The sequence below is a fragment of the Nostoc sp. DedVER02 genome (genome assembly GCF_034530675.2).
Classification (GTDB): Bacteria; Cyanobacteriota; Cyanobacteriia; order Cyanobacteriales; family Nostocaceae; genus Nostoc.
On the sequence record NZ_JAVRCP020000011.1, the window covers coordinates 57,672 to 115,342 of the forward strand.

Consider the following 57,671-nt stretch of genomic DNA (forward strand, 5'->3'; position numbering starts at 1 on the left):
CTCAGCATTCCATCTTGCTAAGTCACCAGTTTTATAAATTCGCTCAGTTTTACCAAATAATTCAATTTCAATAAATTTTTGGGCACTAATTTCTGGACGGTTGAGATAACCTCTAGCTAAACCAACTCCTGCAACGCATAATTCTCCTGGTATTCCTGGCGGTAATGGTTGATTATGTGCATCCAAAATATAAATGCGGAGATTGGGAGATGGTTTACCAATTGATGGTTTTTTGCCGTTAGGTTGACAAAGTGCGTTGCCATTGGCCAGCGTAGCTATCGCTACAATAACTGTACATTCTGTCGGCCCGTAGCAGTTATAAAAACGTCGTCCTGTTCCCCACTGGCTAACTAATTCAGCCAGACAAGCCTCCCCACCAACACCTATAGATTGTAAATTGCTGAGAGTTGCCTTTGGTAATATAGCTAAAGCTGATGGAGGTAAAAATATATGAGTAATTTTGTGTTGGGTTAAAAAGTCAACTAAGGCTTGACTTGGTAATAAACTTTCTTGATGGGCTAAATATAAACAAGCACCTGCCGATAAAGCAGTCGCAATTTCACCAATAGACAAATCGAAACTAAAAGAACCAAATTGAAGCACACGGCTATGGGGTTGCACTTGAAAGGTTTCAACCCAGCCCAAGGCGAGATTGACAATGGCTTTATGCTCGATCGCTACACCCTTCGGTTGTCCCGTCGAACCAGAGGTGTAGATAACATAAGCTAAATTATCAGCTGTAATTTGAGGATTAGGATTATGGGTTAATTCTTCAGCAAAAACTTCCTCATCTAAACAAATAACCTGGTGTTTAAGTTCAGTTAGAGGTAATTTATCTAATAAAATATTTTGGGTTAGCAATACTGATATCTCAGAATCTTCTAACATGAACTGAATCCGTTCTGGGGGATAATTAGGGTCAATCGGTACATAAGCTGCGCCAGTTTTGAGAATACCGAGGACACCAATAATCATTTCTAAAGAACGTTCGACAGAGATACCAATCAAGGTGTCTGGCTGAATTTGATAATTGTGAATTAAATAATTAGCTAATTGATTAGATTTTTGATTAATTTCTTGATAAGTTAAAGTTTGAGATTCAAAAAAGACAGCCTGATTATCGGGATTTTTCCTAACTTGTTGTTCAAATAAATCAACTAAAGTTTTATTTTTAGGATAATCAGTTTGCGTTTGATTCCAGCTTTGAAGTTGTAGCAGTTCGGCTGCTGTCATCAAAGGCAAAGTGTGAATTGGTTGGTTGGGATTATCAATAATTCCCTTGAGCAGAACTTCAAACTGTTCCGCCATTCTTTGGATAGTAGCTTTTTCAAAAAGGTCGGTGGCGTATTCCCAAGAACAATTTAGCTGGTTGTCATATTCCATCACCATCAGGGTTAAATCAAACTTGGCGATCGCACCCTTCACCCCCAGCCATTCAATCTCTAACCCTGGTAAACTCAAGTCTGGACTTTCGTTATTTTCCAGCGCAAACATTACCTGAAATAATGGGTTATAGCTCATACTGCGTTCTGGTTGTAACTTTTCTACCAGAACCTCAAAGGGGATATCTTGATGAGCGTAAGCATCTAAACAAGTTTGGCGCGTTTGTTGGAGAAACTCGATAAAACTTTGTTCGGGATTAATTTGGTTACGCAGTACTAAAGTATTGACAAAAAAGCCAATTAACCCTTCTGTTTGACTATGTGTGCGGTTGGCAATAGGAGAACCAATACATAAATCGTTTTGGCGGCTGTAACGAGATAGTAGAATATTCAAAGCTGCCAACAGAGTCATAAATAGGCTTACGCCTTGCTGTTGGCTGAAATTTTTAACGGCAGCACTTAACTCTGGCGTGAGAGAATAAAGAAAGCGATCGCCTCGATAACTTTGCTGTGATGGACGAGGATAATCTGTAGGCAATTCGAGTAATGGCGAAGCATCACCCAGTTGATTTTTCCAATAGTTAATCTGCTTTTCTAATACTTCGCCTTGTAACCAATTTCTTTGCCAAGCCGCATAGTCGCTGTATTGAATAGCCAAGGGAGGAAAGTTTGGGGTTTGACCTTGGGTAAAAGCAGTGTAAGCTTGCCGTAACTCACGCACAAATACCCCCATTGACCAGCCATCACTGATAATGTGGTGCATATTTATGAGCAATACAAATTTACGCTCTTGCAATTGCAATAGTTTGGCTGTAAATAAAGGGCCAGTATTTAAGTCAAAGGGTTGTTGTGCATGAGCATTGATTAAATGTTGTAAATATTGACTTTCATCTAAGTTCCGGCAATCTTGTACGGCTAAAACTTCGAGTTCGTCTAAATTACGCAGCGCAATTTGGGGTTGTCCGGCGACGGTGGGAAAATATATCCTCAGACTCTCGTGGCGATTGAGTAGATAAGCCAAACTAGAACGCAGGGCATCAATATTTAGGCTGCCGTTCAGTTGTAGAGCGATCGGCATATTATAAGTAGCTGATGGCCCTTGGAGTTGTGCTAATAGCCATACGCGTTGTTGAGCAAAAGAAAGCGGCTTGGGAGAGTCAGCACTTAAAGTAGGAATTTCTTCTGTAACGGCAACTTGCGTCTTAGCTGCTTTCAAGAAAGCTAGAATTTCTGCTTTGTTGGCTTGAATTTCTTGCTTGAGTTCATCTGTTAAGGCATTTTTGCTAGTACGAATCCGTAACTTATCATTTTCAGCCCAAATTTTGCAGCCTAGATTCTGCAAACGAAGCATTAAAGAAACTATTGGCTGATTTTGTGTCATAGTCATAGTTCAATTTCCTCTTCGTCTGAGTTTAAAGGTTGCATATCTGCGCTGGACAAATTAACCCAAATGTAGCTATCTATATAACTTGCCAATTCGCTGAGAATGGGAGAATCAAATACTTGACGTAGTGGTATTTCTACGTTGAAAGTGTCGCGGATGCGGTAGCACAATTGAGTGGCTAATAATGAATGTCCCCCCAAGTTGAAGAAGTTATCTTGTCGGGCTACGGCTTCATATTTGAGTAGCTTTGCCCATAGTTGAGCCAGCAATTTTTCTGTCTCTGTTACAGGTAATTCAATATCTGTGGCTGCCACTGCTGCACCTGGCGCAGGTAAAGCTTTGCGGTCTACTTTGCCATTTGGTGTTAGTGGCAGTTTTTCTAAAACAAGAAAATGGTTAGGAATCATATAATCAGGCAGATTTTTTGCCAGTAAATCTCGCCATTCTTCTAATAACTCTGGAGCAACTTGATTGATGCGATATTGTAACGGTTGATTGGCGTAATGTTGCCAAGGTTTCAGTCGCCAATTTTCTCTTTGATTGAATCTTGGTATTGTCTCTTGTTCCGGGATATTTCTTTGTAAAATAACATCGTAGTAAGCAAACCCTGTGGAACTATATTGAATAAAAGGCGTATAAGGTAAATCTCGCGTTAAAGTGCGGAATACTTCGGGTTCTATGCCTAATTTGATTTGTGAAATTACAGCTTTTAAATCTGCAACATTCCCCTCTAATTGAGGAATGTTTTCCAACAATGCCATTTCTAAAGTTAGACGGGCATTCGGAATATCTTTAATCCTTAATAAATCTGGTTGCTGAGTTGCTAAAATTTTCTCGATAGTTGCCAAATTTAACTGTTGTTCTTGCCAATCTAAGCATTGGGATTCTGCAACAGGAGTATCTGTACCATCCAAATATAAAACCACATCATAACGAAAACGGCTCATTTCCGTATGGCTGTAACCCCGTTTCAATTGAATTTCTACGTGACTAATCCGAGGAAATTTTTGTTTAATAGCAATAAATAAATCAGGGTCAATTAGTAATTCGCCTTCGGTACGGATGCTTTTTTGAATCTGTTGGCGCAAGTCCTGAATTGATAATTCATCAGGGGCGCGATAAAACTCGACTGCCGTATGGAAAGCTTCTAATAAATTGAGATTTCGCACATCTCCTATAAATATTTTTCCTTGAGGACTTACAGTTTTGATAGCACCTTCAATTACTGATAACAAGTAATCCAAAGACGGAAAATATTGAATTACAGAATTTATAATTACCAAATCATAAGCATTTGTTTCAATGCCATCAAACTGGTTGGCTGCCCTAGTTTTTAAGGTAACTTTATCATTGATAGACTGCTGTTTTAGATATTGTTCAATATACTGCAATCCACCTGATGAAAAATCTGTGCCTAAATAATGCTGACAATGAGGTGCAATTTTAAACAATAACATTCCTGCCCCGCAGCCGATTTCCCATACCTGTTGAGGTGCAAGTTCTAAAATTTGATCGACGGTTGTATCTCGCCATTCTTGCATTACAGTTTTGGGATAAGGATTTCCGGTATAGCTGTTAATCCAGCTAGCTAAATTCAGGGTAGGATCGTCTTCTGGGTTTTGTTGTTGATAGTACGCATCATTGAAAATTTGTTGCCATAATTCTACTTGTTCACCTTGGAGGTATTTATCCTCTGTTTGTGCGGGGACAATATAGGCGAGTAGACGGCGATCGCTTTCGCTTTCTTCTCGAACTAAAACAACCGCTTCCTGAATTTTGGGGTGTTTGAGTAAACATGCTTCAATTTCACCTAATTCAATACGGAAACCCCGCAATTTGACTTGGCGATCGATCCGCCCTAAATATTGCAGATTACCATCGGGTAGCCACCTAGCTAAATCACCAGTTTTATAAATTCGCTCAGTTTTTCCTAATAATTCCAATGTGATAAATTTTTCGGCGGTTAAATCGGGACGGTTCAAATAGCCTTGTGCTAAACCTGCGCCAGCAATGCACAATTCTCCTGGTATTCCTGGGGGAAGGGGTTGATTGTAATTATCTAAAATATAGATGCCAGTGTTGGCGATCGCCTTCCCAATTGATAACACAGACCCTTGAAAATTTTTGTATTGCTCAAAAGTATTTACCTGATAGATATCTGACCAAATAGTAGTCTCTGTTGGGCCATAAAGATTCCAAAGTTCAGCACTTCTTTCTAGTAGTTGATAAGCAAGTTCCCAAGTTAATGCTTCACCACCGCAGTAGATTTTTAACTGGTTTGAACCTTTCCATCCTGCGGTTAACAACATCCGCCAAGTAGCTGGAGTAGCCTGCATAATAGTAGCAGCATTGTTATGTAATTGTTCTGCTAACTGTAAACCGTCAGAGGCAATTTCTCGACTAGCTAGAATTATTTTTGCACCTACGATTAGAGGTAAATAAATTTCCAGTGCAGCGATATCAAAAGATATAGTTGTGATAGCCAAGAGAGTATCAGACGCAGTTATTCCTGGCTTGTCTTTCATTGAATATAAGAAATTAGTCAATGAGGAGTGACAAATTGCCACGCCTTTTGGTCTTCCAGTCGAACCAGAAGTGTAAATTACATAAGCCAAATCATCAGGACTACTATTTATCTGAGGATTATCTGTAGGTTGTTGAGTCCATGTTTGTTCGTCTAGAAATAGTAATTGGCAGTAGTTGTTAAACTTTTCTAAGGGAAGTTGCTTTCTAATAGATTTAGTTGTTAATAATACTGCTGCATCACTATCTTCAAGCATTAAATGAATGCGTTCTTGGGGATAACTCGGATCGATTGGCACATAAGCCGCACCAGCTTTAAGGATAGCCAGTAAACCAATTATGGTTTCTAAAGACCGTTCAACACAAATACCAATTAGAGTGTTAGGCTGAATTTGGTGATTTTGAATTAAATAATGAGCTAGTTGATTAGCTTTTTGATTTAGTTGTTGATAAGTAAGTTTCTGTTCATCAAAAACAACAGCGATATTATTTGGAGTTTTCTCCACCTGTGCTGCAAATAATTGATATATGCACAAATCTTTAGGGTAATCTGCGTCTGTTTGATTCCAAATTTGTAGTTGTTGGCTTTCTGCTGGGGTGATGATGGGTAGCTGATAAATCGGCTGTTGCGGATTTTGGGTAATTGCTGTCAACAAGACTTCAAAATGTCCCGCCATGCGTTTAATTGTTGATGCCGCAAATAAATCTGTGGCATATTCCCACATACAATGTAGTTGCTCGTCCCTTTCACACAAATCCAGCAATAAATCAAACTTGGCAAATGGAAAACTTTGTTCCAAATATTGAATATCTAGCCCTGGTAAACTAACATTTACTCCCGCCCCCGCTGCGTTTTGCATCACCATCATCACTTGGAATAATGGATTATGGCTGAGACTGCGTTCTGGTTGCAGTTGTTCTACCAAATACTCAAAGGGAATGTCTTGATTAGCATAAGCATCTAAGCAAGTTTGCCGAGTTTGTTGCAGTAATTCACTAAATCCTTGCTCCGGCTTGATTTTGCTCCGCAATACTAAAGTATTGACAAAAAAGCCGATTAACCCTTCTGTGTAGCTATGGGTGCGGTTAGCAATCCCAGAACCCACACACAAATCATCTTGGCGGCTGTAACGTGACAGTAAAATATTGAAAGCAGTCAACAGGGTCATAAATAAACTCACCCCTTGTTGTTGACTAATAGCTTTAAGTTTCTGAGTCAGTTCTTTGCTCAAACAATATTCTTCACGCTCACCTTGGTAACTTTGCTGCGCTGGACGAGGATAATCAGTAGGTAACTCCAGCAACCGAGGCGCATCACTTAATTGTTGTTTCCAATAATTTTCCTGGCTTGATAAACTCTCCCCTTGTAACCAACTGCGCTGCCAAGCTGCATAATCGCTATACTGAATCGGTAACGGTGATAAGTTGGGAGTAGAACCCACAGCATAAGCAGTATAAGCCTGTCGCCATTCGCGCTTAAATACACCCATTGACCAGCCATCACTGATAATGTGGTGGATATTAATCAGTAGGATATTTTTCTGTTGGCCGAGTTGCAGTAGTTTAGCTCTGAACAGGGTGTCAGTATTTAAGTTAAAAGGTGCTTGAGCATGGGTATCGGCTAACTTTTGTACAGTTTCCGCTTGTGTTTGAGAATCGAGTGCTTGTAAGTCTGCAATTTCTAATACTTCTATATCTTCGATATTTCTAATTACTACTTGGGGTTCTCCCTCCAAAGCAGGGAAATAAGTGCGTAAAGTTGTATGGCGTTCCAACAAATAGGTTAAACTCTGGCGTAAAGCTTCTACATTTAAGTTGCCATCAAGTTGGAGTGCAAAGGGCATATTGTAGGTAGCAGAAGTTCCTTTACCTTCAAGTTGGGCGAGAAACCAAAGTCTTGATTGGGCAAAAGATAGAGTTTTTGGCTCATTTTCTGCTTGGGGCGTAATGGGAGGTAAAGCAACACTCGCAGATGCTTTGTCAATTTCCCGCGCCAACTCAGATAAAACACTTTGCTCAAATATCTTACGGACGGATAATTCAACGCCAAAGCGATCGCGAATTCGGGCAATTAATTGAGTTGCTAACAGTGAATGTCCACCTAACTCAAAGAAGTTGTTAGAGCGACCAACAGATTGAATTTTTAACAACCCTTGCCATAAAGTAGCTAGTATTTCTTCTGTAGGAGTTACTGGTATTTCTAACTCAGTGAAAGCGTCTGTATTTGGTGCTGGTAATGCTCGCCTATCTAGTTTACCGTTAGCAGTCAGAGGCAACTGTTCTAAAACCATTATCTGGCTCGGAATCATATAATTAGGCAGACGATTTTTCAGGTATTCTTTAACTTCAATCTCTAAATTGATGGATTTTTCCGCCGCCGTAATATAGGCTAATAGCCTGGAATTATTATCAGTTTTATATAAAATTACAATAGCTTCTTGAACTAATGGATGTTGTAATAAAAGTGATTCAATTTCACCGAGTTCAACTCTAAATCCGCGTAATTTAATTTGCTCGTCAATCCGACCGAAATATTCTAAATTGCCCTCAGCATTCCATCTTGCTAAGTCACCAGTTTTATAAATTCGCTGAGTTTTACCAAATAATTCAATTTCTAGAAATTTTTGGCTAGTAATTTCTGAACGGTTGAGATAACCTCTAGCTAAACCTATTCCTGCAACGCATAATTCCCCTGGTATTCCTGGCGGTAATGGTTGATTATGTGCATCTAAGATATAGATGTGTACATTAGATATTGGTTTACCAATTGGTGGTTTTTTTCCATTTGGTTGACAAAGATAAATAGCCGCAGTCACAGTTGATTCTGTCGGGCCATAGCAATTGTATAAATTTTGTTCTATTCCCCACTGACTAACTAATTCAGCAGGACAAGCTTCTCCGCCCACAGTGATACATTGCAAATCGGGAAAACTTGCTTTTGGTAAGACTGATAAAGCTGAAGGTGATAAAAGGCTGTGAGTAATTTTATGTTGGATTAAAAAGTCAACTAAGCTGTCGCCTGGTAATAAAGTATCTTTATTTCCTAAATATAAACAAGCACCTGCGGATAAAGCAGTCGCAATTTCACCAATAGACAAATCGAAACTAAAAGAACCAAATTGAAGCACACGACTATGGGGTTGCACTTGAAAAGTTTCAATCCAACCCAAAGCTAGATTAACAATGGCTTTATGCTCAATCGTTACACCCTTCGGCATTCCCGTTGAACCAGAAGTGTAGATGACATAAGCTAAATTGTCAGGCGTGATTTTCTCAAAAATATTCCTTTGCGTCTCTGCGCCTCTGCGTGAAACATTATCCAAACAAATAACGTGGCAAGGCTTATCTAAGTTATCTAAATGTAATTTATCTAATAGAAGACTTTGGGTTAATAATATCGATATCCCAGAATCTTCTAACATGAACTTAATCCGTTCTTGGGGATAATTAGGGTCAATCGGTAGGTATGCTCCGCCAGCTTTCAGGATACCAAGTACACCAATAATCATTTCCAAAGAACGTTCGACAGAGATACCAATTAAAGTATCTGCCTGAATTTGGTAATTGTGAATTAAATAGTAAGCTAATCGATCGGCTTTTTGATTGAGTTCTTGATAAGTTAAAGTTTGAGATTCAAAAAATACAGCCTGATTATCGGGATTTTTTCTAACTTGTTCTTCAAATAAATCAACTAAAGTTTTATCGTGGGGATATTGTGTTTGAGTTTGATTCCAGCTTTGTAATTTATGACGCTCATCCTCTGTCAGCAAAGATAAACTATTGATTGGTTGCTTCGGGTTATCAATAATTTGCTTGAGTATAACTTCAAAATGTCCCGCCATTCGTTGGATAGTTTCAGCCTCAAACAAATCAGTTGCATATTCCCATTCTCCGGTTAAACCTTGAGGAGTTTCTCGGAAAATTAGCGATAAATCAAACAGTGTCGTGGTATTTTCCCACTCAAAACGGGAAAGAGTTAAGCCAGGAATTTCTAGTTTCTCTGGAGTTCCACTTTGCAAGCCAAAAGCGACTTGAAATAGAGGATGATGAGAAAGCGATCGCTCTAATCCCAATTCATCAACTAGCTTCTCAAAGGGTAAGTCTTGATGGTCGTAAGCATCCAGGGTTACTTGCTTCACCCGTTGCAGTAATTCTAAGAAAGTGGGATTTCCTTGCAAGTTGGTACGCAAAGCCAAAGTATTGACAAAAAAGCCTATTAATGGTTCTATTTCTCTACGGTTACGATTGGCGATCGCAGAACCAACAACAATATCCTCTTGTCCACTGTAGCGCGACAATAACAGCGCAAATACCGCCAGCATTGTCATAAACAGAGTAGTTCCTGACTCCTGGCTTAAACGCTTCAACTTCTGCGTCAAATCTCGATTGAGTTGCAAAAACTCACTCCGCCCCTTAAAGCTTTGCACTGATGGGCGTGGTTTATCTGTCGGTAATTCTAACAGTGGCGGAACATCTGCTAATTGTTTTTGCCAGTAATTAAGTTGGGTTTGCAGTACCTCTCCTTGTAACCATTGTCTTTGCCAATGAGCGAAATCGGCATATTGTAGAGGTAATTCCGGTAAAGGAGACGATTCACCATTACAAAAAGCTGTGTAAAGAGCGAACAATTCCCGGCGGAAGATATCCATTGACCAGCCATCGCAGACAATATGATGGATAACCAGTAAGAGTAGATGGGATTGTTCAGCTAATTGCAGCAACTTGACTCGCAGTAAAGGCGGGTTTGATAAGTCAAATGGCTGTTGTAATTCTGCAATCGCAAACTGTCGCGCCTTGCTTAAGTGATGTTCTGTTGGGACTTGTCGCCAGTCTAGCACCTGTAACTTTAGCTGCGGATGAGCGTCAATCACCTGTATAGGTGACTCATCGACAATAGAGAAGCTAGTGCGTAATACCTCATGACGTTGGATAATTGTGGCGATCGCTTTTTCCAACGCACTGACATTCAAAACTCCGCTAATTTCCCAGAAAAACGGCACATTATAGACACAATTTTCACCTTCTAATTGGTCAATAAACCACAGCCTTTGTTGAGCAAAAGACAGAGGAAGAAGTTGTTCCCTTGATACAGGAGTAAGAAGCGGCGATTTCTGTTGCTTCTTCAGTTTTTGTAAAACTAATTCTCGTTTTTCAGGTGATAGAGATTCAAGACGTTTTAATAAGTCACTCATAATAATTCGTAATTAAAAACTCTGTCTTGAAAAGTTTCCTACGCCGGGAAACCCGGCTTCGAGGAACTTTTCGCTGCGTAACTTTGCGCTGACTCCGCGCACCTTTGCGTTGAAAAAATCCTCACGAAACTAACTCTTTCCTCACCTCTTCCTCCGATAACTCATCCACCTCCGCCAAAATCCTCGCCAAATCATCATTTTCTACTTGCTCATTCACTTTTTGCGCTAGTTCAGCAATAGTTGGATTTTCAAACAAATAACGTAAAGGAAAATCTAAAGTAAAAGCCTCTCTTAAGCGAGAAACAACTTGAGTAGCTAATAAAGAATGTCCTCCTAACTCAAAAAAGTTATCGTGAATTCCCACTTGTTTTAACTTCAAAACTTCTGTCCAAATTGTGGCTAATTCTTGTTCAATTGGTGTATGAGGAGCAACAAAATCAACCTCTCTATTTCTTTGATCGCTGTCAGGAGCAGGCAAAGCGCGGCGATTGAGTTTACCATTAGGAGTGAGAGGAAATTTATCAAGAAATACCAAAGCAGCAGGAATCATATAATTTGGTAGCTTTACCTTGAGAAAGTTTCGTAAAGTGCCAGTAGTTAGTGAATCATTGGTTGCTACCAAATAGGCTACTAATAATTTATTTACTGGTTCATCTTCCCGTGCAATGACTACAACTTGTTTGATATCAGGATGTTGAACTAAAATCGCTTCAATCTCTGCTAATTCAATGCGAAAACCGCGAATCTTTACTTGTGTATCAATTCTACCGATAAATTCTAGATTTCCATCAGGTAGACGGCGGACTAAATCTCCTGTTTTGTAAAGGATATCTCCTGCAATAAAAGGATTAGGTATAAATTTTTCACTGGTTAATTTTGGTTGATTTAAGTAACCTCTAGCTACACTTGCACCACCTACATAAAGTTCACCAGAAATACCAATTGTAACTCTGTTTAAATTATCATCTAGTATATAAACTGTTCTATCGCCGATGGGTTTACCAATAGGAACTGAATGGACATTTTCAGTAAGTTTTTGAGGAATCGGATAACAACAGGTAAATACTGTACATTCAGAAGGCCCATAGCCATTAATTATTTTGGTTTCTGGTAATAGTTCTAAGGCACGTCGAACATGATTTACAGAAAGAGCTTCTCCCCCAATGAGTAGTTGTTTAACACCTAATAATCCTGACGGTATTGTATCAATCATTAAATTGAATAAGGCGGAAGTTAGCCACAAGATATTAACTTTTTGTTCTTGAAGAATCTGGCTTAAGCCTTCTTGCGTAGGAATTCTTTCTGGATACAGTACACAACGCCCACCATAAAGTAATGGTGTCCAAAGTTCTAGGGCTGACGCATCCCAGGAAATCGATGAATGTTGCAGCCAAATCTGGTTTGCATCTAGTTGAATATAATCAACCCCAAACATAAAACCAAGAATGCTACGATGGGGAACTTCTGTACCTTTTGGTGTTCCTGTTGAGCCAGAGGTATAAATGATATAAGCTAAATTTTCTGGATTAACTTCACTGGGTAAATTATCTTGACTATATTGGCCAATAATTTCCCAATCTGTGTCAAGATTCACCACGGTTTGATTATTGAGTGGGAGTCTATTTTGTAAATGAGTTTGTGTTAATAAGATAGGTGCTTGTACATCTTCCAGCATGAACGCTAATCTTTCAGCAGGATAACCTGGATCTAGTGGTACATACGCCCCTCCCGCTTTGAGAATAGCTAGTATTCCGATTACCATTTCTAAGGAACGCTCAACACAAATTCCCACCCGAACTTCAGGTTTAACTCCTAGCGATTTTAAATAACGGGCTAATTGATTGGCACGGTTATTTAATTCCCAATAAGTTAAATGTTCTTGTTGATATGCAACCGCTATGGCATCGGAACTTTTTTCTACCTGTACTTCAAATAAAGCATGAATACATTTATAATTAATAGAATTATTTTCTTGATGGTTTTCTAATTTAATTATCTCTTTTTCTTCCTCTGCACTAAGTAAAGATAATTGAGAAATATATTGTTGTAAGTTATCTGCCATCCCTAACAGCAATGTTTGGAAATGCCCAATTATGCGGTTAATTGTTTCTTCATCAAAGCAGCTACTATCATAAACAATCCTGCCAGCTAGTTGTAAACACGGATTAATTACTACTGTAATGGGATAATTCGTGCGCTCAAAACAACTAAGATGACTAATTTCTAAAGTTTTTTCAGTTTCTTGTTTAGCAGAATTTAGCGGATAATTTTCAAAGACTAAAAGACTTTCAAAAAGTTGCGATCCGGTCGGTATATCACTTAATTTTTGAATCTCTGCAAGAGAAAAATAAGCATATTGTTCTTGTTCTAATGCTTGGGTTTGTAATTGCTTGAGCCAGGGTAATAATTCTGTTTTGGCTGTTATTTTTGTCCGTATTGGCAGGGTATTGATAAATAGCCCCACCATCGACTCTACTTGCTCAAGCTGCGGTGGACGACCGGATACAGTTGCACCAAAGACTACATCACTTTCTCCACTGTAACGAGAAATTAATAATGCATAAGCTCCCTGCACCAAATTATTCAAAGTTAAATGGTGCTGTCGCGCTGCCAATTGCAATTTTTCAGTTACCGTTTGAGATAATTGAAAACGTTGCTCTTTATATGTTTCTTTCTTCCTGTTACCTGACAATGAAGTGGGAGTTTCAAACCCTTGAAGAGTTTTTTGCCAAAAGTCCTTTGCTTGCTCAATATTTTGTTGTTGTAACCATTCAATATATTCTCGATAGGGGCGAACTCCTTGGAGACGTAAATATTCGCCTCGCTGATTTGCTTCATAAAAAGCCAAAACTTCTTTGAGGACAATCTGCATTGACCAGCCATCAAAGAGGATATGATGATGACTCCAAATAAATTGGTATTTCTGCTCTGTTAGCTGAATGATGGTAAAGCGCATTAGAGGTGCTTGAGCCAAATTGAATTTCTTTTGGCGATCGCTTGACAAAAACTCCTCTAAATGATTTTGTTGTTCATCAGGTGTTAAATGTCGCCAGTCCATTTGCACCCAAGGAAGATCCACTTGCTTACTCACCATTTGCAAGGGCTTTTCTATCTCTTCCCAATAAAAAGAACTACGTAAAACAGAATGTCGTGCCACAACCTGTTTCCAAGCTTTTTGGAAAGCAGAAAAATTCAATTCCCCAGAGAGAATGCAAAGTAACTGCTCAAAATAAACTTCCGATTCTGGTGCATAAAGGGTATGAAACAACATCCCTTGTTGCATCGGTGAAAGTTCATAAAGGTCTTCGATATTTTGCATAGTTACCCCTGGAAAGTTGACTGTTGACTGTTGGCTACTTGGTTTTGTTGAGTTTGGCTAGGAATTTATCAAGTTGTTTTTGATTGAGTTTGGCTGCTGAAAAGTCTGAAGGAGTATAGCTTTGAGAATCTTTTGTTTGACAGTGAGTAATTAAGATTTTTAATGCTTCGATGAATCCTGAAGCTAACCGTTCAATGGTGTCTCGTTTGTGAACTTTCTCGCTATAAGCCCAAGTCATTTCTAGTTTTCCTGCACGAATAAAGCCGCTTATTCCTAACAGGTGGCTGCGTTGATTAAGTAAGCTTTGTTCGGATTTTAATTCTTTAGCCAAACCCAAAACTTCAGATGCTTTCAGCACTTGGTCGAATTGTCCCAGGTAGTTAAAACTAACTTGTGCTGATGGTAGGGACTGCAATTTTTCCCGAATTGTCGTGTTTTCGTGCAAATATCGCAATACACCATAACCAATTCCTCGGTTAGGGATGCGCCGGAGTTGTTCTTTAATTGACTTTAAAGCCTCTCCTAGATGGTCAATTTCTCCTAGCTGTAAGCAAACAGGGAATAATGTTGTAAACCAACCGACAGTCAGGGACAAATCTACATCTTCAAATAAGTCTTCGCGTCCATGTCCTTCCAAATCAATTAACAAAGAACTTTCGCCTGTCCACTGGGCAAAACTTTCCAGTAAGGCAGTCAACAATACATCATTAATTTGAGTATTGTAAGCAGACGGTACATCTTGTAAAAGGCCGTGTGTTTGTTCTTCGTTTAAAGCAAGTGTCACAGAAGCAGTTGAGGCTACAGTGTTCTTTTCTTTACCAAATGTATAGTCTACTGGTAAAGCTGTGACTTGAAGGCTAGATTGACTCAGCCAGTAATCCAACTCTTTGGCAGCCTGTGTTTGGGCATATTCTGTTAAGCGATCGCTCCAATATTGCCAAGAGGTTGTTTTTGCTGGTAATTTAATAGCCTCACCCCGACTAATTTGTTGGTAAGCAGTAGCTAAGTCTTCCAATAAAATCCGCCAAGAAATCCCATCAACTGCTAAGTGGTGGATGATGAAGAGTAAAGAACTTGGTCTATCATTGCCTAATTGAAATAACGCGACTTTTGCGATCGCTCCCGTAGATAAATCTAAACTAGCTTGGAGTTCTCTATCTTTAGTTGCGATCGCAGTTTGCTGTTCTGCTGGCGAAAGCTGCGACAAATCAAACACGCTCAATGGTACATCCTGGGTAACGGCGTTAATTTGCTGCCATTCCCCTTCCTGGACAAACCGCAAACGTAAAGCATCGTGATGCGCTAACAATTGCTGAACTACTTGCTGCAATAGTTCAGGTTGTACATCTGACGGAACTTCTAGCAGTGCTGACTGATTGAAGTAATGGGGTTCGGGTAATTTCTGCTCGAAAAACCAATGCTGAATCGGTGTTAAGGCTACAGCACCAGTTACTAAGCCTTGTTCTGCGTTGATTTGACGAGTGATACCTGCTACAGTCGCTAACTCAGCTATGGTTTGATACTTAAATAGCTGTTTAGCAGCAATTTGAATACCTGCTTGGTTCGCTTTGGAAATTAACTGAATACTGAGAATAGAATCTCCACCCAGTTCAAAGAAGTTATCGTGAATGCCAACATTTTCGACTCTTAAAACTTCCGACCAAATCGCCACTAATTTCTCTTCTATCAGTGTGCGAGGAGCAATAAATTTATCTTCAGCACTGCGAGAAAATTCGGGTGTAGGTAAAGCGCGGTAGTCTACCTTTTGGTTGGGAGTCATCGGTATGCTTTCCAGCTGCATAAAGGCAGCCGGAATCATGTAATGCGGTAGTTTCTGCTTGAGAAAATCGCGTAATTCATTAGTGGTTGGTTGCGGTTTTTGGGTTACAACGTAAGCCACAAGCCGCTTTTGTCCGGGGGTGTCTTCATGTGCGATCGCCACAGCTTGCAATACTTGTGAGTGTTGTCTCAATACCGCTTCAATTTCACCCAATTCAATGCGGAAGCCGCGAATCTTCAGCTGATTATCAACTCTACCCAAGTATTCCAGCTTGCCATCCTTGCGGAATCTGACTAAATCCCCAGTTTTGTAAAGCCGAGATGATTGGTTTTCGTTTGCTCCCTTGCTCCCCTGCTCCCCTGCTCCCCTGCTTTGTAAAGCATTGGAGACAAATTTTTCGTTTGTTAACTCAGGACGTTGCCAATATCCCCTAGCTAATCCTGTTCCACCAATATGCAGTTCTCCTGGAACGCCTATCGGTACAGGTTGGTGATATCGATCTAAAATATAAACTTGAGCATTGCTAATGGGTCGTCCAATACTAACAAAGGTGGCTTCTGGGGTTAAGCGTTCTAATGTGGTGACTACCGTTGCTTCTGTCGGCCCGTAAGTATTGAATAATTCCGGTACTGAGGAAAGATGAGTAACACTACTGTGCCAATGCTGCACTTTTTCTAGTTGAACTGCTTCACCACCAATAATTACAGTTCTCAAACCTTCAAAAATGCGAGAATCTTGGGGCTTAAGTTCAGCTACTAACTGATGCCAGTATGCTGTCGGCAAATCCAAAACAGTTAACTGCCATTTTTGGCAATACCGCCAAAAATCCTCGCTGGAGTTGAGTATTTCTTCGGTGCGTAATACTAAGGTTGCACCGACACACAAACAAGGAAAAATTTCTTCAATCGATGTATCAAAGCAAATAGATGCAAATTGCAGAACTTTATCGCTGGCCTTAATGCCATATTCATCAATGGCGGTGATGACAAAATTCATCAATGAGCGATGTTCGATTGTTACTCCCTTGGGTTTACCTGTAGAACCGGAGGTGTAGATAATGTAAGCCAGGTTATTTAGTTGAACCCCGCTAATTGGATTGGTTGTACTTTGTGGCGCGATTAATTCCCAATCCGTATCTAAACAAATTATTTTTCCGGTATAACCTAGCAATTTATCTTGGAATTTATCTTGCGTCAGCAAAAAGCCAAGTTGCGTATCAGCAATAATTTCCGCAATTCGTTCTTGAGGATAAGCTGGGTCAAGCGGAACGTAAGCACCACCAGCTTTGAGAATGCCAAGTAAGCCAGCGATCGCGTCTAGGGAACGCTCAACGCAGATACCAACTAGGGTTTCTGGTTTGACTCCCAAACTTTGCAAATAATGGGCGATTTTGTTGGCGCGATCGCTCAATTCGCGGTAAGTTAATCTCTGCCCATCCTGCTCTACAGCTACAGCATCCGGTGTTAACTCTACCTGAGCCTCAAACAATTTATGGATACATTCATCAGTGGAATACTCTTTGTGAGTCTGATTCCACTCCATCAATAATTGCTGCTGAGACTGGGTTAGCAGTGATAATTCCGAAATTTGCTGCTCTGGGTTAGCAACAATCTTTTCTAGTAAATTTTGATACTGCTCTACCATCTGCTGGATTGTAGCAGCGTCGAATAAATCAGTGTTGTATTCCCAAATCGCTGTAATTCCTTCCCCTTCGCCATATTGCGGAATTAAAACAACATCTAGGTCAAACTTTGTTGATTTGTTGCTGAGGGCTACATTCGTTGTGATGTTCAAGCCTGGGAGTGTTAAGTCTGGCCGGGGAGAATCATGGAAGCTAAACATCACTTGAAACAGTGGATTATAACTCAAGTTCCGGATTGGCTTGAGAACTTCCACGACCTTATCGAAGGGTAAATCTTCGTTAGCAAAGGCTTCCAACGTGACTTGGCGGACTCGCTCTAGTAACTCCCCAAATGTAGGCTCGCCAGACAAATCGGTGCGTAACACCAAATTATTGACAATCATGCCAATTAGTTGTTCTGTTTCGCGCATCCGCCGATTGGCAACAGCTGTACCCACACACAGATCCTCTTGTGCGGTGTAACGGCGCAATACTATTAAAAATGCCGCCAGCGTGGTCATGAATAAAGTAGTTCCCTGTTGACGGCTGAGAACTCTCAAAGATTCGCACAAGGGAATAGGTAACTCTACCCTGATTTGAGTGCCATTGTAAGTTTGTTCTACTGGTCGGGAGCGATCGTAGGGTAATTCCAACAGAGGTGGACTGCCAGATAACTTTTGCTGCCAAAAGGCTAATTGAGCTTGGGCTTCCTCACTTTTCACCCACTCTCGCTGCCAATGGGCATAGTCGGCAAACTGGAGTGTTAATTCTGGTAGTGAGGAAGGCTTACCCAAACAGAAGGCTTGATAAATTGCGAGAAACTCATTTAAAAATACGTTGTTGAAAGACCAACCATCATGAACCATGTGATGTTCGATGTGGATTAACAGATGCTCTTGGTCGCTCAACTTCAACAATAACCACCTAACTAATGGCAGTTTATCCAAGTAAAAAGGTTTCTGCACCTCTGCGTCAAATAAACGCTGAATTTCGGCTTCTTGCTCGGACTTAGGAACGGTTTGGACATCTACTACTTTTAAGTTGACTGGCCAGGCTGGATGGATTACTTGAAATAAACGTCCATCTGCGGCGGGAAAAGTTGTGCGGAAGATTTCATGTCGGCGGACAATCTCACTGAGGCACTGTTCTAATGCTGCAATATTAAGTTGTCCAGTGAATCGCAAAGTTACCTGAGCTTGATAGGCGCTACCTTCCGGTGCTACTTCTTGAATGAAATGCACTCGCTCTTGAGCAAAGGAAGGTGGTAAGTATTCTGAGCGTGGAACTGGTTGGATTGCAGGACGTTGTAATTGCTGCTGGAGGTGGTTGGGCTGTTCAATCAGTTCAGCTAAACCCGCTATGGTGGGATTGGCGAAGATGTGGTGAAAGAATAACTCGACTTGGAAACCATCGCGGATGCGAGAAAGCATTTGCGCTGCGATTAAAGAATGACCGCCCAAATTGAAAAAATTGTCATTGATTCCTATCGGCTCTATTCCCAGTAACTCAGTCCAAATGCTGGCTAGTTTTTCTTCAATTGGGTTACGCGGTGCGACAAAGGTTTCTTCGAGGTCGGGACGGGTGCGATCGCTCTTTGGCAGATTTTGCCGATCTACTTTACCATTTGCAGTCAGGGGTAAAGAATCTAAAATCACAAATACCCCAGGAACCATGTAATTAGGCAGTTTTTCTTGAAGGAAGCCTTTGAGGGTAGCGATAATTGCTTCTGGCTTTTGATTCAGGACTATATAAGCAACCAGCCGTTTATCACCAGGAATATCTTCACGGGCAATTACAGCAGCTTGTTTGACATCTGGGTGTTGAATTAAAAGCTTCTCTATTTCATCCAATTCAATGCGGAAGCCGCGAATCTTTACCTGATTATCAACTCGCCCCAAAAACTCAATATTCCCGTCTGGTAAATAACGTGCCAAATCTCCAGTTTTATATAATCTGGGAAAGTGCTGAGTATAGTTTTCTCCTCTGCCCCTCTGCTCCTCTGCTCCTCTGCCTCCTGCTTCCGCAAACGGATTCGGGATAAATCTTTCTTTAGTCAACTCTGGACGGTTCAGATAGCCTCTAGCCAAGCCGTCGCCACCAATATATAATTCGCCAGGAGTCCCAATAGGAACGGGTTGCAAATGGCTATCGAGAATGTAAACTTGGGTATTAGCGATCGCTTTACCAATGGTTGCTTGAGTATCCCCTGCACTACATTCTGCAACTGTGGCGCAAACAGTTGATTCCGTTGGCCCGTAAGCATTAAAGAAACGCCGCCCTTCTGACCATTGAGCTATCAGCTTAGGATTACAAGCTTCTCCAGCAACGATGATAGTTTGTAAGTTTGGCAATTCTTCTAGTGGCAAAGCTGCTAGTGCAGTGGGTGGTAATGTGACGTGAGTGATTGAATGCTCGCGCAAAAATTTTATTAAATCTGCTCCTGGGCGCAAGGAATCTTGAGTTCCTATGTAAAGACTAGCTCCAGAACCCAAAGCCATTATAATTTCCCAAACTGAAGCATCAAAGCTAAAAGAAGCAAACTGAAGAACACGGCTATGTGGGTTTACATCAAACAATTTAATTTGTGCTTGAGCAAGATTGCATACGCCTTGATGCTGAATCAGCACTCCTTTGGGTGTTCCAGTTGACCCAGATGTATATATCACATAAGCGAGATTTTCTGCCGTCACATCGCTACGAGGATTTTCGTGACTCTGGTGCTTAATCTGTTCCCAATCACTATCTAAACAAACTGTCTTTACTCCGCTTGTAGAAAATTCCTCAACAAACTTCTGCTGAGTTAATAGCACTTGTACTTGTGAATCTGACAGCATGAACGATAGACGCTCTTTAGGATAGGTTGGATCTAGTGGGAGATATGCTGCTCCTGCCTTAAGAATCGCCAATAGTCCGACAATCGTTTCTAGGGAACGCTCAACACAAATCCCTACCAGAACTTCTCTTCCTACGCCCAAAAATTGCAGATAATGAGCTACTTTGTTGGCTCGGTGATTCAACTCTTGATAAGTAAGTTTCTGTTCATCGAAGACGACAGCAATATTGTCTGGAGTTTTTTCTACTTGTGCTGCAAATAATTCATGTATGCACAAATCTTTAGGATAATCTACCTTTGTATCATTCCATTTCACTAAGATTTTGTGTCTTTCTTGCTCAGTTAAAACAGACAAATTATGATTATTATGAGTAGAACTGCTCGCCATTTCTTTCATAAATTTTATATATAAAATAATAAATTAGTAGTTTTATTTTTCATTAAGGGAGTGGCTGATTTTGCCTTTTATAGCTGATATTGCAACGGTTCTTGGGGAGGCTAAATAGTTTTTGCCTGTGGGATCGCCACTGCGTCCTTTAAAATTACGATTGGTTGCATAAATCCCCGTTTCTTCTTTGTCTAAAACCCCAATTCCCGAATTAATACAAGCTCCACAACCTGACTTAAGAATTTGTGCGCCTGCTTGGGTAAAAATGTCGAGATAGCCCAGTTTTTGGGCTTGTTCTCTAATTTCCACGCTTGCTGGAACAATAAACAAATTCACCCCATCTGCCAGTTGACGACCCTGCAAAACTTCAGCAGCCTGAGCCAAATCGTAGAGTTTGCCACCTGTACAAGAGCCAATAAAAGCTTTGGTAATTGGAATTTCTTCTAACTCACTAATCGGGACTACTCGATCTGGTTTTGGAGGACGAGCAACTTGCGGTTCTAGATTACTGAGGTCAAATTGATACACTTTTTCGTACTCAGCATCAGGATCGGCAATAATTTCTGTAAATTCTTGGTTAGAGCGACTTTTCACATAATTTCGCGTCGTCTCATCAGGCACAATCAACCCACAGATAGCACCACACTCAATGGCCATATTGGCTAGAGTCAATCGTTCATCAAAAGGTAGTTGTGAGAGAATTGACCCGCGAAACTCCATCACTTTACTAGTAGCACCAGCACAGCCGATTTGCCCCAGAATAAACAGGATAATATCTTTGGCACTGATATGGGGAGGTAGCTTTCCAGACAAATCGAATACTAACGTTGAGGGAACGCGAATCCACATATCCCCCATTGCATAGATATTCGCCATATCTGTAGTTCCGACCCCGGCAGAAAAAGCTCCTAAAGCTCCGTAAGTGCAGGTATGAGAGTCTGTACCAGCAATTATCATTCCTGGTCTGACAAATCCTTTTTCTGGGAGTAAGACGTGACAGATACCCGCAGCTTCGCCTGGGGAAACTATATCAAATAAATGACAGCCTTGCTCTTTAGCAAACTCAATCATTTCCTCATACATGACATAGGCTTTGCGATCGCTACGGATGTCATTAACTTGGATAAAGTGGTCTGCTACTAAAACTACCTTTTGAGCATCCCACAGCTTGGCTTCTTCTCCGTAGTGTTTGTAAAATGTCGTGGCGACAGGCCCAGCCACAGCATCATGAGATAAAGCTAAATCGACCTGAGCAAAAACCACTTCTCCGGGAAGGACGTAGTTATTACCAGAGGCTTTAGCCAAGAGTTTTTCCACTAAAGTCATAGGTCGTTTGGGAGTTACGCTTTGAGGAATGCTGATTTTTCTCTGACAACGCATTTGATTAAAAGGTATCAGTCCACCTGTTTGGGCGATCGCATCTACTACAGGATTCTCTTGTTTTTCTCCCAAAATTTCTAGAGACAGCCCAATATTGATGCTATTGCGATAAAAAATTTCTGCAAAGGATTTAGCCTGAATCTTTTCAATTCCAGCAGCTTTGAGGGCAACAGGGGCAATTTCTCGACTCGAACCGCAACCGAAATTTTCCCCAGCGACAATGACGTTATATTTTAATAGCTCTCCTACACCAATCAAATGTTCTAAAGCATATTGTTTTAATATATCTGGATCGTAAGTTGTGGCTCGATTAGCAGGAATAATATCATCAGTATTAATATCATCTCCTAAGTGTAAAACCTTATTTAATTGATTCATAAAGCTCTTTGAATTCAGAATATTGCTCGCTGGAAACTTCTTCTAGTAAAAGGTCAATTAATTTTTCAGTATTTATCAATATTTCTGCTCCTTGGGGAGACAAATCGGCTGTCCGATATCCTTTAGCTAAAACTCGCTCTTGTGCTGTTATAATTCGTTGGGCTGCCCTCACTTCTCCCCACTGCTGGAGCATTAAAACACAAGCTGCCAAAGTTCCCAAAGGATTAGCAATACCTAACCCCGCAATGTCTGGGGCTGTACCGTGAACCGCTTCGTATAGTCCAAATCCATCAGCATTCAGACTGGCTGATCCTAATAAGCCAAGGGAGCCAACTAACGCTCCACCAATATCGCTAAGAATATCTCCGAACAGATTGCTTGCCAAAATTACATCAAATCTCTGAGGATTGAGAACCATTTGCATAGCTAAGTTATCTACTAGCATTGGTTCGATAACAACACCTGGGAACTGTGTGGCTTCTTCTTGAACTAAACGAGTCCAAGGCAAATGAGGTAAGGCATTTTCTTTATGAGCTACAGTCAGCAATCCTCGGCGTTGTTGGGCTTTTTGTAAGGCTTGACGAGCTATCCGCCGAATCTCTTCATCGTAATAGAGCATGGTGTGATAACCATAAGCACCCTTTTCATCAAAAGACCTTCCCGCAGGGCCAAAATAAATGCCACTGACTAGTTCTCGAATGATGAGTATATCGAGTCCTTGAACTTTTTCTGGTTGGAGGCTAGATTTATGCACCAGACTATTAACAATCCGAATTGGACGCAGATTGCAAAAAAAATCGTAATGCTTTCGCAGTTCTAACAGTCCGCCCTGAGTCACTGCACCAAATATAATTCCATCAGATCCATTGCATAGTTCGGCCGTAGCTTGAGGAAAGTAACTACCAAATTGCTCTAAGGCTGTAGCACCAAGCCAACCATAGTCTACCTGCAAGGTAAATCCTTCAAGTTTTGCAACTTGTTGCAAAACTTTTAAAGAAGCTTCTACAACTTCTGGGCCAATCCCTTCCCCACTAATAGCAACAATGCGATAAGACAGATTATTCAAAGACTTCATTTTTCCGTATCTGTTGATTGAGCAGGAGCTATCGATTTTGTAATTCTCAAAGCTGAACTCCCCTCCTTAAAATGATTTCCCATATATCAACTTCATAAGAACAACCACCAGGTAATGGTTCTGGAATTATGTCACTCCAAAACTTATATTAGGCGCAGGTCAGGTTACTAGGATAGGCTTTACTCATGTCGTTCCCTCGGTGGTGTTTGTTATCTATTAACAGCCTATACTCTACTGATATAGTTTTTTTACAAACTACACGATTTTTTAAATAACCTCTTAAAAAGAATCTCAGTTTTTTTAATAAAATGCAATAGCAGATAAGACAGTTAAATAAATATTTAATTGGACAGTTAAGAAAGTTAATTTCTTAACTTTCTTAACTTTCTTAACTTTCTTAACTGTCCTTGCAGGTACACTTAACTGGTGGTATATATTTAATGGTTAAAAAATAGAACTTACGCAACTGATAAATTAAATAAAGGTGAAGGTTATCAAAGGTTCAAAGTTATTGAGGATTAACAATTGACCTTAAAGTTAGTTAAGCCATAAGCCCTTCTTTTAATGAGCTTAATGTTCTGATTAATGCCCTCAACAACACCTTGGGTCGTTCGGCGATCAAAATAAGCAAGAATCTCATCTATCCATCTACTGATGGTTCAGCAACTTTTGGGGAAAAATTTATAAGCTGTTTCTGTCCATTCCAGGAATTCATATAAGGCTTCATCACTGGTTATGTGACTTTAAAATATATCTTTAATTGCTTCTTTATTTCGATACATTTCTCCTAATCCTGGAGTAACTTTTTGAAGTGAATGGATCTTGGCTTATTCGTCTCAAAAAAGTATTTATTTCACGGACGAGTAAGCTTTTTCTACCTTCAAAAACTTTTTGGGCAAACGTACATCATCTTCCTATCTGCGATCGCCTGACTCATGCCATTACTGTGGGAGTGAGCATTAAACCTGTAGCACTTATTCTGCATAGCTTAGAGCTTTTCGTAGTGCCATTTGATTCTCAAACATCTACCATTTCAAAACAGAACGCTCCCGGCTTAGATATACGGTCAATTTTTTGGCAGCAATGGCAACAGTATCGAGATTATCTTTATTGTTGCTGCGTCAAGTGGATAGGTGGAAACCCGACGGATGCTGAAGATGCGCTCAGTCGGGCAATGCTGAAAGCTTGGGAAAAGCTGCAAAAATACAGGGAGAAAATTACTAATTTTAAAGCTTGGCTGACGACGCTGGCTCATAATCTCTGCGTGGATATTTATCGAGAAAGCAGTCGGGGCGCGAATAGAGTTGAGGATATAGATACGATTCCAGAGGAACAAAGGCTGGTTTCTTTGGACGATATGCCCCTAAGTGCTTTGGAGATAGGCGAGAAAAAGATTGTTATTCGCGGTGCGATCGCTAATTTATCGACAAGGCTGGGCGAGATGTTTATCCTGCACTTTTATCAAGAACCGCGGGCGAGACGGTGACATTATCCGTTGCGGTGGAGGAAGCGATCGAGGTAGTGCGTGATGTGCAACAGTCTGAGTCGAATGGCACTAAGAAAAGGTAAAATCGTTGAGGCTCTTGGGTGCAGAGGAGCAAAGGAGCAGGGGAGAAAGAAGAAATTTTAGGCATTGCGTTCAGATATTTAGAAATTCCCCTCTGCCCCCCTGCTCCTGGAGCATCCTTACGCCGCCTACCCTTCAGCTTAACTTAGTGCCATTCAATACAGTACCTGTTAGTGTAAAAAGATAGATCAACTATGCGATGAAATCTGTTGCTGTCAGACTACTAGCTTGAATACGATCAACAACCGCTAAAGGTGGTTCACTGCTACCAGCGATCGCAATTAAAACGTTACCACCAGTTTGAATAAAGGACAGTTGTCCGAAGCTAATTTGATCGGGTAACTTAATGTGATCTACTCCTTTCTGAAAGTCAAAGATTTGGTCAAATCTAGCACCTCTACCTAAAATAAAAGTATCATGTCCAGATCCTCCACTAAGCAGGTTAAAACCTAAACCACCATCAAGTAAATCATTACCTTCATCGCCGTTGAGAACATCGTTATCTGCACCTGCAAATAGTTGGTCATTGCCAAGACCACCATTGAGTAGGTCATCTCCGGTATCTCCAACAATAGTATCGTTATCCCAACCACCATTGAGGAAATCACCCCCAACACCACCATTTACATAATCGTTACCGAGATCACCATTAATAAAATCACCGCCTTCGTCACCAAATAAGCGATCGCTACCTGTTCCACCGTTGATCACATCATTGCTCAGTCCGCCTCGGATAATATCGTTACCAAAACCTCCGTTGAGAAAATCACTACCATCTGTACCAACGGTTTGCGGGTTTGCAACGCCAACGCTAGGAATGTCTTGTGAAAGTGGTGATTCGTGTTGAGAGTGCAGTTCGGCATTGCTAACTTGTACAAAATTAGCTGATGTAAACTGATCGGGACTAACAAAAGCTACAAGCGCCAATAACTCACCTGTTGCAGCCACAGAAATCAAGGAGCTAGGGCCAACCGCCTCTATCTTGATCTGATTGAAAGTTAAGCCACCAGCTAAACCAATGAAGTCATCGGTAGGGTTAAAGTCAACAAAAGAGTCTACCCCCTCACCTGCTTTAGCTACAAAGCGATCGCGCCCTTCTGCACCAAAAAGTACATCGTTACCAGCACCACCATAGAGTAGATCGTCGTCAGCAGCACCAAATAGACCATCATTACCCGATCCACCCAACAGGATGTCGTCACCACCACCCCCACCTACAAGGTCATTACCACTACCCCCAGATACAAAATCGTCTTCATCGTTAGGTAAACGTAAAAAGAAATCATTACCGGCTCCGCCAAAGAGAACATCTTGACCTAAAGAACCAACAATAAAATCGTTACCCAGTCCACCGACTATTAGATCATTGCCATTACTACCATTAAGTAGGTCATTACTCACTGTACCTACAAGTACTGAACTTGGGATGTGCAATCCTGTGACTTGATAATAAATATTTAGCAGACTATTTTGACCATCAAGGATGTTGGAATCAAAAAGATGAGGCAATGGTCTTGACATATTTTTGGTTAGGTATTTCTGAGAGTTTTATAAACTATGAAAAAACAGCAACAGGTCTTACAGCTAAAACTCAACAAGTTATTAATAACTCTGTTGATAAGCTTTAGCTGGGCTGTATATGGAAAATATCTGGTCAAATTTTGCAACTGATATAGTTACACGAATCTCAGAAAAGTTTTTGCATGAAGTGCAACGTTTTTAAGATTCTTCTCAGAATCATATAAATAAATGTATTTATAAAAAATTAAACTTTGTTTATCAACAGGTTAATTTTGATTGAATAACTGTTGATTTATTTGCATATATGAAACCTTCATAAAAAAGGATTAAATTTTGTTTATGTAATTATTAATTTTGAATATTATTAAAATATAGAGTTTAAAATAAAAACATGATTAAATTTTCTTATATAAAGATAAAATTATAAAAAATATAAAATTCCTCTATCATTATGTGTGTATAATTTTTACGAATGGTGTAACTTGCTTGGATAAAGTGGATAAGTTCCACAGCTAACCATAAAAATTGCATTAAGAATCGACTTGATGTAGTCAGCAACAGCAATTCATTCTCAGTCTAAAAATACCTGCAAGATGTAGGTAGCTTAAGTTAGCTTAACGATAAAGGGAATTCATGAAAACCGCTTGGGAAAAGTCATTCAAAACTAAAATGTGCTTTAAGCAAAGGTATTGAACTCAAGATATTTAGGATAAGCTATAGAGTTAGACTCCTTTAATTAACCGAGCATAAAGCCTGTATTTCAGTAATCTTCAAAATTGGAATTTTTGATTAGCCAAATCATATCGCTTGTGGACTTTGTTCACACGTATGTTTCTGTGCATAGTCTGAGTAATAGCACCGAAAACTGCAAGGAACTTCAACCATTATGTTCTATTGCAGAAATGCTTTTGGATTTAGGTTTTTGCTAATTTAGTTAGTCCATTAAATTAGTTAAAATACTTAGAACTCTTGTTAGATTTAGGCAAGATCAGTTACGCATAGTTGCTTTTAGGTATATAAAGACTTATGCAATTAAGAGACAAGATTTTTAGCTGTGCAGTTTATACCAGAAGCGATATCCTCGACAAATTGTTTAGACCGAAAAATATTCCTGATTTGTCAGATGGAGACAGCGAAGAAAGAAAAGAACGTCTCTCAGTTCGACGAACAATCTTTCTACATCTAGATGGGATTGCCATAGGCCCAACTACAAATGCTTTACAGGAAAGGGGAGTTTTCTTCTTGTTTGAAGAAGGAAAAGTCGTACCCCTGAATCTAGTTCTGAAATATTTTCCGGGAAATATAGGCTATTTGAATGTTGCTTTGCGGTTAATGGTGTCGCAAGGATGGATGAAGTATCAAGAAATAGAGGGAGAAATCTTTTACACCTTGACTCGCAGAGGCAGCATAGCGTTAGGACTGTCATCAATTTATAAAGAGTTTGTTGCTTTTTTACCTACCCTGATTAATATCAATGACTATCTTTTTGGAGATTTAACTTTGTCGTTGCAGTCTAAATTAGCTGACGGCATGAATTTCTCCTCTCTGCTAGCAAGAGCTAAAAGACAGTGGGACTTGGTAGAAAGTACAGATGAAGATTATCAGTATGTATGTTGTCAGATATTGCACCATCTCAATGGCTTATTGGTAGGCCCAACAATGGTATCTTTAGCAATGGCTAATGTATTTGAGCAAATCGATCCCAAAACACACACACTTGATATTGAGCAGTTAACAGGTAATCAAAAACATTTACTTGAAGCTTTTGAAATCCTGGCTTTACAGGGCTGGGTTGTAATTCAAGACCGTCAAGTTCAGTTCATCCGTACAGGGTTATATGCGATTTCTAGAGCTTACGCCTACGGAGTCACGGTTTCTTATTTACCAACCTTTGAGAAGATTCCTGAACTATTATTTGGCAATCCCACTATTTTATGGGGACGAGATACTGATGGACATGAAACCCATGTGAATCGTCCAGTAAATATTTGGGGTAGCGGACTAGCTCATCAGACCTACTTCCAGAAAGTTGACGCGATTATTAGAGATATCTTTAACCGTCCGATTCATGAACAACCCAAAGGAATTGTAGATATGGGTTGTGGGGATGGTACATTTATAGAGCATATCTATCACGTCATTCAAAATCAGGCTCTTAGAGGGAAATTTCTCAATGAGTATCCCTTGATTATGGTCTGTGCTGACTATAATCAAGCCTCTCGTGAAGCTACTTACAAAAGACTCAAGGATTTGCAGTCGCCGATAAGCGTCATCTTTGGTGATATTAACGACCCAGACGACTTGGCAAAAGCAATACTCGCCAAACATGGAATACCATCTGACGAGTTTCTCCATGTCAGATCGTTTTTAGATCACAACCGTCCTTTTATCACTCCCAGACTGGGAAATATGGGCTGTGAATTGAGTTCTACAGGAGCTTTTGTATGTAGGGGTCGAATGATTACAGCAGATGAACTCTTACAAAATTTATTAGAGCATTTCCAGCGTTGGAAACCACATATTGGGCGATTTGGTTTGTTAGTTTTAGACTTACATACGATTCCGCCAGCCCTAGCAGCAGCCAATATTGGGTATACCTTAGCCACAGCTTATGATGCAACTCATGGTTATACAGATCAATATCCAATTGAACTGAATCAATTCATTGCTGCGGCAAAATTAGCTGGATTAACTCCCGATCCCCGCTACCAAGCCAAGTTTCCAGCCAATGATTTGGCTACAGTTAGTCTTAATTTATTTGTCCCTATGGAAGTGGGGAGTGGTGAATTACGTTCTGACTAAATTGTTGGAAATACGAACTCCAAAGGATACGAAGAGTTCATCAGGTCATACTGCAAAATCAAGTAGGTGGATTAGAGTTGTCTAATAACTTCAACGAAAAAGCGATCGCCATTATCGGGATGTCAGGGCGTTTTCCCAAAGCAAACAACCTGGATGAATACTGGCAAAATCTCAAAAATGGGGTTGAATGTATTTCATTTTTTAGCGATGAGGAACTAACGGCAGAAGGTGTAGATGCTTCTACCCTTAACGATCCCAAGTATGTCAAAGCCAGTCCGATGATTGACAATGTGGAATACTTCGATGCCGGATTCTTTGGCTATTCACCTAGAGAAGCCAAACTCATCGATCCTCAACATCGTGTATTTCTAGAGTGTGCTTGGGAAGCCCTCGAAGATGCTGGGTGTGACTCTGAGAACTATGAACATCCCATCGGTTTTTATGCAGGTGCGAGTATTAATACTTACATATTGGATTGTATTTTAAGCGATCGCTTGCGTCCTAAACTTGATTTTGAAAGCTTCCTGGAAACCTTCGTTGGTAGTGACAAAGACTTTCTCACCAGTCGCGTATCTTACAGATTAAATTTGAGAGGGCCTAGCATCACAGTCCAAACGGCTTGTTCCACTTCCTTAGTTGCAGTACATTTAGCTTGTCAAGGCTTGTTGAATGGCGACTGCAATATGGCTTTGGCTGGAGCAATTTCCGTCAGAGTACCTCATCGTGCTGGTTATTACTATCGCGGTGGTGGTATTGTTTCTCCTGATGGACATTGCCGTGCTTTTGATGCCGAGGCTGGGGGGACTGTTTTCGGTAGCGGTGGCGGGATTGTCGTTTTGAAGAAGTTAGCGAATGCTTTAGAAGATGGCGATCGCATTCACGCTATCATTCGGGCAACAGCAATTAACAATGATGGTGCCATCAAAACTAGTTACACTGCACCAGGGGTAATCGGACAGAAAAACGCCATCATTGATGCTCTATCCAAAGCTGAAATTAGTCCTGAAACCATCTCATACATCGAAGCTCACGGCACCGGTACACCCATTGGCGACCCCATCGAAATCGATGCCTTAACCCAGGCATTTCACACGCAAACTCAAAAACAGGGATTTTGTGCGATGCCTGCGGCGGGCGTAGCCATCGGTTCGGTCAAGCCAAATATCGGCCATTTGGATGTAGCATCGGGTATGGCTGGACTAATCAAACTGATTCTGGCTTTGAAACACCAGCAGATACCACCCAGTATTAACTTTAACCAACCAAATCCCCGCATTGACTTCGCCAGTAGTCCCTTTTACGTCAATACAAAACTCTCACCTTGGCAAACCAATCAAACGCCTCGCCGCGCTGGAGTGACAGCCCTTGGGCTGGGAGGGACTAATGCCCATGCGATTCTTGAGGAAGCGCCAACGGGGGATAAGGGCGATAAGGGTGATGAGGGAGATAGGTATTATTTATTGCCTATTTCAGCCAGGGGTTCAGAAGCTTTAAAGTGTTTAGCAAAGTCATATCAAGGCTTTCTTAGCACTCAAGGAGAAACTCTACGAGACATTTGTTATACTGCCAGCGTCCGCCGCAGTCATCATACTCACCGCCTGAGCTTGTTAACTCGTTCGCGCAATGAACTATCACAATTACTAGAAACATATCTCCAGGGAGAACTACATTCCCAGATTACAACGGGTATCCAAACTCCAGATCGTCAGCATCTACCGATTTTTATCTTCCCTGGACAAGGTTCTCAGTGGTTGGGTATGGGGCGCAAGTTATTACAGCAAGAATCTGTATTTAAAGCTGTTATAGTTCAGTGTGACGAAGCTATCAGTCAGTATACAAATTGGTCATTGCTTGAACAATTGATAGTTGATGAAGCTGATTCGCGTTTAACAGAAATTGATGTTATCCAACCGACCTTATTTGCCGTTGAGATAGCCTTAGCAACGCTTTGGCAATCATGGGGAATTAAACCTGGGGCTGTGGTTGGTCACAGCATGGGAGAAGTAGCAGCAGCTTATATTGCAGGTATCTTAAATTTAGACGATGCCGCCAAGATTATCTGTAAGCGCAGCCAAGTAATCAAACGGGTCAGTGGTCAGGGTGCAATGGCTGTGGTTGGTTTATCTTTGGAACAAGCCCAAAAGGTGATAGTTGGCTATGAAAACTGCGTATCTGTAGCCGTGAGCAATGGCCCGACATCTACTGTGTTATCAGGCGACCCCAAAGCGATAGAAAGTATTCTGGCGAATTTACAAGCCAAAAATATTTTTTGCCGTTTAGTGAAAGTGGATGTCGCTTCCCACAGTCCGCAAATGGAACCATTACAAGAAGAACTGCGGCAACTTTTACAAGGAATTCAACCCCAAGCAGCAACTATCCCCATCTATTCCACAGTTACGGGTAAATTAATTGATGGTTTAGATTTAGATACAACCTATTGGGTAAAGAACTTGCGGGAGCCTGTATTGTTCTCGACGGCTATTCAAAGCTTGATAGCTGAAGGATATGAAGTTTTTCTCGAAATTAGCCCGCATCCCATTTTAACCACAGCCATTGAGCAAGGACTCCAGTATAGCGATCGCCAAGGTGTTGTACTTCCTTCCCTCAAACGCAACGAAGATGAATTAGCTGTGATGCTCAATTCTCTTGGTGTGATGTATACTGCGGGATATCCTGTAAATTGGCGCAAACTCTATCCCGACAGCGGAAAGCACATTCAACTACCCACTTATCCCTGGCAACGTCAGCGATACTGGTTAGATAGAAAAATTGCTCGTAAAACGCTACCTCCAGAAGAAACGCATAAATCTGCAATATCAGAAGAATGCACCGATTTGTTCTATGATCTAACTTGGCGGTTAAAACCACAACAAAATTCCACTAGTAAAAATAGCCAAGATAGTTTGTGGTTGATTTTTGGCGATACTCAAGGCTTGGGTATTGCCTTAGCATCTCAATTACAGGCGCAAGGTGCAACTTGTCACTTTGTGATACCTGGAAATAGTTACAGCCAATCTTCACAAGGATATTTCACAATCAATCCTAGCGATCCCGAAGATTTGCAGCAACTAATCAAAGATGCAAAGGCAAGTAGTCAGCTACCTCTGCGGGGAATCGTGCATTTGTGGAGCCTGGATAATGCTTCCGCACAAGTCACCGAAACATCCTTGCAAGATGCCGAAAAGTTACTCTGCGGTAGCGTGCTGCACTTAATTCAAGCCTTGGTGAAAAATCCCCCGTCAGACTGGCCGCATTTATGGTTAGTCACGCAAAACACCCAACCAGTGAAATATTCTCTCAATTCTCAGGCGCTACCCCAATCACTTTTATGGGGACTGGGAAGGGTGATAGCACTTGAACACCCAGAACTGTGGGGTGGTTTAGTTGACCTTGATAAGACCGCCTCAGACCAAGCAGCCATACTGTTGGCAGAAATTCAAACAGCCGACGGAGAGGATCAAATTGCTTGGTGTGATGGTCAAAGATATGTTGCACGTCTCGTCACCGGTACCGTGCCCAAGGCATTGAAGCCGTTAACAGAATTTAATGCCGACGGCACTTACTTAATTACAGGTGGTTTAGGAGGACTAGGTTTAAAGCTGGCAGCTTGGTTAGTCGCCAAAGGTGCAAGACACCTAGTTCTCACCGGCAGACAAGGACTGCCAGAGCGTTCTTTATGGGATACTTTACCGCCAGGTGACAAGCACAAAAAGGCAATTACAGCCATTCAAACATTAGAATCCCAAGGTGCAACAGTCAACGTTGTGCAAGCGGATGTCAGCAACTTTAGCCAGATGCAAGCTGTATTTGCCAGCAATACTCACTGGCGTGGCATCATTCATGCGGCGGGGATTTCTATTCCTCAAAGCTTGGTAGAGATGAGTCTAAGCACATATCAAAACGTCTTAGCAGCCAAAGTTAGCGGTACTTGGATATTGCATCAATTGACTCAAAATCTCCAACTAGACTTTTTGATTTTGTTTTCCTCAGCCGCCGCCATCTGGGGTTCTAGCGGACTTGCGCCTTATGCTTCAGCAAACCACTTTTTGGATATTTTGGCTCATTATCGCCAAGGAAACAACTTACCAGCATTGAGTGTTAACTGGGGTAGTTGGGATGAGATAAATGTTGTTGCAGCTGAAGTCCAAAGTCTGTGGTCGCGTGTCGGGTTAAAACCGATGGCTGTCACACAAACCCTAGAAGCGTTGAAGTTATGTTTGCAATCAGGTGTAGTACAAAAAACAGTCGCAGACGTTGACTGGAGTATCTTTAAACCCACATTTGAAGTCAGACGACACAGACCGCTACTAGAAGAGTTGGGACAACCGCAGAAAAAACAAGAAAATAGCACTGTAACCCAGTCAGAGCTATTGTTGCAGTTAGAGAAGAGTTTAGCAGGCGATCGCCACAACTTACTCATCACTCATCTGCAAATGATAGTGAGTGAGATTTTGGATCTTGACCCAGAAAATCCTCCCGAAAACCAGCAAGGATTTTTCCAAATGGGGATGGATTCTCTCATGTCTATCCAACTAAAAAATCGGCTAGAAGCAAGTTTAAACCATCCCCTACCTTCAACCCTAGCTTTTGATTATCCCAACATTGAAATGCTAGCTAACTATCTAACACAAGAAGTACTAGCTCCAATTTTCCATCAATATCTTGAAACAACTCAAGATACATCTACACAGTTAACATCACAAAATCAAAGCAATAGCTTAGATGAGCTTTTCTTGCAAATAGAATCGCTTTCCGAAGACGCAGCAACACAGTTATTTTTGAACTAGTTTTTTCAGGATAAAAAGCAATGTCTATCATTTACACCGTTTTAGATAACATCTCTCAAATGTCAGGAATCAAAAAAATATTAACGATTCTCAGCACATTTTTCATTGTTTCAATTTTGATTACAGGTTTATACCTGCTCTTTAGAACATATAATGAAGTAGGCTTAACTTCCATCATGTTAATTTACTTTATTTTGATGCCTCGGGATTCTTTTCTTGAACGAAAAGAAATGAAAAAAATGGAAAAGCGAATGAATACAGTCAAAGCCTAAACAATCTTGGATTTTAGATTTACCCCATACCTGTTAGGGCAGTGTTTTACTAGGATAAATTGGGGCTTTTTTCAGACTTTTGATATTTCAAGTTTGGAATTTTAAATCTAAGATCCCAAATTCAGTAATAATCAAATATTCTCTCAAAAGTTTTATTTCAGCAATGACTGCTACTAAAGAACTTAACACTTGGATTTTTTCACCAAAACTCAATCCAAAAGCTAAACTTCGCTTCTTTTGCTTTCCTTATGCTGGGGGTGGTACTTCATTATTTCGAGATTGGGTTAACGGTTTACCTTCAGATGTAGAAATATGCCAAGTTTTGCTTCCAGGACACGATACTCGCATCAAAGAAAAGCCATTTTCCCATCTTATTACCTTAATAGAAGCAATGGTTCCAGGGTTATTACCCTACCTGGATATGCCATTTGTTTTTTATGGTCATAGCATGGGAGCATTGCTGTGTTTTGAAGCGGCTCGTCACCTTAGCAGACAACATAATTTAGAACCCAGGCATTTATTTGTTTCTGGTAGCCGCGCTCCACAAACTCCATGTTTTCTCAAACCCACACATCATTTACCAGATAACTTATTTATCGATGAAATCAACAAGCGCTACAAAGCCATCCCCAAAGAAATTTTAAATAACCAAGAAATAATGCAGTTATTTCTACCAATTCTTAAAGCAGACTTTGCAATTATTGAAACTTATGAGTATACTCCTGACTTACCATTAAATTGTTCCATTTCCGCCTTTGGTGGACTGCAAGACGAAATGGTAAATATAGAAGATATTGCTGCATGGCAAAACCAAACATCTGGAAAGTTTACCTTACAGATGATTGAGGGAGAGCATTTTTTCATTAATTATAAAAAACAAGAAATACTGAAAGCTATATCTGAGCAACTAGTAAAAACCTTAACAATTTAACTCCCGGAGGTAGCTTTGGAAACCCTAACAGAAATTTTCTCAGATGTATTAAACATCTCCCCTTTAGAAATCACAGATCAACTCAGCCCCAATACTCTCAAAAATTGGAACAGTATGGCGCACATGAAATTAGTAATGGCTATAGAAGAAGCCTACGATATAGTCTTTACAGTTGACGATGTGAAATCTGTAAAATCCTTCGCAGACGCTCGCCAAATTCTACTTCAAAAAGGGGTCGAATCCTAACCTCTAAAATTACCTTCTGCGTGAGCTTTTTCTACATCCCAGCATTAACCATGAAACTTGATACTCTCCCTCCAATCCAAGAAACTCAAAAACTGACTCCAATTTCAGATGATGACTTAGCAATCATACTGATGATTCGCCACTTTGAATTATCACTTTTAGAGCTATTTTCCAGTGGTAAATTAAACGGTACAACCCATACTTGCCTCGGTCAAGAATACATCCCTGTAGCACTCAAAACAGTTTTAACTGATAGTGACTTCATCCTCAGCAACCATCGCGGACATGGCCATTACCTCGCAAGATTTGAAGATCCCGAAGGCTTGTTAGCAGAAATTATGGGCAAAGAAGGTGCAGTTTGTCATGGTGTAGGTGGAAGTCAGCACATCTACAGAAAAAATTATTTATCTACAGGAATTCAAGGTGAAAGTTTGCCTGTAGCTACTGGGATAGCCTTACATTTACGTCGCCAAGGTAACTTCGGGATGGCTGTAGTTCATATTGGCGATGGTACTTGGGGTGAAGGAGGAGTTTACGAAGCCTTAAACATTGCCCAATTGTGGGGTTTACCTGTTTTAGTAATTGTAGAAAACAACAAAATAGCTCAGTCTACTCCTACTCACCTGCAAATGGCAGGCACAATTGCAGACCGTGTGCAAGGTTTTGGAATTAATTATTTAAAAGTAGACTCAATAGATATTAATGAGATTAGGACGTTGATTAGCCCTCACATTCAAGCTGCTAGAACTAAATCTTTGCCCTTAGTAATTGAATTTGATACTAATCGAGTCGGGCCCCATAGTAAAGGTGACGATACACGAGATATCCAAGAATTAGAAAGAATTCAAAAATGGGATTGGTATTCAGTTTATCAGCAGCAATATTCCGACCAATTTGAGCGGATAGAGCTAAAAGTTAAAACTGAAATAAGTAGCTTGATTAGAGATATTGAATCTAGAGAATTGGTACAATGGAAACTACTCTAAAGAGAACTGAGCGAGTTGTTGAAAATTTAAATCGTGGACTACATCATATATTTGCTGTAGATCCTCAAGTTTTTTTAATTGGTGAAGATATCCTTGACCCTTATGGAGGAGCATTTAAAGTTGGCAAGGGATTATCTTCTAATTATCAAGATAGAGTTTTAACTACACCAATCAGTGAAGAAGCAATTATAGGGATAGGTGGTGGTTTGGCTTTGTGTGGCAATAAACCGATTATCGAAATCATGTTTGGTGATTTCATTGCTTTGGGATTCGATCAGATTTTAAACTTTGCCTCCAAATCTGTATCAATGTATGGTACAAAATTAGATTTAAATATGATTGTTCGCTGTGCAGTGGGTGGTAACAGAGGATATGGCCCGACTCATAGCCAAAGTTTGCAAAAGCATTTTGTTGGTATTCCCAATTTATATTTATTTGAATTATCGCCATTGCATGATAATATTGCAGTGTTTGAAAAACTGGTTAATTTAACTTATCCCTGCATCTTTTTTGAAGATAAGGTACTCTATACTCAAAGAATTTACACTGATGGATTGATTGACGATCTATTTAGTTATGAATTTTTGGATTCTGCCAAGAATTTTGCTAGAATTTATGCCGATAGTTTTGAAGAAAATAACTGCTTGCTAATTTCACCAGGGGGATTAGTACCTAGATGTTTAGCTGCGGCGCGGGAATTATTTATTGATTGGGAAATTGAAACTCAGATTATTGTTCCCAGTCAACTATATCCTTTTGAATTAGAAACCATCATAGATTTATTAGCAGATAGCACTCATATCTTTATTGTGGAAGATAGTGTAGCTGGCGGTACGTGGGGGAGTGAAGTTGCTCATCAAATCTACAGCAGCCTTTGGGGTAAGTTAAAAAATCCTGTCAAATTGGTTCACTCAAAAAATAGTATTATTCCTTCTTCTGCTCATTTAGAGAAGCAGGTAATTGTGCAGAAAGAAGATATTTGCAATTCTGTCAAGGAAGCCGTATTATATGTATGAGATAATTCTGCCAAAATTTAATAATAATGATGAAAGCTATACATTGTTATACTGGCTATTAGATGCAGGTAAGCCAGTAAATAAAGAAGAAGCGATCGCAGTATTTGAAACATCGAAAGCAGCCTTTGATTTAGAGAGTGAAGCAGAGGGTATTTTGCATACCTTACCTGAAGCTGGTGATGAATGCAAACCTGGAGATGTCATTGGATATTTATTTGAAACTGAAGCAGAAAGACAAGATTTTCTCAAAAACTTAGGGAACAAAGCAAAGACAACGGATGATAAATCTTTAACTATTACCAAAGCTGCTCAAGAATTAATTGATAAACATAGTATTTCTGAAGAAAATATCAGAAAATTAGGTAAAAATATTATTAAAAGGCCAGATATTGAAAAGTTAATTAGCGAACAGAGTCGAGATGAAGTTAAAGGTTTAGAAATATCTCGCCAACAAATGGCGATCGCCCGCGTAGTCACCCAGTCACATACACAAATTCCCAAAGCATTTTTGTTGATGAAAATCTACTGCGATGCTGCGACTCAAATGTTAAGTGACTATGGAACAAAACATGACGTTATTATCGGCTTGCCAGAACTATTAATTAAAATCACAGCTACTTTACTATCAGAATTTCCGTTTTTCTTTGGTAGTTTAATTGATGATAATAGATTCATGCTCGGAGAAGTGGCTAATATCGGAGTTACCCTTGATTTAGGCAAAGGGTTATTTATTCCTGTAATTAAAAATGTTGGTGAAACATCTCTAACGGACATCGCTAATAAATTGATGGACTTCAGATTGAAAGCTATGCGCGGTCAGTTTAATGAAGAAGAATTAAATCAGGGCAATATTTCTATTTCTATTAATATGGATAAAGATTCTCTGGTAACAATTCCGATCATTTTGCCTTCTCAAAGTTGTATGTTATCTCTTGGAGGAATCCAAGAAGAACTTTATTTAGATTCTGAACAAAATGTCAATAATCGTAGTTATATAAATTTAGGACTTGCTTACGACCATAGAGTTATTAATGGTCGAGAAGCTGCTCAGTTTTTAACTAGTATTAAAACAAAATTTGAACAGCCAAGTGTCTGAGTATCAAGTAATAAGAAACGAACCGCAAAGGGCGCGAAGGGCACAAAGTAAAGAGAGTTAGAGGAGATATTACATTAATTTGTGAAGTTTTATTATCTATATTTGTCTGCGTGTATCGGCAATTAATTTAATTCTTCATCTCAGCATCAGGGTAAAAACTAGGGGAAATAATTATGGGTAAACTTCCAGAGCGCATCACGAATCTTTCAGCTACTAAACTAGCGCTCTTGGTACAACAAATGCGTGCCAAAACTGATGGAATCGAACTCTTAAATGCAGAACCGATCGCTATTATTGGTATGGGTTGCCGATTTCCTGGTGGAAGTGATAACCCTGAAGCATTTTGGCAAAATCTTCGTAACGGTGTTGATGCTATTAGCGAAATTCCGCCAGACCGTTGGGATACTAATGCATATTATGACCCTAATCCTGATGCACCAGGCAAAATGTATTCCCGATATGGTGGTTTTATTGGTCAAATCGACAAATTCGAGCCAGAATTTTTCGGTATCTCGCCACGGGAAGCGCAGATTCTCGACCCCCAGCAGAGGTTAATGCTGGAAGTTAGCTGGGAAGCGCTGGAAAATGCCGGGATTCCCCTGAATCAATTGCAAAGAAGTAAAACAGGCGTTTTTGTTGGTATTACCACTACAGATTATCTGCAATTGCAAACTGGTCTTGCAGATGATGAATTAATAAACGCTTATACAAATTCTGGTGGAGCAATTAACTTTGCGGCTGGTAGATTATCTTATTTTTTAGGATTACAGGGGCCGAGTTTAGCAGTAGAAACCGCCTGTTCGTCATCTTTAGTAGCAATTCATTTAGCTTGTCAAAGTCTGCGTAATCAAGAAAGTGATTTGGCAATTGTCGGCGGTGTTAACCTAATTGTCATACCAGAGATGAACGTCAGGCTGTGTAAAGCCAAGATGATTGCCACTGACGGACGTTGTAAAACCTTTGATAGCAGTGCGGATGGTTTTGGACGTTCCGAAGGTTGTGGTGTTTTGGTACTGAAACGCCTTTCCCAAGCATTAGCCGACGGTAACAACATCGTAGCTTTGATTCGCGGTTCGGCAGTCAATCAAGATGGTTCTAGCAGTGGTCTTACCGTACCCAACGGATTAGCACAACAAGCAGTAGTACGACAAGCATTAGCCAACGCCGGACTAGAACCCCATCAAGTTAGCTACATCGAAACCCACGGTACTGGCACATCTTTGGGAGATCCCATTGAGGTAAATGCTTTGGGTGCAGTGTTTGGTAAAGAAAAAACAGCTAATCAACCCTTAATGTTAGGGTCTGTTAAAACCAATATTGGTCATACAGAAGCAGCAGCAGGCGTAGCTGGCATCATTAAAGTAGCTTTAGCGCTACAGCATCAAGAAATTCCCCCACATCTGCATTTTCAAACACCCAACCCTCACATTGCTTGGCAGGATTTACCAGTTGCAGTTCCGACTAAGCTGACACCTTGGCTACCACACGAACAACGCCGCATTGCTGGAGTAAGTTCCTTTGGCGCAAGTGGGACAAATGCTCATGTGGTACTGGAAGAAGCACCAGTTACTCGTTTTGCACCCGTAGATTACCGTTTGGGGAGCAGGGGAGCAGGGGAGCAGGGGAGCAGGGGAGAAAAAATTACAATTGAGCGTCCTTTACATCTATTAACACTGTCGGCCAAACATCCCCAAGCTTTGAGTGAACTAGCACAACGCTACATCAAATACTTTTCATCTCACCCAGATATATTCCTTGGCAACATCACCCACACCTCACAAGTTGGCAGAACCCATTTTTCACATCGCCTTGCAATCATCGCCGTAGATAGCGCCCACATGCAACAACAGTTGCAAGCCTACCTCGATACCACCGAAGTCATCGGTATCTATCACGGACAGGCTAGCCAGCAAACTAAAAAAATTGCTTTCCTGTTTACTGGACAAGGGTCACAGTATCGCAATATGAGTAAGCAACTTTACCAAAGTCAGCCTAGTTTCCGTCACACTCTAGACAACTGCGATACCCTACTGCAACCGTTGTTAGGTGAATCAATTTTACAGGTGATATTCTCTGACAATTTAGAAGATACTCGCCTGGATCAAACTGCCTACACTCAAGTTGCATTATTTGTCATAGAATACGCTCTTGCTCAACTTTGGTTATCTTGGGGTATCCGTCCCACAGCAGTTTTGGGTCACAGTGTCGGTGAGTATGTCGCTGCTTGCATTGCTGGCATCTTTTCTCTAGAAGACGCACTGAAATTAATTGTGCAACGTGCTGCTTTAATGCAAGGACTACCTCAAGGTGGAGGGATGGTAGCAGTATTCACCACACTAGAGCAAGTTACACCGTTAATTACTGACTATCCACAACAGTTGAGTATTGCCGCCATTAATGGCGAACACAGTATTGTTTTATCTGGGGAATTAAAGATACTCACAACAGTGCTGCAAAAATTAGAAAGCCAGGGTATTGAAACCAGAAGATTGCAAGTATCTCATGCTTTCCACTCGCCCTTAATGCAGCCAATGCTGATAGAGTTTGCCAGAGTAGCAGCATCAGTAAAATATCAACAGCCGCAATTAGATATTATTTCCAATGTCACAGGTAAGATTGTCAGACATGAGGAAATGTCAAATGCAACTTATTGGGTAGAGCATATCCTTGCAAGTGTGCAATTTGCTGCCAGTATGCAGACCTTGTATCAAGCACGATATGAGGTATTTATAGAAGTCGGTTCCCATCCGACATTGTTGGGAATGGCACGGCGCGAGTGTCCAGAAGTATTGGACGAACAGGGGTTATGGCTGGCTTCGTTGCGTAAAGGTAGAGAAGATTGGCAGCAATTGTTAGATTCACTGGCACAGTTGTATGTGGCTGGAGTAGAAATTGATTGGTGGGGATTTGAAGCTGATTATCGACGTTTTCAGGTGATTTTGCCGAATTATCCTTGGCAAAGACAGCGTTATTGGGTGAGTGATGGCAAGAAAAAGCGATCGCCCCTGCAAAAATTATTACATCCTTTACTCGGTCAACGATTGCGATCGCCCTTAGCTGACACAATTATCTTTGAGAGACAACTGGGCACAGCCGATGTACCTTTCATTAACGATCACCGTATCTACGGTATGGTAGTAGTTCCCACAGTTGCCTATTTAGAGATGGCTTGGGCAGCAGCTACGGAAGTCATTGGTAAGGGTGTTTGTGTTTTAGAACAAGTTGCTATCCGCGAAGCATTCGTACTGGCAGAGGGTGAAACCCGCACTACACAATTACTTCTCACACCAGACGACAAAGGATATACTTTCCAAATCTTCAGCTTGGCATCCCCGGAAAAAGAAGACGGAACCGCTTGGAATCTCCACGCATCCGGTAAACTGCGAGTTGAGTCTATACCAGAACACCAAATCATTGCAGATTTCTCACCCACAGCACTACAAGAACGCAGTCTGCAAGAACTATCCGGTGGAGTGTTCTATCCTTGCTTACACAAACGCGGACTAGAATTTGGCTCTAGCTTTTTGGGTATAGAAACACTCTGGAAACTCCAGAACGAAGTATTAGCGAAAATTCAAATGCCAGTATCCATCATGGCAGAGGCGGGTGATTATAATATGCACCCAGCCCAATTTGATGCTTGCTTGCAGTTGTTTTTGGCTGACTTACCCAGTGAAGATGATGTGTTCATCCCCATTGGTTTAGATAAGTTGTGCTTTTACGGGCAACCCACGACTGAGTTGTGGTCATATATGCGTTTGCACATTGGTAATACACCCAACCCAGAAACCTTTGATGTGGATGTCTGCATTGTAAATTCGGCTGGTGAGGTGGTAGCCCAAGTTGAGAAAATGCACCTCAAACGTGCGCCTAGAAAAGCTTTACAGCGCATTGCCCAGAAGAGTTTACATGATTGGCTGTATCAAATTCAATGGCAACCAAAAGTCCTACAGTCGTCTATCCAAGCTACTGCAACCGGGCATTGGCTGATCCTAGCTGACCACAGTGCGATCGCAGTAGAATTAGCCGAGTTCATAGAACAATCTGGGCAAACTTGCAAGTTAGTCTTTGCCAGTCAGGAATACCATCGTCAAGACTTTGAACAACTGTTCGAGAATTGTGCAAAAGATCGAGAATGGCGTGGTCTAATTTATCTGTGGGGAATAGATTCGACTTTAACAGATAAAACTTCTGCCAGTTTCCCTGCTTTGCTTCAAGCTTTAGTCGCCGCCAAATTATCTCAGCAACCCAAGTTATGGTTAGTCACACGGGGTTGTGTACCCGTAGAGTTAAAACCAGGAGAGTTGAGTATTGCCCAAACTCCTCTCTGGGGATTGGGAAGAACCCTAGCTGTAGAACACCCGGATTTGTGGGGAGGATTAATCGATTTAGATCCAGAAACTAGTCTAGTCGAGCAAGCATCTAGTTTGTGGACTGAAATTAACCATCCAACTGAAGAACAAGTGGCTTTCCGGGCTGGACAACGCTATGTACCTCGGTTGTTGCCCTATCAACCATCATTCTCAATAGAATCTGTAAAAATTAAATCTAGCGCCACGTATTTAATTACAGGCTGTTTTGATGATATTCACGTGAATCTTGCCAGTTGGCTAATTGAAAAAGGCGCTGAATATCTCGTGTTGATGGGTGAAGGAGAACCTGCACTAGAAATTTGCGATCGCCTCAAACAAATGCACGCAATTAATCCAACTGTAGTATTATTTAACTTCAGTAGCTCCAAGTCAGAACAAGTTGCAAATGTACTTCAATACATTGAAGACAAACTGCCAAATCTATCTGGTATCATCCATGCCGAAGGTATACATGAAGACAGCCTTCTCTTGCACCAAACACGAGAGAGCTTTGCCAGAGTTCTCGCACCCAAGGTAACGGGAGCCTGGAATCTTCATATAATTACCAAGGAAATACCCTTAGATTTCTTTGTCATGTTTTCCTCAGCGTTATGCCTACTAGGTTCGCCTGGACAAGGTAATTACGCTGCGGCTAACGCTTTTGTTGATGCTTTAGCCCACTATCGTCAATCTCTAGGTTTACCTGCTCTGAGTGTTAACTGGGCACCTTGGACGCATCAAGATAATCCTGTTGTCCGACGCTGGGCAACTTGGGGCGTAGATACAATTGATTGGCAACAAAGTTTAAAAATTTTAGAACAACTACTGACTGAAAATGTCGCACAAGTTGCTGTCATGCCAGTGCAGTGGAGCAAGTTTACTCAAGCTTTCCCCAGAGGACAAAATCTGCCTTTAACTGCCGAAATTAACCACAGTCAATCAAATATTGTCAGTCAACCCAAATCTTCGCCAGCATCTCAGCTATACGAACGTTTAGAAAACGCTCCCCCCAGCAGACGCAAAGACTTAATATTTGAAGCCGTACAAGGGGAGGTTGCCAAAGTCTTGCGGATGAAATCAGCCCAGGTAGATGGGAAAAAGCCTTTTAACACAATGGGTATGGATTCTCTGACAGCAGTGGAACTACGAAATGCCCTGATGGAATTGTTGAAAGTAACATTACCTGCAACCCTCGTCTTTGAATATCCCAGCCTAGAAAGCTTGTCTGAGTATTTAGCTGAGTTAGTGATTCCCAAAATCCCATCGTCCGCAACAAAGGAACTACCCACTGCTCCCAGCGAGATTAACTTGGCTGTAGAGCAACTGGCACAGTTTTCCGAAGATGAGCTAGAAGCCTTACTAGCTCAAGAATTGGCAACTCTTAATGAGTCATGAAGATGAACACCCCAGAACGTACTGACCAGCTACGGCGGGCATTAGTCGCCCTAAAGGAACTCCGCACCAAGCTTGATGCCATTGAACAGGATCGGCAAGAAGCGATCGCTATTGTTGGTATGGGATGCCGATTTCCCGGAGGAGTTAACAACCTCGAAACCTATTGGCAATTATTGAGCCAAGGTATTGATGCTAGCCGGGAAATTCCGAGCGATCGCTGGTCGGTCGATAGCTACTATACGCCTCATCCTGACACTCCTGGTAAAATGTACACCCGTCGGGGTAGCTTTATCGACCAAGTTGATGGCTTTGATGCCGATTTCTTTGGGATTGCGCCGCGAGAAGCAGTCAGTATAGACCCGCAACAGCGATTGTTGTTGGAAGTTGCTTGGGAAGCCTTAGAAAATGCCGGACAAAGTACGGAGAAATTAGAAGGTAGTGCCACTGGCGTATTTATTGGCATTTCCACCAACGACTACGCCCGTTTCCACATCAATAGCGGCGACCCTAATCGCATTGATGCTTACTCATTCATTGGTTGCACTCCCAGCGTAGTTTCTGGTCGTTTGTCTTACGTTTTTGGGTTGCAGGGGCCAAGCCTCACCATCGATACAGCTTGTTCATCTTCCCTCACAGCCATTCACCTAGCTTGTGAAAGCTTACGCAAACGCGAGTGTAATTTGGCTTTGGCTGGTGGTGTCAACTTGATGCTGGCTCCAGAAACCACGATTTATTTTTGTCAGGTGAAAGCCTTAGCAGCAGACGGTCGTTGCAAAACCTTTGATGCTGCTGCCGATGGCTACGGACGAGGAGAAGGCTGTGGTGTCGTCGTCCTCAAGCGTTTGCGGGATGCTTTAGCAGATGGCGATCGCATTCTTGGTTTGATTCGCGGTTCCGCTGTCAATCAAGACGGACGCAGCAACGGTATGACTGCCCCCAACGGCTCGGCTCAACAAGCAGTGATTCGCCAAGCATTAGCGGCGGCGGCAGTACAACCCCAGGAAATTGGTTATGTGGAAGCCCACGGTACGGGAACCGTCTTAGGCGACCCCATAGAGATTCGTGCTTTAGGATCGGTACTTTGTGCTGACAGGAGTCAAGATAATGCATTAATTGTTGGTTCTGTCAAGACAAATATCGGACATTTAGAGGCCGCTGCTGGGATTGCTGGAATTATAAAAGTAGTTCTGGCTTTACAGCATCGACAAATTCCACCACACCTACATTTCAAACAAGCAAATCCGCATATCGATTGGCAGGAATTACCATTAGTTATTCCGACTCAGCTTACTCCCTGGACTTCAGAGCGACTGCTGGCTGGGGTTAGCTCCTTTGGGATGAGTGGGACTAATGCTCATGTGGTTTTGGAAGGAGTATCGGTTGAAGAGGACAAGGGGACAAGGGGACAAGGGGACAAGGGGAATGATGAAAGCGATCGCGTTTATCTTTTACCTTTGTCTGCTAAAAGCCCGGAGGCTCTGAAAGAAATAGCTAAAGCATACCGAGAATTGTTATCAGGTTCGCTACAGCTTGAGGATATTTGTTATACAGCTAGTTTGCGGCGGGTTCATTACGAATATCGTTTGGGGTTGGTGGGAAATTCGGCGGAAGAATTAGCGAATCAACTTCATGATTTTATCGAAGATATTCCCAATTCTATTGTTAATTGGGGATATCAAGGTTCTAGCCGTCGCCAGCAAGTTGCCTTTGTGTTTTCTGGACAGGGTTCTCAATGGCTGGGTATGGGGCAAGAACTATTGACGCAGGAACCTGTATTTCGGGAGGCTTTGGAGGAGTGCGATCGCATCATCCAATCTTATACTTCTTGGTCGCTGATTGCCGAACTGTCAGCACCGCCAGAGAAATCCCGTTTGGATGAAACGGAAATTGCTCAACCTGCGATTTTATCTCTGCAAGTGGCACTGGTGGCGCTGTGGCAGGCTTGGGGTGTGGAACCGAGTGCAGTTGTAGGTCACAGCGTCGGCGAAATTACAGCTGCTTACGTGGCGGGTGTGTTGACTTTGACAGATGCTTTGTGGATTGTGGTGCAACGTGCCAAACTGATGCAGCAAGCAACAGGGTACGGCAAAATGGCAATGCTGCATTTGCCAGAGAAAGCAGTGGCAGAACTGATTGCACCCTATCAAGACAAAATAGCGATCGCAGCTATCAACAGTCCTTCTTCAACAGTCATCTCCGGTGCAGCTGAGGCAATTGAAATTATCCTAGAAAAAGTCGAACAGCAAGGGATATTCTGTCGCCGCCTACCAGTGAATTACGCTTTTCACTGCCCGCAGATGGATGACTACAGTCGAGAATTAGAGAAAATTATCCAAGATATTCAGCCAAAATCGCCATATTTACAGATTTTCTCCACTGTTAGTTGTCAACCAGAAGATTCCCCTCTGCCTCTTTTTGACGCTGCTTATTGGGGGCGGAATATGCGGCAATCTGTACGGTTTGCCGAGGCAATGGATAATCTTATTGAAGCTGGATACGACTTGTTTGTAGAAGTTGCTCCCCATTCTGTCCTCGCCAAAGATATGCTAGAGTGCCTCAGTCAAAAGCAGGGAACAGTCTTACCAACGATGCGGCGGGGAGATTCTACAGCCAGGTTCAGGTCATTAGCCAAACTCTACACTTTAGGACATAAAGTTAACTGGGATAACTTGTATCCCAACGGTGGCAAATTTGTACAGTTACCAACTTATCCTTGGCAACGCAAACGCTACTGGATTGAGCCAATACAGCCGAATGTTATTTCCACCACCGCTTCAGAAATTTCAGATTGGCTATATGAAATCCAATGGCAACCCCAACCATTATTAACCAAACAGCAAACCATTGCTCCTACCCATTGGTTAATTTTTAGCGATCGCTTCGGCATCGGTGAAACCCTAGAACGCATACTACAAGACCAAGGACACGCCACCACCCTAGTTTATTCTACAGATGCGTCTTGTACAGACGCGATTCATCGCCTCTCTAAAGTCTCCAACTTACAGATTGTCCATCTGTGGAGTTTGGATAACACTGAACAGTTAGGTAGCATACTAGACTTACTACAAGCCTTGGCACAGGTAGAATTACCAGCAGTCAGATTGTGGGTAGTAACCCAAGGCGCACAACTAGTAGGGGAAATTAGCAAAGAATTGGCGATCGCCACAGCACCGCTTTGGGGTATGAGTCGAGTCATAGCAATGGAGTTTAGCGAAATCTGGGGAGGCATTATAGATATAGACCCAGAAAGCACTCCAGAGGAAGCAGCTAACCTACTGGCCGCCGAACTATCTCAATCAAATACCCAAGAAAATCAACTAGCTTTTCGCCAACAGCAGCGTTATGTACCTCGACTGGCGCGGACTACCTCAACAATCACCTCACCTTTAAACCTCCAAACCGATGGTACGTACTTAATTACAGGTGGATTGGGTGCTTTGGGATTACGGGTAGCCCGTTGGTTGGTAGAAAAGGGGGCGCGTCATCTGTTATTACTCAGCCGTCGTCCTCCTGGAGAACAAGCACAAGCAGCTATTCAGGAGATGGAACAGGAGGGCGCACACATTCAGGTTGCCTTAGCAGATGTTACTAATCAAGCTGAACTTAGCACAATCCTACTAAACCTGAATTATCCCTTACGCGGCATTATCCATGCAGCAGGAGTATTAGACGATGGCATACTACTGCGACAAACTTGGGAACGATTCGCCAAAGTATTAGCTCCCAAAGTCGATGGGGCTTGGAATTTGCATCTTCTCAGCCGCGACTGTCCCTTAGATTTTTTCGTTATGTTTTCGTCGGTGGCTTCTTTAGTTGGCTCCCCAGGTCAAGGGAACTACGCCGCCGCCAATATGTATTTAGATACACTGGCTCACTATCGACGACATCAAGGCTTACCTGCTTTGAGTATCAATTGGGGGCCTTGGTCTGATGCGGGTATGGCAGCCCAATTAAATAATCGCAACCTGTGGAGTACTGAGAACGGAGTTAGTTACATTACTCCAGAACAGGGATTGCAAGCCTTAGAAGAACTCCTTAAACAAGGGAAAACTCAAGCCGGAGTCGTGCCGATCGCCTGGGATAAATTCTCTACAGCTGTGCAACTACCATTGTTGCAGCAATTTACTACCAAGGTAAGTCAATCACCATCTCAGCCCCTCTTACTACGGCAATTGGAATCTACACCAGTAAGCGATCGCCGGGAATTGTTGATGTCAGCCGTACAAGCCCAAGTCGTGAGAGTGCTGAGGTTAGATACTAGCCGCCCCATCGATGCGGAACGCCCCTTGCAAGAAATGGGTATGGATTCCTTGATGGCGGTAGAATTGCGAAATGCTCTCGGAAAGTTGGTAGATAAAACTTTACCCGCAGCTTTGATTTTTGACTATCCCAGCATCTCAAATTTGACAGAGTATTTAGGTAAAGAACTGGGGATATTTGCGACAAACGCATTACCGCCGACTGTGGAGAGTCGGGAATTATCACCTACAGAAGCAATTGCTGTTGTGGGGATGAGTTGTAGATTCCCTGGGGCAGATGATTTAGAAAGTTTCTGGCAACTCTTGTGTAATGGTACAGATGCTATTCGAGAAGTACCCCGCGATCGCTGGGATGTAGATGAATTTTACGATCCAGACTTGTCTTTCCCTGGTACGATGAATACTCGCTGGGGTGGCTTCATCAATCATGTAGACCACTTTGACCCCCAATTTTTTGGGATCTCTGCCAGCGAAGCCCGTAGCATAGACCCCCAGCAACGCCTACTCTTAGAGGTTTCCTGGGAAGCTTTGGAACACGCAGGCTATAGTTGTGACCAACTGGCGGGTAGTCAAACAGGAGTATTCACAGGTATCAGCACTTGGGATTACTTCACACTACAACTAGAGCCACCTCCACGGGGCGGTACGGGGATGGCTTTGAGTATTGCAGCTAACCGTCTTTCCTATCTCTTAGATTTACGCGGGCCAAGCATGGCAGTTGATACCGCTTGTTCTTCTTCCTTGGTTGCAGTTGATTTAGCCTGTCAAAGTTTGCGGAACGGTAAATGCGATCTGGCATTAGCAGGGGGTGTAAATATCATCCTCTCACCACTAACTACCGTTGCCTGCTCCCAAGCTGGGATGATGGCTGCTGATGGACACTGCAAAACATTTGACAAGCGAGCTGATGGTTATGTCCGGGGAGAAGGCTGTGGCGTAGTTGTACTCAAACGTTTATCCGATGCTCTCAAAGATGGCGACCATATTCTGGCTCTGGTGCGTGGTTCTGCTGTCAATCAAGATGGACGCAGCAATGGTTTAACTGCCCCTAATGGTTTAGCCCAACAAGCTGTAATTCGCCAAGCTTTACAAAATGCTGCCGTCACCCCAGACCAGATTAGCTACGTTGAAGCCCACGGTACAGGCACAGCTTTGGGTGATGCCATTGAAGTAGAATCCCTGTGGACAGTACTTAAGGAAGGTCGTACTGACAATCAGCCTTGCCGGATTAGTTCTGTGAAAACTAATATTGGTCACTTAGAAGCAGCCGCAGGGATAGCTGGTTTCATTAAACTAGTGCTGCTGTTGCATCGAGAACAGATTCCTCCTCACCTCAACTTGCAAACTATCAATCCCGTGTTGAATTTGGAGCAAACCCAGCTACAAATTCCCACCTCCTTACAACTGTGGAAACGAGGAGAGCAACCGCGATTGGCAGGAATTAGTTCTTTTGGGTTTGGTGGGACTAATGTTCATGCAATTGTGGAAGAAGCACCAACTAACAATTCAAAATTCAAAATTCAAAATTCAAAATTAATTGAGCGTCCTTTGCATCTACTCACGCTGTCAGCAAAAAGTGAATCAGCTTTGCAAAACTTGATTGGTCGTTACCACCAATATTTACAGGAAAATACAGGCGATCGCTTGGCTGATATCTGCTATACCGCTAATGTAGGACGCAGCCATTTTGCTCATCGTCTAGCATTTATAGTTAACTCTCAGGCGCAGTTACGAGACATCCTCGCTGCTTTCAACGCCGGAAAACAAACTCTTGATATACTGTACGGCAAGGTAGATACTCAACGTCAGCCAAAAGTCGCTTTTATCTTTGCTGGTGAAGGTTTCCAGTATGTTGGTATAGGTAAGCAGCTTTACGAAACCCAGCCGCAGTTTCGCCAAATTATAGAAGATTGCGATCGCCTCCTACAACCTCATCTGCAACAATCCCTACTTGCAATCCTCGAAGATGAATCACTGTTAACACAACCCCGTTACGCTCGTCCTGCTGTATTCGCCTTGGGATACGCCTTAGCCCAACTTTGGCGCAGTTGGGGCGTACAACCTAGTGCAGTCATGGGTGGCGGAGTTGGTGAGTATACCGCCGCTTGTGTGGCTGGCGTGTTCAGTCTGGAAGATGGTTTACGGTTAATTACTCAGCAGGAATCGTGGGCAGAATTCGAGCCGATTGCCAAGCAGGTGAAATTTCAAGTACCCCAAATTCCGATGGTTTCAACCTTCTATGGGCAACTGTTAGCTGCTGACTATATCCCAGACGTTGACCACTGGAGACGATGCTGGCAAGCACCAACGTTATTTAAAGGAGCAATGTTAGCCCTTACACAAAAAGGGTGCAATTTCTTCTTAGAAATTGGTTCTGACCCCAAATTATCGGAGATCCAACAGCACGGCACTTGGTTACAATCCATTAGACCTCTTGGAAAAAGCACTTTTGCAACAGGGGGGCAAAGAGTAAAGGTTAAAGGGGAAGGGAATAATACAGAACTTTTTCCCCTTTCCCCTTCCCCTTTTCCCGACTTATGCAAGAAGTCTATTGATGATTGGACAGTATTATTACATAGCCTGATTGCACTTTATATCAACGGTGTAGCAATTGATTGGCAAAGGTTTGAACAAGGATATCAGCGTCATCGTGTGGTCTTGCCGACTTATCCCTTTCAACGGAAGCGGTACTGGCTCGATCCGGCAGTTATCAGATCCTTTAGCAAAAAGGAGGAAAATTTATGCAACGAGTAGGAATCGAGAAAATTAATTTATACGCTGGGCGTTTCTGTGCTGATGCCCTGGAATTAGCTAATTTACAAGGTAAAGATTTGGATTACGTGTCTAAGCAAGTAAAAGTAAAGACACGTTCTGTAATTCCTGCCTACGAAGATACAGTCACCTTATCGGTGAATGCTGCCAAGCGGCTACTTTCCCCAGAAGATGCACGGGATATCGAACTGTTGATTGTGGCGACAGAATCGGCTGTGGATTTTGGCAAACCTGTATCTACTTGGGTACATCGGTATTGTAATTTACCTCCTAATTGCCGCAGCTTTGAACTAAAACACGCCTGCTACAGCTTGACAGCAGCCGTCAAAACCGCAGCAATGTGGCTGCAAGGAGGACTTACCCCTGGTAAAAAGGCATTAGTTATCGGCTGTGACTATAGCCGTCCCCACCTTGATGACCGTGATAATTTTATTGGCGGTGGTGCGGCTATTGCTATGCTAATTAGTACCGACCCCAAGGTATTTGAAATTGACTTGCATCCCGCAGGCTTTTGGACTGACGAAATTTCTGATACCTTCCGTCCGACTGCGAGAGTCGAAATTGGCGACAATCAAACCAGTCTTTACTCTTACTTAGACGCTTTGGAAGCCTCTTACACCCACTATGAAAAACTTGTGGGGGTAGTAGATTATGACAAAGATTTCCAAAAGCACATTTATCACACACCATTTCCGGGAATGCCCTTACAAGCACATCGGACTTTGCTGAGTTTATTTGACGTTAACGACTCGAAAATCTATGAGGAGAATTATCAAAAAAAGGTACAAGAAGGGATTTACTTCGCCCAGCAGGTAGGTAGTACCTATGGCTCATCTACTTTCTTGTGTTTGCTGAGTTTGTTACATCATGCTCAGGATTTACACGCAGGCGATCGCATTTCGATTTTTGCCTATGGTTCTGGTTGTCAAGGCGAATTTTATCACGGCACTGTCAGTCCGGGTGCAATTGAATACATCCGTTCTTTGGATATTGACCGTCATTTGCAAGAACGTTTGCCATTATCTCTGATGGAATACGAACTTTTGGAATACGCACGAGAAAAATATATTGATGCGCCTGATTATCAGCCCAAAAGAGACAGTTTCCAAGAAGCTTATGAAAAACTCTACGCCGGACAAGAACTGTTGGTATTAAAACAGGTAAAAAATTACTACAGGCAATACGAATGGAGCTAAAGTTAAAAGCAATTGAGTATCAAATAGATTCAGGAGTCGCTCACATCACATTATCAGCACCAGAAGCTGGTAATGCTTTGAACGGCGAGATGTTGGCAGAGTTTTATCAAGCTTTGCAAAATGCGATCGCCGAGCCTACCTGTCGAGTTATTGTAATTTCTAGTATGGGCGCTGACTTTTGTACAGGGATGGATTTTAACGCCATCTTTGCCAATGGTTCCCGTCCTAATTTAGCGCCACTGCAAGTCTTTCGTGATTGCCTGTTACTAATTTATAGTTCTCCTAAACCAGTCATTACCTGTGTGATAGGTAATGTTACAGGTGGTGGCGTGGGTATAGTCGCCGCCTCCGACATCGTACTCGCCGAGGAAAATGTTCTATTCATGTTGTCAGAAGTGTTGGTGGGGATGATTCCTGCTGTCATTACGCCCTTTTTATTGTGTCGTCTTTCCTCCTCCCAGGTGAAATATCTCACCGTTAGTTCTAGAGGTATTGATGGAAATGAAGCCAAAAATATGGGATTGGTGGACGAAATTGCTCATGATGGGATGAACGATACACTCAACCGCCAGATTCAACGTTTATTTTATTCCTCACCGGAAGCGATCGCCCAAAGCAAACAATATTTTGACACATTTATCGGTCAAGATTTGCGACACCAAACCGAATTCGCCATGCAACGCCTACAAAAATGGTTAGAACAACCCCAAATTACCACAGCCATCCATCAATTTAGTGAAGGCTATTCACCACCCTGGTTTCAAAAATATAGGAGGAATAACACTAATTATCCCAAATAAGCTTACAAATATAAAGCTAGATTCTGACTCTCTTAATTACGAACTACAAATTAGTATTATGTCCGAAATTGTAACTCTTTCATGTTTAGAAGATGGGATTTGTCAAATCAACTTAAACGATCCACAAAACGATAATAGACTTACAGATGAGTTAGTTGAGAAATTCTTAAAAGCATTAGCAGAATGCGCCAACACTCCGCATTTAAAGGTACTATTACTAACAGGTCTTCTTGATGTTTTTTGTGGTGGTGCTAGCTTAGATGTACTGCAAAAATTACTGCGTGGTGACACAGAAGTTAAAGACCTCTTACTACCAGCACAACTATTACGCTTTCCCGTTCCCGTAATCGCAGTAATGGAAGGACACGCGGTAGGAGGAGGATTATTAATTGCCTTATGTTGTGATGTAATTATAGCAGCAGAAGAAAGTCGCTATGGCGTGAATTTTGCTGGATTAGGATTTACCCCTGGCATGGGAACAACATCTTTACTTCCATCATTAGTTGGGCCATTATTCGCCCATGAAATGATCCTTACTGCCAAACTTTACAAAGGTAGAGAACTACAGGGAAGAGGACTATTTAATGATGTCGTTCCCAAACAACAAGTAATGGAAGTAGCGATGGATATCGCTCGCAACATTGCCGAAAAACCCAAGCATGTATTGGAAATGCTCAAAGATACTTTGGCACTCCCCCGCCAACGTGCTTTACAAGAGGCTATGTCCCGCGAACATCTAATGCATACTGTATGTTTTAATCATCCCGACACTCAATCTATTGTCAAAGATATGTATATTTCCTAACAATAACAGTAGATTTTATCGGCATTTAAGTTTAATTATTCTTTTTTGAGATTAGGAGAAAAATCATGGTGCAACAAACAGTTGAGCAACAAGTCCTGAGTGTAGTTACCAAACACATGCGCTTGAACATTGAAGGTTTAGAAAACGCAAACATCGACCCAACAAAGTCAATGCGCGATTTGGGTGCTACCAGTTTAGATGCAGTAGAGATTGCCTCAGCTTCGATGAGAGAGTTAAAAGTGAAAGTTCCTAGAACCAAACTTGGCAGTGTTAAGAACATTCAAGAACTTGTAGACTTACTTGCTGAAATCAAGATACAGCAAGGGTGAAAAGTGCTGAGATGCGATTAATCGCGTCTGTACAAGAGTTAAGAGGATGTTTTAAAAGTGGTTGACTGTGATTTTAATAGAATGATTACCCCCCTTAATCCCCCCTTATAAAGGGGGGAAACCAGAAAATAATCTAGTTTCCTCCCTTTTATAAAGGGAGGGTTAGGGTGAGGTAAAAATATTTGATACATCAATCATGACTTTTAAAACATCTTCTAAGAGTGCTGAGTCAAAATACTAGTCCCCAGTCCCCAATTGCCAGTTCCCCCTGTTATGAAGAACACTAAACAACAATACAACAAGGAAGCGTTAGCTTTGCCTGCCGTAGGCATTGCTGTTATTGGTATGGGATGCCGATTTCCTGGGGCGAAAAATCCTGCTGCTTTCTGGCAAATGCTACGGGATGGAATGAATGCTGTTACACAAGTTCCCGCCAATCGTTGGTCAGTGGATGACCTCTACGACCCTGATTTGGCGACCCCTGGAACGATGAATAGCCGTTGGGGAGGGTTTCTGGAAAATGTAGACCAGTTTGACGCTAAATTCTTCGGCATTTCTCCCGGTGAAGCCGCAAGTACAGACCCGCAGCAGCGTTTGTTACTAGAGGTAGCTTGGGAGACTTTAGAAAATGCTGGTTTAAATCCGCAGCAAGTTTCAGGAAGTCAAACCGGAGTATACATAGGCATTGGTAGCAACGATTATGCCAATGTTTGCTTTGAGGATTTGACGCAACTAAATGCTTATTTTGTGACAGGCAATGCCCTCTGTACAACAGTGAATCGCCTGTCTTACTTCTTTGGTTGGCAAGGGCCGAGTCTAGCATTAGACACTGGCTGTTCTTCATCCTTGGTTGCCATCCATCTTGCCTGTCAAAGTCTGCAAACAAGAGAAATTGACCAAGCTTTGGTAGGCGCTGTTAACCTGATTTTGTCACCCAAAGCTAACATCGCATTATCCCAAGCTTGGATGATGACATCTGATAATTGTTGCAAAAGTTTTGATGCGGGGGCTGATGGTTACGTGCGGGGTGAAGGTTGCGGTTTAGTTTTGCTCAAGCGTCTAGAAGATGCCATTAGGGACAAAGACCAGATTTTAGGGATTATCCGGGGTTCAGCCGTTAATCAAAATGGCTTTGGGAAAAACTTGACTGCACCCAATCAACTAGCACAGCAGTCAGTTATCAGTCAGGCGTTGGCGAATGCTGGAGTTGAACCACAACAAATTAGCTATATTGAAGCCCACGGAGTCGGCACACCTTTGGCTGATGTGACGGAAGCCAGCGCCCTCAAAGCAGTTTTGCGACCAGAGGGGGGTAGTCTACCGTGTTTTCTCAGTTCTGTTAAAACCAACATTGGACATTTAGAACCGGCTGCGGGAATTGCTGCTTTAATTAAAGTTTTACTGTGTTTCCAACATCAAGAAATTCCACCACACCTTCATTTTCAAACCCTAAATCCAGACATTGAGGATGATTTTCCCTTTATTATTCCCACCACAGCAAGTCCTTGGGAATTGAACGATACACCTCGTTTAGCTGGAATCAATTCCTTCGGTTTGGGGGGAACTAATGCCCATCTTGTTTTAGAAGAACCACCGGTTAATAATTCAAAATTCAAAATACCCTTCGGGAACGCCAAGGGCGAACAAAATTCAAAATTAATAGAAAGACCGTTACATCTGTTGACGCTATCAGCTAATAGTGAAAAGGCATTACGAGAATTAGCTAGTCTTTATAATACACATGTTGCTAAATCTGTCAATATTTCTCTGTCGGATATTTGCTACTCGGCGAATGTAGGTAGAGCAGCATTGAAACACCGCTTGGCTATCCCGGCGGATACATTGGAGGGCTTGCAACAAGAATTATTAGCCTTCGCCAGTGGACAAGAGCCGGGAGAATGGTTTTATGGTCAACAGAACTCTACTAAAGTTGGATTCTTGTTTACAGGACAGGGAACGCAATACGTTGATATGGGTCGTCAACTCTACGATACACAACCTGTATTTCGTGAGGTGCTGGAACATTGCGATCGCCTACTCACCCCTCATTTAAACAAATCGCTATTATCAATACTCTATCCTGAATCTGGTAGCAAACTATTACTACACGAAACCGTTTACACTCAACCTGCTTTGTTTGCCCTAGAGTTCGCCTTAGCAGAAATGTGGCGTTCCTGGGGAATTAAGGCGCATTGTGTCATGGGCTACAGCTTAGGTGAATATGTAGCTGCTTGTGTTGCAGGTGTTCTTAGCTTGGAAGATGCCTTAATTTTAGTGGCAAAGCGGGGACAACTGATGCAGCAGTTACCGCAAACTGGGGCTATGGCTTGGGTATATACCTCATTAAATAAGGTAACAGAAATCCTCTCAACCTATCAGCATCAAGTTGGTATCGCTGCCATTCATGGCCAAGAAGAAATCTTGATTGCTGGTGAAAGTCAGGCTGTGCAGCAAATTCTTCAACAGTTGAAAAGTGAGGGTATAGCTTTTCTCAAGCTGAAGATAAATCAAGCTTTTCACTCTCCAGTTGTAGAGCCAATATTGGATGCAATGGAGGAACTGGCCACCACATTCACCTATAACCCACCGCAGATAAATTGGGTTTCTAGTGTGACTGGGAAATTAGTGGAGGCGATCGCACCCCAACATTGGCGTAATCATCTACGAGATACATTACAATTTTCAACGGCAGTTGATACCCTAATTGCTCAAGGTTGTAACCTGTTCCTAGAATTAGGGCCGAGTTCGACCTTAACGGAAGCAGGTAAGCGATATCGACCCCAAAGCGAGGAAATTTGGTTATCTTCCCTGAAAGAAGGATTTGAAGATTGGCAGCAGGTATTACAAACCCTTAGTCATCTTTACATACAGGGAGTAGACATTGACTGGGCAGAATTTGACAGAGATTACCAACGCCAACGCACAGAACTGCCAACTTACCCCTTTCAGAGAAAGCGTTACTGGATAGAACCGCAGCAAAAACCTGACGTAGAGATTCAGCCACCAGAAGCGCAAAATTTCACATCTCCACTCTGGCAAAACCTTAACCTGGAGGAGGTGTCAGCTAGTCAGCGTTGGGAAAAACTACAAGCCTACGTGCAAACTGAGGTAGTAACTGTTCTAGGACTAGAACCAACAGAGAAACTCAACCCAAACGAGGGGTTTGCTACCTTGGGGATGAAATCTCTAATGGCAATTGAGTTAAAAAACCGCATTCAAACGCAACTAGGACATTCTTATTCCCTAGCCGCTACCTTGGCATTTGATTATCCCACAATTGCCAC

At 41.8% G+C, this 57,671-nt stretch carries 22 protein-coding genes and 2 pseudogenes (2 of these 24 cut by a window edge); 15 read left to right on the forward strand and 9 right to left on the reverse strand.

What is annotated here, in order from left to right; all coding sequences use genetic code 11:
- The 8 genes and pseudogenes from RMZ41_RS13615 to RMZ41_RS13650 form a co-directional block, all read right to left on the reverse strand.
- Positions 1 to 2,769 carry the 5' portion of an amino acid adenylation domain-containing protein gene (locus tag RMZ41_RS13615; RefSeq protein WP_322642341.1) on the reverse strand. Its footprint begins 1,455 nt before the window's first position, so only the first 2,769 of its 4,224 coding nucleotides appear in the window; it begins with the start codon at positions 2,767 to 2,769; the stop codon falls past the left edge of the window.
- On the reverse strand, positions 2,766 to 10,481 hold the full coding sequence (locus RMZ41_RS13620; RefSeq protein WP_322642342.1) for a non-ribosomal peptide synthetase: 7,716 nt from the start codon (positions 10,479 to 10,481) through the stop codon (positions 2,766 to 2,768). Before RMZ41_RS13620 ends, RMZ41_RS13615 begins: the two co-directional genes overlap by 4 nt.
- A 121-nt stretch (positions 10,482 to 10,602) precedes the next feature.
- The gene (locus RMZ41_RS13625; RefSeq protein ID WP_322642343.1) at positions 10,603 to 13,800 is read right to left on the reverse strand and encodes an amino acid adenylation domain-containing protein; all 3,198 of its coding nucleotides are present in this window, start codon (positions 13,798 to 13,800) and stop codon (positions 10,603 to 10,605) included.
- 34 nt (positions 13,801 to 13,834) lie between these two features.
- Positions 13,835 to 20,431 (reverse strand): amino acid adenylation domain-containing protein, encoded by a 6,597-nt coding sequence (locus tag RMZ41_RS13630; RefSeq protein WP_409875284.1) that lies wholly within the window; start codon positions 20,429 to 20,431, stop codon positions 13,835 to 13,837.
- Positions 20,432 to 20,464: 33 nt separating this feature from the next.
- Positions 20,465 to 21,802 (reverse strand): 3-isopropylmalate dehydratase large subunit, encoded by a 1,338-nt coding sequence (locus RMZ41_RS13635; RefSeq protein ID WP_322642365.1) that lies wholly within the window; start codon positions 21,800 to 21,802, stop codon positions 20,465 to 20,467.
- A 78-nt stretch (positions 21,803 to 21,880) separates the two neighbouring features.
- Positions 21,881 to 22,030, reverse strand: a pseudogene (locus RMZ41_RS13640) (3-isopropylmalate dehydratase); the annotation flags it as partial.
- Between the two features lie 133 nt (positions 22,031 to 22,163).
- A complete protein-coding gene (locus RMZ41_RS13645) occupies positions 22,164 to 23,255 on the reverse strand; it encodes a 3-isopropylmalate dehydrogenase (RefSeq protein WP_322642345.1) in 1,092 nt (363 codons plus the stop codon).
- Between the two features lie 518 nt (positions 23,256 to 23,773).
- A pseudogene (locus RMZ41_RS13650) lies at positions 23,774 to 23,932 on the reverse strand (transposase); the annotation flags it as partial.
- Between the two features lie 134 nt (positions 23,933 to 24,066).
- Between RMZ41_RS13650 and RMZ41_RS13655 the strand changes: the two are divergent.
- Positions 24,067 to 24,741: an RNA polymerase sigma factor gene (locus RMZ41_RS13655; RefSeq protein ID WP_322642346.1), complete on the forward strand. Its 675-nt coding sequence runs from the start codon at positions 24,067 to 24,069 to the stop codon at positions 24,739 to 24,741.
- Between the two features lie 273 nt (positions 24,742 to 25,014).
- On the opposite strand, the gene RMZ41_RS13660 is transcribed toward RMZ41_RS13655, so the two are convergent.
- Positions 25,015 to 26,343: a calcium-binding protein gene (locus tag RMZ41_RS13660; protein ID WP_322642347.1), complete on the reverse strand. Its 1,329-nt coding sequence runs from the start codon at positions 26,341 to 26,343 to the stop codon at positions 25,015 to 25,017.
- 1,026 nt (positions 26,344 to 27,369) lie between these two features.
- Here RMZ41_RS13660 and RMZ41_RS13665 point away from each other — a divergent pair.
- The 14 genes from RMZ41_RS13665 to RMZ41_RS13730 form a co-directional block, all read left to right on the forward strand.
- Complete coding sequence (locus RMZ41_RS13665) at positions 27,370 to 29,145, forward strand: hypothetical protein (protein WP_322642348.1); 1,776 nt, start codon at positions 27,370 to 27,372, stop codon at positions 29,143 to 29,145.
- 77 nt (positions 29,146 to 29,222) lie between these two features.
- Positions 29,223 to 33,932, forward strand: coding sequence for a type I polyketide synthase (locus tag RMZ41_RS13670; protein ID WP_322642349.1), 4,710 nt, complete (start codon positions 29,223 to 29,225; stop codon positions 33,930 to 33,932).
- 435 nt (positions 33,933 to 34,367) lie between these two features.
- Entirely contained in the window at positions 34,368 to 35,135 is a 768-nt protein-coding gene (locus tag RMZ41_RS13675) for a thioesterase II family protein (RefSeq protein WP_322642350.1), read from the forward strand.
- Positions 35,136 to 35,150: 15 nt separating this feature from the next.
- Positions 35,151 to 35,381 (forward strand): acyl carrier protein, encoded by a 231-nt coding sequence (locus tag RMZ41_RS13680; RefSeq protein ID WP_073644287.1) that lies wholly within the window; start codon positions 35,151 to 35,153, stop codon positions 35,379 to 35,381.
- Between the two features lie 50 nt (positions 35,382 to 35,431).
- Positions 35,432 to 36,367: a thiamine pyrophosphate-dependent dehydrogenase E1 component subunit alpha gene (locus RMZ41_RS13685; protein ID WP_322642351.1), complete on the forward strand. Its 936-nt coding sequence runs from the start codon at positions 35,432 to 35,434 to the stop codon at positions 36,365 to 36,367.
- Entirely contained in the window at positions 36,352 to 37,383 is a 1,032-nt protein-coding gene (locus RMZ41_RS13690; protein ID WP_322642352.1) for an alpha-ketoacid dehydrogenase subunit beta, read from the forward strand. The genes RMZ41_RS13685 and RMZ41_RS13690 overlap by 16 nt, the downstream gene beginning before the upstream one ends.
- On the forward strand, positions 37,376 to 38,479 hold the full coding sequence (locus tag RMZ41_RS13695; protein ID WP_322642353.1) for a 2-oxo acid dehydrogenase subunit E2: 1,104 nt from the start codon (positions 37,376 to 37,378) through the stop codon (positions 38,477 to 38,479). Before RMZ41_RS13690 ends, RMZ41_RS13695 begins: the two co-directional genes overlap by 8 nt.
- 173 nt (positions 38,480 to 38,652) lie before the next feature.
- Positions 38,653 to 44,226 carry a type I polyketide synthase gene (locus tag RMZ41_RS13700; RefSeq protein WP_322642354.1) on the forward strand — a complete coding sequence of 1,858 codons (5,574 nt, stop codon included), beginning with the start codon at positions 38,653 to 38,655 and terminating at the stop codon, positions 44,224 to 44,226.
- A 2-nt stretch (positions 44,227 to 44,228) separates the two neighbouring features.
- The gene (locus RMZ41_RS13705; RefSeq protein WP_322642355.1) at positions 44,229 to 51,239 is read left to right on the forward strand and encodes a type I polyketide synthase; all 7,011 of its coding nucleotides are present in this window, start codon (positions 44,229 to 44,231) and stop codon (positions 51,237 to 51,239) included.
- Entirely contained in the window at positions 51,227 to 52,453 is a 1,227-nt protein-coding gene (locus tag RMZ41_RS13710) for a hydroxymethylglutaryl-CoA synthase family protein (RefSeq protein WP_322642356.1), read from the forward strand. Before RMZ41_RS13705 ends, RMZ41_RS13710 begins: the two co-directional genes overlap by 13 nt.
- Positions 52,444 to 53,253, forward strand: a complete 810-nt coding sequence (locus RMZ41_RS13715; RefSeq protein WP_322642357.1) for an enoyl-CoA hydratase/isomerase family protein — start codon at positions 52,444 to 52,446, stop codon at positions 53,251 to 53,253. Before RMZ41_RS13710 ends, RMZ41_RS13715 begins: the two co-directional genes overlap by 10 nt.
- Before the next feature lie 58 nt (positions 53,254 to 53,311).
- The gene (locus tag RMZ41_RS13720) at positions 53,312 to 54,058 is read left to right on the forward strand and encodes a polyketide synthase (protein WP_322642358.1); all 747 of its coding nucleotides are present in this window, start codon (positions 53,312 to 53,314) and stop codon (positions 54,056 to 54,058) included.
- A gap of 65 nt (positions 54,059 to 54,123) precedes the next feature.
- The gene (locus tag RMZ41_RS13725; protein WP_322642359.1) at positions 54,124 to 54,387 is read left to right on the forward strand and encodes a phosphopantetheine-binding protein; all 264 of its coding nucleotides are present in this window, start codon (positions 54,124 to 54,126) and stop codon (positions 54,385 to 54,387) included.
- 273 nt (positions 54,388 to 54,660) lie between these two features.
- Positions 54,661 to 57,671: the 5' portion of an SDR family NAD(P)-dependent oxidoreductase gene (locus RMZ41_RS13730; protein WP_322642360.1), read on the forward strand. 5,725 nt of this gene lie beyond the right edge of the window; 3,011 of the gene's 8,736 nt are visible here — the first part of the coding sequence; the start codon lies at positions 54,661 to 54,663; the stop codon falls past the right edge of the window.

Coding starts and splice junctions, on each gene's coding strand:
- RMZ41_RS13710 (WP_322642356.1), top strand. CDS start 51,227: ATGCAACGAGTAGGAATCGAGAAAATTAATTTATACGCTGGGCGTTTC.
- RMZ41_RS13630 (WP_409875284.1), bottom strand. CDS start 20,431: ATGAAAGAAATGGCGAGCAGTTCTACTCATAATAATCATAATTTGTCT.
- RMZ41_RS13715 (WP_322642357.1), top strand. CDS start 52,444: ATGGAGCTAAAGTTAAAAGCAATTGAGTATCAAATAGATTCAGGAGTC.
- RMZ41_RS13720 (WP_322642358.1), top strand. CDS start 53,312: ATGTCCGAAATTGTAACTCTTTCATGTTTAGAAGATGGGATTTGTCAA.
- RMZ41_RS13690 (WP_322642352.1), top strand. CDS start 36,352: ATGGAAACTACTCTAAAGAGAACTGAGCGAGTTGTTGAAAATTTAAAT.
- RMZ41_RS13700 (WP_322642354.1), top strand. CDS start 38,653: ATGGGTAAACTTCCAGAGCGCATCACGAATCTTTCAGCTACTAAACTA.
- RMZ41_RS13625 (WP_322642343.1), bottom strand. CDS start 13,800: ATGCAAAATATCGAAGACCTTTATGAACTTTCACCGATGCAACAAGGG.
- RMZ41_RS13645 (WP_322642345.1), bottom strand. CDS start 23,255: ATGAAGTCTTTGAATAATCTGTCTTATCGCATTGTTGCTATTAGTGGG.
- RMZ41_RS13705 (WP_322642355.1), top strand. CDS start 44,229: ATGAACACCCCAGAACGTACTGACCAGCTACGGCGGGCATTAGTCGCC.
- RMZ41_RS13695 (WP_322642353.1), top strand. CDS start 37,376: ATGTATGAGATAATTCTGCCAAAATTTAATAATAATGATGAAAGCTAT.
- RMZ41_RS13620 (WP_322642342.1), bottom strand. CDS start 10,481: ATGAGTGACTTATTAAAACGTCTTGAATCTCTATCACCTGAAAAACGA.
- RMZ41_RS13725 (WP_322642359.1), top strand. CDS start 54,124: ATGGTGCAACAAACAGTTGAGCAACAAGTCCTGAGTGTAGTTACCAAA.
- RMZ41_RS13665 (WP_322642348.1), top strand. CDS start 27,370: ATGCAATTAAGAGACAAGATTTTTAGCTGTGCAGTTTATACCAGAAGC.
- RMZ41_RS13635 (WP_322642365.1), bottom strand. CDS start 21,802: ATGCGTTGTCAGAGAAAAATCAGCATTCCTCAAAGCGTAACTCCCAAA.
- RMZ41_RS13660 (WP_322642347.1), bottom strand. CDS start 26,343: ATGTCAAGACCATTGCCTCATCTTTTTGATTCCAACATCCTTGATGGT.
- RMZ41_RS13685 (WP_322642351.1), top strand. CDS start 35,432: ATGAAACTTGATACTCTCCCTCCAATCCAAGAAACTCAAAAACTGACT.
- RMZ41_RS13675 (WP_322642350.1), top strand. CDS start 34,368: ATGACTGCTACTAAAGAACTTAACACTTGGATTTTTTCACCAAAACTC.